Origin of the sequence: Rhodococcus sp. BL-253-APC-6A1W (assembly GCF_012843405.1) — a bacterium.
GTDB lineage: Bacteria > Actinomycetota > Actinomycetes > Mycobacteriales > Mycobacteriaceae > Rhodococcus.
Genome location: NZ_JABAFB010000001.1, coordinates 454,289 through 511,959, shown reverse-complemented (window position 1 = coordinate 511,959; position 57,671 = coordinate 454,289). Strand labels below are relative to the sequence as shown.

The window sequence follows — 57,671 nt, the reverse complement described above, 5'->3', positions numbered from 1 at the left end:
CCTCGATAGCGCGCGGCGCGCCACCGAGTCCGATGAACGTACGGCACAGTATCGGACCGTGCAGAACGCATACGTCGACGATCCCGGGTACGTGATGCTCGTGTTCCTCGACCACACCTACGTCTCGGTCGAGAGCGAATTCACCGGAAGCGAACCGATTCTCGAGCCGCACAGTCACGGTGTCTCCTGGGGGCCCTGGTGGAATCTCGAAGAATGGACAGCCACGGGATGACGACCACTGCTACAGGGAAGCGGGACACGGCGTCCCAGCCCCCGGATCGCGCAACGGCCGCTGCGCCCCGCAGTCGACGACGGCGGGGAGTCATCCGAATGGTCTTCCGGCGAATACTGTTCGTCGCTCCCCTCACCCTCGCAACCTCATTCGGTCTGTTTGCACTCGCGTCTCGATCACCGTTCGATCCCCTCGCCGGGATTCTCGGGGATCGCTACCTCACCATGTCGACCGCCGACAAAGAACAATTGGCGACCCAACTCCAGCTCGACACACCGTGGTGGCACCAGTGGACCACCTGGATCGGTCGTGCCTTCAGAGGTGACATGGGGTATTCGCGGGCTTACGCCCAGCCGGTATCCGAGGTTGTTGCCCAGCGAGCCCCATGGACGCTGCTGCTGTCCGGCACCGCGCTCACCACGGCAATCCTCGTCGCGCTCCTCGCCGGAATCTGGACGGGTCTGCATCCCGGCGGCGTACTCGACCGCGGAGCCGCATTCGCCGCGAACCTGGTACAGGCCGTACCGCCATTCGTGCTGTCCCTCGGGGCGGTTGCCGTATTCGCCGTCACCCTGAGGTGGCTTCCGGTGGCAGGGCTGACCTCCCCGGGCGAAGACCCCAGCCTCCCCCAGACTCTTCGCCACCTGATTCTTCCCGGTGCGGTCCTCACCGTTTCGGTATTACCGTGGCTCCTGCTTTCGCTGCGAGAGTCGGTCCGTGCCGCGGCAGGCTCCGACGCCGTGCTGGGTGCCCGCGCGCGTGGCCTACCGGAAACAGTCGTTGTACGCCGCCATATCCTGCCGGTCGCACTCGGACCTTTCACCACGGTCGTCGGCCTGCGACTGCCCGAGTTGCTCGTCGGCGCCGCGATCGTCGAAGAAGTGTTCTCCTGGCCCGGCCTGGCAGGGAGTGTGGTCACGGCAGCGCGGGAACTCGACTTCGCGCTGCTCGCAACACTGACGGTCGGCACCACTTTGCTTGTGCTCGTCGGCTCGTTGCTCGCCGATGTGGCCCACGCGCTCATCGATCCTCGGGTGGTCGCCGATGGCTCTTGACGCAACGCGCGCCCACGGGTTCCGGCTGTGGCAGAGGACACCGGGGCAGGGACACTCCTACCTTCTCGTGTGGTCCCTCGCCGGCCTCTCCGCAATCGCCCTGTACGCCGTCGCCGTTCCCCTCTTCGCCGGCGGTGACCTGAGGCTGACGGATTTCGCGGCCGCCCATCGGCCCCCCTCGAGTTCTCATTGGTTCGGCACAGACCCGGCGGGACGTGACCTGTTCGTGCGCACCGCGGCCGGATTGCGGGTCTCGTTGCTGATCGCCGCAGCATGTGCGGTCGTGTCCACAGTGCTGGGGGTCGCGGTCGGAGTGGCGGCGGGAGCTCTCGGAGGATGGACCGACCGGGTCGTGATGCGACTGGTGGACGGGATCAACGCGCTTCCGCACCTGTTGCTCGGCATCGCGATCGTTGCTCTCTATCCCGGCAACGTCATAGCGATCGTCGCGTCGATCGCCTTGACGCACTGGACACAGGTCGCGCGCATAGCGCGTGCCGAGGTCAGGACCGCGCGCACGGGAACCTACATCGAAGCTGCCCGACTCGCTGGCGCCACCCGCACCCGGGTGACTGTTACCCATCTCGTTCCTGCGGCCGCCGGGCAGGCCCTCGTCGCAGTAGTACTGCTCCTGCCCCACGCGATCTGGCACGAGTCGACACTGTCCTTTCTCGGTCTCGGTCTTCCTCCCGATCGGGCTTCACTCGGCACGTTGTTGCAGGACGCCCGCGCCGCCGTCCTCACCGGCTCCTGGTGGACCCTGGTGTTCCCTGCTGCGGCGCTCGTCATCACCACCCTGCTCGTCGCAGCGGTGGGTGCGACAGCACGTAGCCGCATCGTTCCCTCCGTACCGGAAAGGGCAGTCCGATGACGTCCACCGCCAAGGTCACGATGTCCGGTCTGACAGTGCGTATCCCCAGCGACTCCGGCGTCGTACATGCCGCCAGCGACGTCTGCCTCACTCTCGAGGAGGGCCGGATACTCGCGCTGGTCGGAGAATCTGGATGTGGCAAATCTGTTGTAGGGTATGCACTTTGCGGCCTTCTTCCGTACGGTGCCGAGACGACCGGGAACGTCGTCCTCCACCGAGCAGGCAGTCCTGATGTCGACCTCACGGCCGCGACCCCATCCGCCTGGCGGAAGATCCGGGGCCGCTCCGTCGGCTGGATTCCTCAGTCTGCTGCGACCTATCTGACTCCGGTGCGCACTGTCGGTGCCCAACTCGGCGAAACCTGTCACCATCTCGGTGCCATGTACGGTCCTGATGCGCTGCTGGAGCAGGTCGGTCTCGAGCCGGAGGTTGCACGTCTCTATCCACACGAGTTGTCCGGCGGCATGGCGCAACGCGCCGCCGCCGCCTTCGCGCTTGCGGGCGACCCCGAGGTCATCATCGCCGACGAGCCGACCTCGAACCTCGATCCCGCACTGACCGAGCACACCCTGCGACTACTGCGCGGGGCGGCCGACGCGGGCGCCGCGGTCCTCCTGATCAGTCACGACCTCGCCACCCTGCCCGGCCGTTCCGACGAGGTCGCGGTCATGTACGCGTCGCGCATCGTCGAGACCGGCCCGACCGAGTGCGTGTTCCGCGACCCGTGGCACCCGTACACCCAGGATCTGCTCGCTGCACTTCCATCCGGCGGCTTGCACTCGATCCCCGGCACACCACCGACGTTGACCGATCTACCCGACGACTGCGTCTACCATCTGCGCCGCCCTGCCACCGGATTCTCCGGCGGACCTACACACATCACCCGGCACGGCGACCGCTCCGTACGGCGATTGATCGATGTCCGATCATGAGCCTGCGCGCCGATCGCATCACTGCAAGCCACGACCCGTCATATCCCGTACTCACCGATGTTTCCATCGACATCCCGACCGGTGCGGTCGTGGGCCTCACAGGATCATCCGGGAGCGGAAAGACCACCCTGGCTCGCGTACTCACAGGCCTGCATCCCGCCGGATCGGGACAGGTCACGGTCGACGGCATCCCGGTGCACGCTGCCGAGCCGGGTGCCGTGGCAATGCTGTTCCAAGCACCTCGAGCGGCCGTGACGTACAGATGGACGCTGGCGCGGATCATCGCCGAACCTATCCGGATCCGCCGAGGCATGCCCGACCTCGTACGAGACGCCGCGACCCGCGTCGGGCTCACCGACGACCTCCTCGCCCGGCGACCGCACCAGGTCTCCGACGGGCAACTCCAGCGCGCGTGTCTCGCTCGTGCGCTCGTGCAGCAACCGCGCTATCTGATCTGTGACGAGATGACTGCCATGCTCGACCCCGTCACCACCGCGGCACTCACCGAACTCATCAGCGAGGAAACCCGCCGTGGGCTCGGCGTCCTTGCGATCAGCCACCACCATGCGCTGCTCGATGTGTGGGCAGACCACACCGTCGCGCTGTGTGCTCCTACGGCGTAGTCGTAGCAGTGAGCAGTTCCCGGCCAGCCGCGAACGCCTCCGCTCCGGGCGGGAGGGCACCGCGCTTACCGCTGAGGTACACCTCGACGCGCCCGGAGGCTCCGGAACGGTCGCCGAACTCGCGGGTGCCCGGCTCGTCCGCATCGAGGTCGGCGATACGACGCAGCGTCTGCCTGGCGACCGCTTCGGCGCTGTCGAACAAGCGCACACCCTCCGGAAACCGGGCGAGGATCGAGTCCGCCACCAGGGGGTAGTGGGTGCAGCCGAGGACGATGCCCTCGACGTCGTCCGGAGTGCGCGCCGCGGCATCGGCGATCGCCCGGTCGGCGCCTTCCCGGTCACCCCGGTCGATGGCGTCGGCGAGTCCGTGACATGCGACGCCCACGACCTCGCTGCCGTTCCCGAACTTCTCGATGAGGTCGGCCTGGTAACGACTCGCGGTCGTCGCGGCCGTCGCCCAGATCGCCACCGACGTGCACACGGCCGCGGCAGGCTTGATCGCGGGCACGGTTCCGATCACGGGAACATCGTCACCGAGCGCGGCGCGCACGTCGTCCAGCGCGGTCACCGACGCCGTGTTGCACGGCAGCACCACCGCGTCGGCGCCGCGGTCGACGGCGCGCCGGGCGGTGGTCACCACCCGGTCGGACACCCAGTCGGCCGGTTTCGGTCCCCAGGGAGCGCACTCCGGGTCCATCGACAGCAGCAAGTCGAGATCCGGACGCATCCGGCGCAGCCACGCAGCAGTCGGCAGCAGACCGAATCCCGAGTCGATGAGCGCAACGATCACCCTACGAATCTAGCCCTTCCCGGTCGCGGCGGTGTTCAGGCATACGGCTTCGAGTGCTCACACGGCCGCGAGCAACTCCTCGATGGGCGCGCCGGCGGCGATCTTCATCCGGGTCTTCATCACCTGCGCGGGCAGCCCGCCACCGACGACACCGACGAGGCGGCCCTCTCGCTCGTAGTACGCGAGGAACTTACGTCCGTCGTCGCGCACCACGTGCACGGTGTCGTCGGCGCGAACCGCACCCAGGCCCTGGATCTTGATGTCGTACTGGTCGCTCCAGAAGTAGGGCACCTGGCGGGCGCCCCCGGACTCCCCCGTGACGATCTTCTTCGCGAGCACGGTGGCCTGCTCGCCCGCACTGGTCCAGTGCTCGACACGTTTGCGGGCACCACCGGGAACCTGCCACGACGCGACGTCGCCGACGGCCCAGACGTGCGGCGCGGACGCCTTGCCCGTGTCGTCGCACACGACCCCGTTGTCCAGTTCGATCCCCGAGCCCTCGAGCCACTCGGTGACAGGCACCGATCCGATACCCAGCACGACGAGATCCACGTCGATCTCGGTGCCGTCCCCGAGCACGGCAGAGGTGACGTGGCCGTCGCCGCGCAGTTCGGCGAGCCCGACTCCTGCACGCAGGTCGACTCCGGCGTCGGTATGCAGTCGTGCCACGAGGGAACCGACCTCGGTGCCGAGCACCGACGCGAGCGGCGTCGGCTGCGGCTCGAGCAGGACGACGTCGACGCCCAGTGCCCGCAGGCTGGCGGTGACCTCGCATCCGATGAATCCGGCGCCGACGACCAATGCCCGCACGCCGGGGACGATCGCGGCCCGCAAGGCGCGGCTGTCGTCCACCGACCGCAGGACGTGGACGCCGTCGAGATCGGGCAGGCCCGGGATGCGCCGTGCTCGCAGACCCGTGGCGACGACCAGCTCGTCGTAGGCGAGTTCGGTGCCGTCGGCGAGTGTCACGGTGCGGGCGTCGGTGTCGACCGAGCGTGCGGCGGCGCCGAGCCGCAGGTCGATGCGCTGCTCGTCGAAGAACTCGGCCGGGCGCAGCGTGGTGTCCTCCCGCTCGCCGCGGATGACATCCTTCGACAGCGGGGGCCGGTCGTAGGGCAGGTGGCCCTCGTCGTCGAGCAGAACGATCTCGCCCTCGTACCCCGCGCGTCGCAACTCCTCCGCGGTTCGCACACCCGCGAGTCCGGCTCCTGCTATTACGATCCGTTCGACTGCCACCTGGTACATCCTCCTCATCGCGGCGTGACCTCTGCCACCCGTGTGCGTGCACTCTTCATACCAAACGCACGTACAGGGCTGAACAGCGCGCCGATCCCGGCAACACCGAAATACCCCGCAGCACAACACGGTGGCGGTCCTGCCCGGCATATCACCCTCACCGGGCGGATAATGATGGACAACGCACGGCCCGCACGTTCCCCACGACCCACACGGCACGAGGAGCACTCATGACCAGCGACAGCGGCGCAGGAATCAGCCGCATCCAGTTCGGTACCGGTTCGTTCTCCGGTCCCCTCGACAGCCAGGGTCGGACGATCATCGCCGACGCGGTGGTCGCCAAGATCGCAGGCATCGCGACACGCGAGGTCAGCGGCGTGTTCGACGTCGGGGCGGGGACCGCCCGGGTGGTGGGCGCCTTGCGCGACCGCATCCCGGGAGCACGAATCAACCACGGGCAGGGCGTCGCGGTCGAGGTCGGCGAGAAACAGGCAGCGATCGACATCGGCATCGTCGCGGAGTACGGCGTGGCGCTCCACGAGCTGGCGATCGCGATCCGGCACAACGTGATCACGGCCGTCGAACGGATGACCGGTCTCGAGGTCACGGAAGTCAACATCACCGTCTTCGACGTGGTGCTGTACGACGAGGCGGCAGCAGCCGACGAGCTCAAGCCTCGAGTGCAGTGACCTCGTCTCCCGGCGCGGACCCCCGTACGCATCCCGACCCCGAGGTCGCAGACCTCGTCGCCGAGATCGTCAGGGGTGTCGCAGGCGTCGCCGGGCTCAACAGCGGCCCGTTCGGATCGGTCGCGACCTACCTGCCGGGACGCCGGATCCCCGGGATCCGGCTCGGACCCGAGGGGTGCGCCGTGCACATCACCGCGGAATACCCCGCCGATCTGCCGGCCCTCGCCGACACCGTGCGAGCGCTCGTCGAAGCGGTCGTCGGCCCTCCGGTGCATGTGACGATCGAAGACGTCCACCTCGAACAGAAACAGGTGTCCCCGTGAACCACACTCCCACCGGCAACACCGCGGTCGGCCTGATCGCCGGTCTCCTCCTCGCTCTTGCCGGGATCTTCGGGGGCGTCAGCGGACTGCTGTTCGCGGTCCTTCTCGGCGCGCTCGGTGCCGCAATCGGTGCACACCGGGACGGTCTGCTCGACCTCGGTGCGATTCTGCGGAGCCGCGGCCGTGGCTGATGGCGTCCCCACGGAGACCGGGCCACTGCCGGGCTCCACGCTCGACGACATCGACACGGTCGGGAACCGCGGCACCCTCGTCATCAAGGACCGCGCAGTCGAACGCATCGCCGCGTCGGCCGCACTCCAGGTTCCCGGCGTGGTCCGGCACACCGGCAACCTGAGTCTGCTCACGGGCCGGGAACTTCCTCGTGCCGATGTGACCACCGGCGGACGGGCGGTCGCGGTGAATCTCTTCATCGCCGCCGAATGGCCTTACGACGCAGCGGCACTGACGCGGAGGGTGCACGACGCCGTCGCGCGTCACCTGCACGACTACACGGGTCTCCACGTCACCGAACTGAACGTCCTCGTCGCCGCGACGCCCCAGGCACGCGAGGACGAACCGGCCGAGCAATCCGTGCCTGTCGAGTACCTCGAATCGGACATCGTCGCTCACACCGAGTCCCGCGCGCGGATACCGGTCGTGCAACCGCTGCCCCCGCTCGCGACCCCGGCGGCGGCGCCGGCTGCGGCGCTCATCGCGATCGGTGCGCTCGGACTCTCGTTCGTCGCCGCCCGCGAGCTTCTCATCGTGCGCGGCACCTACGCCGGAGCGCCGTGGCTCCGCAACGCGTTCGAGTGGTTCGGCAGGCTGCACTGGGAACCGTGGATCGGTCCGGTGGCCGCGGTGCTCGTGCTGCTCGGTGCCGCGCTGCTGTTCGCGGCGATCAAGCCACGGCGACGCACCCACCTCCCGCTCCGAGTCTCCGGTCCCGTGGACACGGTGTGGATGCGGCGTACCGACGTCGCCCGCATGTGCAGTGCCCGGGCGTCGGCGCTCCCCGGTGTACGCACCGCGCGGACTGTGGTCGATCGCCGGCGCGCGGTGGTGCGGATAGTCGCCGACCCCGAAGTGCCGGTCGCCGAACTCACCGCGACCGTGCGCGCCGAGGTCGAACCGAATCTCTCGCTTCTCGCCGATCCCCTTCCACTGATCGTGAAGATCACCCCCGCAGAGACGCGGGCGAACGCCGTGGGAGGAACGCGCCGATGAAACTCCGTACGGTGCTGGCCAACCGTTTCTTCGCACTCGTGACGGGCTTCGCCCTGCTCGGAATCGGCGCGTTCGCGCTCGCCTGGCTGTGGGAGGTTCCCCTCGCGCGAGACCGGCTCTCGCAACTCGACCGGCCACGCGTCATCGACGTTCCCGACCAGGACTGGTGGACACCCGCACTGTGGACAGTCTTCGCCGTGGGGGCCGCGATCGGCATCGTGCTGCTCGTGGTCAACCTGTCCCGCCGTCGCACTTCGACGGTGCAACTGTTCGACGAGGTGACGGACGCGACGCTCGGTGTGGAACTGGGCCCGGTCGCGGAGGGAGTAGCACGCGAACTCGCCGGGCTGCCGGGCGTGCGGTCGGCGCGCGGCCGCGCGGTGGTGGAACGTCACCTGCCCACGCTGTCGGTGGTCGTGCATGCCGAGCCGGGAATCGACGTCGCCGAGTTCACCGCGCACGCCGAGGACACCGCGGAACGCGCCGCGTGCGCACTCGGCGGTGCCAGGGTGGCGACGCAGGTGCTGCTGCATCTCGATCCGCCGCATTCCGAACACGACTGACGGCACCCGCCGGCCGCATCGCCCACCGGTCCTGAAACGCCGAACGGCGTCCACCCCGAAGGGTGGACGCCGTTGGCGTCAGTGAGAACTAGCTCACTTGATGATCTTCGTGACGCGACCGGCGCCGACGGTACGACCACCCTCGCGGATAGCGAAGCGAAGGCCCTCGTCCATGGCGATCGGCTGGATCAGCTTGACGGACATCTCGGTGTTGTCACCGGGCATGACCATCTCGGTGCCCTCGGGAAGGGTAACAACGCCCGTCACGTCCGTGGTACGGAAGTAGAACTGCGAACGGTAGTTGTTGAAGAACGGCGTGTGGCGGCCGCCCTCTTCCTTGTTGAGGATGTAAGCCTGGCCCTCGAACTCCGTGTGGGGAGTCGTGGTGCCGGGCTTGACGACGACCTGGCCACGCTCGACGTCCTCGCGCTTGATGCCGCGGACGAGGAGGCCGACGTTGTCGCCCGCCTGGCCCTGATCGAGCAGCTTGCGGAACATCTCGATACCGGTGACCGTGGTCTTGGTCGAGGTCTCCTTGATGCCGACGATCTCGACCTCTTCGTTGACGTTGACAACGCCACGCTCGATACGGCCGGTGACGACCGTGCCGCGGCCGGTGATCGTGAAGACGTCCTCGACGGGCATGAGGAACGGCTTGTCGGTCTCGCGGACCGGGTCCGGGATGGAGTCGTCGACGGCCTGCATGAGGTCGACGATCGACTGAACCCACTTCTCGTCACCCTCGAGTGCCTTGAGAGCAGAGATCGGGACGACGGGAGCGTTCTCGTCGAACTCCTGCGAAGCGAGGAGCTCGCGGACCTCCATCTCGACGAGCTCGAGGATTTCCTCGTCGTCGACCATGTCGGCCTTGTTCAGCGCGACGAGGATGTACGGCACGCCGACCTGGCGAGCGAGCAGCACGTGCTCACGCGTCTGGGGCATCGGGCCGTCGGTTGCAGCCACGACCAGGATTGCGCCGTCCATCTGGGCGGCACCCGTGATCATGTTCTTGATGTAGTCCGCGTGACCCGGGGCGTCGACGTGCGCGTAGTGACGCTTCTCGGTCTGGTACTCCACGTGGGAGATGTTGATCGTGATGCCACGAGCCTTCTCCTCGGGAGCCTTGTCGATCTGGTCGAACGCGAAGCTCTCGTTCAGGTCCGGGAATTTGTCTGCCAGCACCTTGGTGATGGCGGCCGTCGTGGTGGTCTTGCCATGGTCGACGTGACCGATGGTGCCGATGTTCACGTGCGGCTTGGTCCGCTCGAACTTCGCCTTAGCCACTGGAATGTCCTCCTGGACTGTTGTTGCTTGCAGTATGCAGCAGTGCGGTTTGTATTACTTGGTCGTGCAGGTGACCGAGGGGATAACCCGAAGGCTACTCGCCGGTCGCCTTGGCGATGATTTCCTTCGAGACGTTCGACGGAACCTCTGCGTAGGAATCGAACACCATGGAGAAGTTCGCGCGGCCCTGGGTCTTCGACCGAAGGTCACCGATGTAACCGAACATCTCCGAGAGCGGAACCAGCGCCTTCACGACACGGGCACCACTGCGTTCCTCCATGGCCTGAATCTGGCCACGGCGGGAGTTGAGGTCGCCGATCACTTCACCCATGTAATCCTCGGGGGTGGTGACCTCGACAGCCATGAGCGGTTCGAGGATGACCGGAGCAGCCTTGCGAGCCGCTTCCTTCAGGGCCTGCGAGCCGGCGATCTTGAACGCCATTTCGGACGAGTCGACGTCGTGGTACGCACCGTCGAGGAGCGTGACCTTGACGTTCACCAGCGGGTAGCCGGCGAGCACGCCGTACTGCATCGCGTCCTGCGCACCCGCGTCGACCGACGGGATGTACTCGCGGGGCACACGACCGCCGGAGACCTTGTTCTCGAACTCGTAGGTCGCGCCGTCTTCGCCGCGGAACGGCGCGAGGGCGATGATGACCTTCGCGAACTGGCCGGAGCCACCGGTCTGCTTCTTGTGCGTGAACTCGAGCTTCTCGACCGGCTTGGTGATCGTCTCGCGGTACGCGACCTGCGGCTTGCCGACGTTCGCCTCGACCTTGAACTCGCGACGCATGCGGTCGACGAGGATGTCGAGGTGGAGCTCGCCCATACCGCCGATGACGGTCTGGCCGGTCTCCTCGTCGAGCTCGACCGAGAAGGTCGGGTCCTCTTCGGCGAGCTTCTGGATCGCGGTGCCCAGCTTCTCCTGGTCGGACTTGGTCTTCGGCTCGATCGAGACCTGGATGACCGGGTCCGGGAACGTCATCGACTCGAGGACGATCGGGTTCGCCTGGTCGCACAGGGTGTCACCGGTCGTGGTGTCCTTCAGGCCGATCATCGCGTAGATGTGGCCGGCCACGGCCTCGTCGACCGGGTTCTCCTTGTTGGCGTGCATCTGGAAGAGCTTGCCGATGCGCTCCTTCTTGCCCTTGGTGGCGTTGAGCACCTGGGCACCCGGATCGATACGACCCGAGTAGACGCGCACGAAGGTGAGCTTGCCGAAGAACGGGTGCGCCGCGATCTTGAACGCGAGAGCCGAGAACGGCTCGTCCTTGCTCGGCTTACGAGTGAGGATAGTCTCCTCGTCGTTCAGCTTGTGACCCTCGACCTCGCCGATGTCCAGCGGAGTCGGCAGGTAGTCGATGACAGCGTCGAGCATGGGCTGGATGCCCTTGTTCTTGAACGCGGTGCCACAGATGACCGGGTACAGCTCGGAGGCCACGGTGAGCTTGCGGATGGCGCCCTTGATCTCGTCGACCGTGAGCTCTTCACCGCCGAAGTACTTCTCCATGAGCTCTTCGTCGGACTCGGCAACCGTCTCGAGAAGCTTCTCGCGGTATTCCGCAGCCAGCTCGACGAGATCGGCGGGGATCTCCTCGATCGTCGGCGGAGTGCCGATCTCGGTGACGCCACGCCAGGTCAGCGCACGCATCTCGACCAGGTCGACGACGCCGTCGAAGGCATCCTCGGCACCGATCGGGAGCTGCAGGACCAGCGGCTTCGCGCCGAGACGGTCGATGATGGTCTGCACGGTGAAGAAGAAGTCCGCGCCCATCTTGTCCATCTTGTTGACGAAGCAGATGCGCGGAACGTCGTACTTGGCAGCCTGGCGCCAGACCTGCTCGGACTGGGGCTCGACGCCTTCCTTGCCGTCGAAGACGGCAACGGCGCCGTCGAGGACGCGCAGGGACCGCTCGACCTCGACCGTGAAGTCGACGTGGCCGGGCGTATCGATGATGTTGATCTGGTTGTTGTTCCAGAAACAGGTGACGGCGGCGGAGGTGATGGTGATACCACGCTCCTTCTCCTGCTCCATCCAGTCGGTGGTCGAAGCACCGTCGTGGGTTTCACCGATCTTGTAGTTCACACCGGTGTAGAAGAGGATGCGCTCTGTCGTGGTGGTCTTGCCGGCATCGATGTGCGCCATGATGCCGATGTTGCGGACCTTGTTCAGGTCGGTCAGCACTTCCTGTGCCACAGGTAACCCCGCTCGTAGCTAGTGTCGGTCCTTTTGTGCGGACCCATGTTCTTGTGTTGTCAGCCGGCCTTTACGGGACCGACACAGTTGTGCGAGCAGCCGATCGGGAGGTCCGGATCACGGTGCCTCCCGACCGGCCTCGACTCACCAGCGGTAGTGCGCGAACGCCTTGTTGGCTTCAGCCATCTTGTGCGTGTCTTCGCGACGCTTCACAGCGGCACCGAGGCCGTTGCTCGCATCGAGGAGCTCGTTGGCGAGGCGCTCCACCATGGTCTTTTCACGACGCTGACGTGCGAACGTGACCAGCCACCGAAGTGCGAGGGTGGTGGAACGGCCGGGGCGAACCTCGACCGGCACCTGGTAGGTGGCACCACCGACGCGGCGGCTACGAACCTCGAGGGCGGGCTTGACGTTGTCGAGCGCGCGCTTGAGGGTGACGACCGGATCGGTACCGGTCTTCTCACGTGCCTGCTCGAGCGCCTGGTAGACGATGCGCTCTGCAGTGGACTTCTTGCCGTCCATCAGGATCTTGTTGACCAGCTGGGTGACCAGCGGGGACCCGTAAACCGGGTCGGCGATCAGTGGACGCTTGGGAGCGGGACCCTTACGTGGCATCAGGCCTTCTCCTTCTTCGCTCCGTAGCGGCTACGGGCCTGCTTGCGGTTCTTGACACCCTGGGTGTCGAGCGAGCCGCGGATGATCTTGTAGCGGACACCGGGAAGGTCCTTCACACGACCGCCACGCACGAGCACCATCGAGTGCTCCTGGAGGTTGTGGCCTTCACCCGGGATGTACGCGGTGACCTCGACAGAGCTGGTGAGGCGCACGCGGGCGACCTTACGAAGAGCCGAGTTCGGCTTCTTCGGGGTGGTGGTGTACACGCGAGTGCACACGCCGCGACGCTGCGGGCTGCCCTTGAGGGCCGCGCTCTTGACCTTGACGGTCTTGTCGCGGCGGCCCTTACGGACCAGCTGATTGATGGTTGGCATTAACCGGCTTTCTTCGTTGTCTGGAGCTGCTCACACGAGCAACACTGGCTGTTCTGAAATTAGGGATCCATCGGTTGGGACAAGAGAGCTAGCTGCCCCTCACTCGCCCCTCGTGTGCACACGAGGTCGGGTGTGTCGCGTACCCCCACACAGGCAGCCGGGAACTCGTAACTGCAGACTTCTACAGACGACGCGCACGGCACTACCTCGCATAGGCACACAGACCGGTCCGGGCTTGCCGGACACGACCCACAACGATACCCGGCTGGCGAGCATCAGGTCAAAGTGAGGTAGGCAACCGAGGACCCGCTCGACCCTGGTCGGCCCCAGCCACGGTCAGCTGCTGAGGTTCAAGGTGAGCCGTGCCAAGGTAGCAGCGGCCTCGCAGGGGTCCGGCCCACCGCCCTGGTACTGCACCCACCAGCCGAAGATACCGGTCGTCGAGGCACCCGAACTCACCCCGCACGACGACGGGTCGTCGGGCCGGCGCATCTGCAGGGCCCGTCGTCCCTCCACCGTGGTGTTCTCCACCGTGTACCCGAGGTGTTCGGCAGCGGAGCGCTCGTGGTCGAGCGAGCCCGTCTCGAACCAGTTGAAGGTGACCTTCACGACGCCGCCGGGCCCGTCGCCCTCCCACCGGCAGATCGCTCCGAAGAACCCCCGGTACACCGCTTCGGCTCCGACCGCCTCGGCGATCTGCGGGTCCGCGACCGCGTCGCACTCGGTGAGCAGCCGGGTGAATTCCTCGGTGTTTCCGCCGCCACCCGCACCTTCCTGCACCGCGCGGCCCTCGATCGTCCGGGAGCATCCGGTGAGCACCGTGGCGCATACCGCCAGCGCTGCCATGCCGGCGCCGAGACGACGACCGGCCGGCCGGAGCGGGACCCGGCGCATCACTGCTGCGCCCTGTCGACGCTGGTCTCCGCGAGGCTGCGAGCGACGGCACATGCGTCGGCCGCGGGCGGGAAGTTCCCGTAGGAGACGGACCAATGGATGAAGTCGCCGCCGAACTGCACCCCGATCTCGCACAGGGTCGTCTGCCCGTCCAGCGACTGGGACGAACCCAGGAAGCCGGGATTGCCCCCGACCTCGACATCCGTTGCAGGACGGCCGATCAGATCGGACCCGGCCCGTTCCCTGCCGATCGGGCTTCCCCGATACCAGCTGAAACTCACGCTCGGCCCACCCACGAAGAGTTCCCACTCACAGCCGACGGAGTTGCGTGTGACGGACGAGAACGGACCGAGCGCGAACGCATTCGCCACCTCGTCGTCGGTCAGCGACCCGCACTCCCCGAAAAGCGGGCCCGGCTCGGTCACAGCCGATGTCGTCGAGGTCTGCCCCTGGTCTGCGGCATCGTCGCCGGAGCCGCATCCGGCCGCGACGAGCATCGCCAGGAATGCCAGGGCCGCCGTCGCCGCTCTGCTACCGGTCCGCTCGAAGGACATGGCCGAGACACTACCGAGCCGCAGGGCCTGCTGCGCGCCGACGCCGGGCGTCTTCCAGCACGGTGTCGAGCTGGGCCGCCCAGTGCCTGACGATCTCGCGGCGTCGCACCGAGTCGTCGGTGAGGACGTCGGCCAGGCCGAGGCCACGGGCGAGGTCCAGAGTCGCCTGCACCATGCGGTGCACCACCGGATCGGAGTCGTCCGCGCCGAGTTGTTCGACAGCCACCTTGTGCGCGACCCGGCCGAAACGCTCCTCGAGCGGGAGAAGGCGTTCGCGCAGCGCGGGATCCGCCGCCGCGGCGGTCCAGACCTGCAACGCCGCGTTGAACAGATTGCCGGTGTACTGCTCGACGAGACGCGACACGACCGCCTCGGTGCGAGCGCTGCCGGGCGGCACGTCGGGCGTCTCGTTCCGGGCGCGTTCCATCCGGCTGTCGAACATGAAATCGAGAGCAGCCGTGATGAGATCCTCACGGGTGGGGAAATGGTGCTGGGTCGCCCCGCGCGACACTCCGGCGCGTTCCGCGACGACGCCGACGGTGGTCGCCGCCCAGCCGAACTCGGCCAGGCAATCTATCGTGGATTCGAGCAGGCGCAGACGCGTCGCTCGACTGCGGTCCTGCTTGGGTTCGCGCGTCACCCGTCCTCCTCGATCCTCGCCCCGCAGGGATGCCCGCCGGAGAGCATTCGGCGCCCGGAACGCCGCCTCGATGTCCCACGACCCGACGGAATGAGATCACGTCGAGACCGTACGAACGTAGCCTGCCCGAACAGCGGGACGACGCACCGGACGAAAGGGGAACCCACGTGGCGACGATTGTCAGGCGCGAAGACTATTTCACCGCCGCCCTCGACATTCTTGCGACGCACGCCCACGCGGGACTCAAGCAGGCACGCCTGTGCGCACACCTCGAGGTCACCACCGGGTCGTTCTACAACTACTTCGCGAGCTGGGCCGACTTCGAGAAAGAGTTCCTTCAGAACTGGCTCGACAGGCAGACCCTGCAACTGGCCGAGACCGCACGGCTCGAAGGTTCTCCCCGGCGCCGGCTCGAGATGCTCATCGACTTCGCGTGCAAGCTTCCGCATCCCGCCGAATCGGCGATCCGGGGCTGGGCGTACAGCGATCACGCCGTGCGCGACATCCAGGCCCTCGTGGACCGGCAGCGATTCGACGTGGTGGCCGAGTCCACCGCCGCGATCCTCGGCCCGGGGGACGACGCGCACAGATTCGCGCATCTCGCGATGTTCGCCCTGATCGGTTATCAGCAAACTCTTCCCGCTCAGGACGTCTCCGTCCTGCGATGGTCGCTGAACCGGGTGTTGTCGCAGGTACTCGAGGATGTCGTCGACACCCGGTGACGGATCACCGCCGCAGAAGATCCTCGAACTGTTCACGCCACACCACGAGATTCGGGTCCGCGTCCGGATCGCGGGGATCGATCGCATAACCGAGGGCGATCCCCCGCATGCTGCTGTAGACGAGATCGCGCACCACGCGGTAGCGCGGGAGCCCGATGAAGTCGCTGCCGAAGAACCGATCGGTCTGCGCCTTGATCATCCCGCCGAGAGTCCGTTCGAGCGGTATCAATTCGCGGCGGAGTTCTTCGTGGGAGCGGGCCGCGAGCCACAGTTCCATCGAGGCCCAGAAATACGGCTGCCGGAAGTGCAGCCACATCAGGTCCACCGCCAGCGCGACCCGCGCGACCGGGTCGTCGGGCCACTCCTGGTCGTGCCCGAGATCCTGGACGCGCTGCGCCGCAAGGTGATGCACCGACGCGACCAGGAGCGAATCGCGACTGGGGAAATGGTGCAGGAGCCGGCCACGAGAGACACCCGCCGCAGCCTGGATACGGACGGTGGTGGCGTTCGAGTATCCGTGCTCGACCAGCACGGACACAGCGGCATCCAGGATGGTGACGCGGGTGGCACGGCCGCGTTGCTGCTCCGCGCGTCGACGGGGTTCGCTCGGCGCACTCATCATGCCGACCAGCGTAGGGGCCGGCCTCCCTCACCGTCCCGGGGACCACGACGGGGGCCGTTTCTGCAGAAAGGCGGTGACACCCTCCACCGCTTCGGCCGAGCCGAACAACCGCGCGGACTGCGCGGCCAGTCCCTCGGCGTATCGATCGAAATCGTCGAGCATCCGCATGGTGAGCAAGTGCTTCGACTCCGCGAGGCCCTGCGGGGAGCACTCCCGCAGATCCGCGATCACGTCTGCTGCCCGCGTCGCCGGATCCTCGGACACGAGTGTGACGAGTCCGTGTGCCGCCGCGTCCTCCGGCCCGAAGCGTTCTCCGGTGAGGAAGTAACGGCCCGCGGCGCGCGGCGTCATTTTCGGCAGAACGGTGAGCGAGACGATCGACGCCGCCAGGCCGAGCCGGGTCTCGGTCAGCGCGAACGTCGCGCGGGACCCCGCAACGACGATGTCGCATGCTGCAACAAGACCCATTCCGCCGGCACGGACATGGCCGTCGATCACACCGACCACCGGCTTGGGCAGTTCGAGGATGCCGCGCAGCAGACCCACCATGTCGTGGGTCCGCTGCGCGGCCGCCTCGTCCGGACTCCCCGAGGACTCGCCGAGATCGGCGCCGGCACAGAAGGTTCCACCCGTATGGGTGAGAACCACCGCCCGCACGGCGGTGTCACTCGCGGCCGCATCGAGGCCGACGCGTAGCTGGTGCACCATCGCGGACGAGATCGCGTTGCGGTTGTGCGGCGAATCGAGCGTGAGCGTCGCTGCGCCCTCCGCCACCGAGTACCGCACGACCGGGGCCGACGCGTGCCCGGCGATATCGGGGTCCGGCATCTCGCCTCCTAGTACGACCGCGGCAGCCCGAGCGAATGCTGGGACACGAAGTTGAGGATCATCTCCCGGCTCACCGGCGCGATCCGCGCGATGCGTGCCGCCCCGAGCATGGCGGACAGTCCGTACTCGCGGGTCAGGCCGGCACCACCGTGCGTCTGGATCGCCTGGTCGAGCGAGCCGATCGCCGCTTCCGCCGCGGCGTACTTGGCCATGTTCGCGGCTTCGGCAGCACCGAAATCGTCACCGTTGTCGTAGAGCACGGCGGCCTTCTGCATCATCAGTTTGGCGAGTTCGATCTCGATCTTGCGCTGCGCCAACGGATGCGCGATGCCCTGGTGCGCACCGATCGGAGCCTTCCAGACGGTGCGTTCCTTCGCGTACCGCACCGCCGAGTCGATCGCGAAGCGGCCCATTCCCACAGCCATCGCCGCACCCATGATGCGTTCGGGGTTCAGGCCCGCGAACAACTGCATCAGTGCCGCTTCCGGCTCGCCGACCAGTGCCGTCGACGGCAGCCGCACCTGGTCGAAGAACAGGCTGAACTGGTAGTCCGGCTCGATGATGTCCATCTCCATCGGGGTCTTGACGAACCCCGGAGTATCGGTCGGCACGATGAACAGTGCGGGCCGCAGTTTGCCGGTCTTGGCGTCCTCGGTGCGGGCGACCACCAGCACCGCGTCGGCCTGGTCGACGCCCGAGATGTAGACCTTGCTGCCCGAGAGAATCCAGTCGTCCCCGTCGCGCGCCGCGACGGTGGTGATCTTGTGCGAGTTCGATCCGGCGTCGGCTTCGGTGATACCGAATGCCATGATCCTCGAGCCGTCGGCGAGACCCGGTAACCACTCCTGCTTCTGGTCGTCGGTGCCGTACTTGGAGATGATCGTGCCGCAGATGGCGGGCGAAACCACGACCAGCAACAGACCGGCGCCCTTCGCCGACAGTTCTTCCTGCACGAGCGCCAACTCGTAGATCCCGGCACCGCCGCCGCCGTATTCCTCGGGAAGGTTGACGCCGAGGAACCCGAGCTTGGCCGCTTCGTTCCACAGTTCGGTGAGCGGCTCGTGCCGGCGCGACTTGGGCAGCACGTAGTCGACGTAGTTGTAACGCTCGGCGAGTGCTGCGACGGAGGCGCGCAGTTCCTTCTGTTCTTCGGTTTCGATGACGCTCATGAGATCTCTCCGGGGGTACGAGGGTGTTCGGACGGGGCTGGAATTGTGGATATTTCGGACGGGTCTGTGGCGGGTCGCGCGGGTGCGTCGCCGGTCGTGACGACGGCGAGGACCGATCCCATCGCCACCTGGGTGCCGATGTCGACCTCCAGGACGGTGAGGGTTCCCGCGACGGGGGCAGTGACGGTGTGTTCCATCTTCATGGCTTCGAGCCACAGCACCGGCTGTCCGGCGGTGACGGTGTCGCCCACGGCAGCGCCGAGCCGTATCACCGACCCGGGCATCGGTGCCAGCAACGACCCGGTCGGCACCACCGCCGCAGCGTCGGTGAATCGCGGAATCGCGCGCAGGCAGACCGGGCCCAGCGACGAGTCGACATGCACGACGTCGCCGTACCGCGCGACCTCGAACTCGCGACGGAGTCCGTCGATGTCGAGGACCACGCGGTGCGGGTCGTATGCGAGAACCCGGACGTCGTCGACGGCATCGGTCATGAGTCCGTCGCGACCGAACCGGTAGCGGATCTCGTGCTCGTCCCGGTCGCCCGCGTACGTCTTCACCTGGAACGACGACGCGAGATTACGCCATCCCCCGGGCAACGTCCTTGCGACGGTAGCAGATTCGCGATTGGCCGCTGCGTCGGCGAGGGCGGCGACGAGGGCGCCGATCCGTTCGGATTCGGCATCGGCCAGCGGCGCAGCGAGCACCGCCAGATCATGGGTATCGAAGAACGCGGTGTCGGTGTCTCCGGCGAGGAATGCGGGGTGCCTGAGCACGCGCACCAGGAGATCACGGTTGGTCCTCGGTCCGTGCAGCCGCGCATCGGCCACGGCGCGCGCGAGCATGCGTGCCGCGGCAGCCCGCGTCGGAGCCCAGGAGATCACTTTCGCGAGCATCGGGTCGTAGTGCACTCCGATGTCCGAGCCGTCGACCACGCCCGCATCGACCCGGATCCCCGGCAATCGCAGCGGTGCGAACTCCTCGGTCGCGGCCGGCACGGCGAACCGGTGCAACACGCCGGACTGGGGTTGCCAGTCGTGGGCGGGGTCCTCCGCGTAGAGACGGACCTCGATCGAATGACCCGAGGGCAGAGGCGGTTCGGCTGCGAGTTCCCCACCGGATGCGACATCGATCTGCAGCCCCACCAGATCCACACCGGTCGTGCATTCGGTGACCGGATGTTCGACTTGCAGGCGGGTGTTCATCTCGAGGAAGTAGAACTCCCCCCTATCGGATCCCTGTGCGGGACCGGACGCAAGGAATTCGACGGTTCCGGCACCTTCGTACCCGATCGCCGTGGCCGCGCGCCGGGCTGCGTAGAACACTGCGTCGCGCATGCCCTCGGTCGCCTCGACCAGTGGCGACGGTGCCTCTTCGACGACCTTCTGATGGCGTCGCTGTACCGAGCATTCGCGTTCGCCGAGCGTCCATACGGTGCCGTGCCGGTCGGCGAGAATCTGCACTTCGATGTGGCGGCCGTGTTCCAGATACCGTTCGCAGAACACTGTGGGATCACCGAAGGCCGCACCCGCCTCGCGACTCGCCGCGGCGAGTTGGGCGGGCAGTTCGTCGAGCGTACGCACGACACGCATGCCCCGTCCGCCGCCTCCCGACGAGGCTTTCACGAGCACCGGCAGGTCGTCGGTGGTGACCGCCCCGGGCTCGAGTTCGGGAAGGACCGGCACGCCGGCCGCGGCCATGATCTTCTTCGCCTCGATCTTCGAACCCATCCGGGCGATCGAGTCGGGCGACGGACCGACCCAGGTGAGACCCGCCTCGATCACCTGCCTCGCGAACTCGGCGTTCTCGGAGAGGAATCCGTACCCGGGATGCACAGCATCCGCACCTGCGGCGAGCGCGGCGGCGACGATCGCGTCACCGCGCAGATAGGTGTCGGACGGGCTCGCGCCGGGCAACCGGACCGCGACGTCGGCTTCGCGGACGTGGGGGCTGTGTGCGTCCGCGTCGGAATAGACCGCCACCGTGCCGAGTCCGGCACGACGGCACGTCGCGAACACTCTTCGGGCGATCTCTCCGCGGTTGGCGACCAATACGGTCGTCACGGTGGCGCCGGGGTTGTCGGTCACGGTGTCCTCACATCCGGAAGACGCCGAAGTCACCGGCGCCCTCGATCGGTCCCGATGCGGCTGCGGACAGGCAGAATCCGACCACGTCGCGAGTGTCACGCGGGTCGATGACACCGTCGTCGTAGAGCCTGCCGGACAGGAACATCGGCAGGGACTCGGCCTCGATCTGGTTCTCCACGGCGGCACGCATCGCCTCGTCCGCGGCCTCGTCGACCCCTTGGCCGCGCGCCTGCGCCGCAGCGCGCCCGACAATCGAGATGACCCCCGCGAGCTGGGCACCGCCCATCACCGCGGATTTCGCACTGGGCCAGGCGAACAGGAAACGCGGATCGAATGCGCGGCCGCACATCCCGTAGTGCCCGGCACCGTACGAGGCACCGAGGAGAACCGAGATGTGGGGGACACGAGAGTTCGATACGGCGTTGATCATCATCGAGCCGTGCTTGATCATGCCGCGTTCCTCGTACTCGCGCCCCACCATGTATCCGGTCGTGTTGTGCAGGAACAACAACGGCGTGTTCGATCGATTTGCGAGCTGGATGAACTGCGCGGCCTTCTGGGATTCCTCGTTGAACAGCACGCCCCGCGCGTTGGCGAGTATGCCCACGGGATACCCGTGTATCTGTGCCCACCCCGTCACGAGTGACGATCCGTAGAGCGGCTTGAACTCGTCGAAGTCGGAATCGTCGACCACGCGTGCGATCACCTCACGGGGATCGAACGGGATCCGCAGATCGCCGGGAACGATGCCGATCAGGTCCTCCGGCCCGTAGCGGGGATCTCTCACATCAGGTTTCGGGTCCGGTCCGAGCCGCGCCCACTCGAGCCGCCGGACGATGTCGCGGCCCAGTCGGATGGCGTCTTCCTCGTCGACCGCCAGGTAGTCGGCCAGGCCGCTGACGCGGGCATGCATCTCGGCGCCACCGAGCGTCTCGTCGTCGGATTCCTCGCCGGTGGCCATCTTCACCAGTGGGGGTCCGGCGAGGAAGACCTTGGATCGTTCCTTGATCATCACGACGTGGTCGGACATGCCCGGCACGTACGCACCCCCGGCGGTGGAGTTGCCGAATACCAGCGCGATCGTGGGGATGCCCGCCGCGGACAGGCGCGTGAGGTCGCGGAACAACCGCCCGCCGGGAATGAAAACCTCCTTCTGCGTCGGCAGGTCCGCACCCCCCGACTCGACGAGGTTGATCATGGGAAGCCGATTCTGGAGCGCGATATCGTTGGCGCGCAGAGTTTTCCGCAGCGTCCAGGGGTTGCTCGTACCGCCGCGGACGGTGGGGTCGTTCGCCACGATCACGCACTGCACGCCGTGGACGACACCGATGCCGGTCACCGTACTGGCGCCGACGGGGAACTCGGTGCCCCAGGCAGCGAGCGGTGAGAGCTCGAGGAAGGGCGAGTCGGGGTCGATCAGCAGTTCGATGCGCTCACGCGGCAGCAGTTTGCCGCGCTCGTGGTGGCGGCGCACGTACTTCTCCCCGCCCCCGCCGAGTGCTTTTGTGTGCTCGGCGTCGAGTTCGGCGAGCTTGGTGCGCATCGCCTCCGCTGCCGCGCCGTACTGCGACGACGCCACGTCGAGAGTCGACTTCAGGATGCTCACGCGCCGTACCCCAGACGCTTCGCGGCGAGTTCGGTGAGGATTTCGGTGGTGCCTCCCCCGATGCCCAGAATGCGCATGTCGCGGTACTGGCGCTCGACCTCCGATTCGGCCATGTATCCGAGGCCGCCGAACAGTTGCACGGCCTGGTGTGCGACCCACTCCCCCGCCTCGACCGCGGTGTTCTTGGCGAAACACACCTCGGCGATGAGATCGGTGTCGCCCGCCACGGACCGTTCGACGACGTGCCGCGAGTACACCCGCGCGACGTCGATCCGGCGGGCCATCTCGGCAAGGGTGCGCTGCACGGCTTGACGCGTGATGAGCGCACGGCCGAAGGTCTCCCGGTCACGGCACCACGCGACGGTCAGGTCGAGGCAGCGCTGCGCGCTCGCGTACGCCTGCACTGCCAAGCCGATGCGCTCGGACACGAAAGCCTGTGCGATCTGCATGAACCCGGAGTTCTCGGCGCCGACGAGGTTGGCCACCGGAACCCGGGCGTCGACGAAGGACAACTCGGCGGTGTCGGAGGCGCGCCAGCCCATCTTGTCGAGTTTGCGGGAGACGGTGAACCCGGGGGTGTCCTTCTCGATCACCAGGAGCGACACGCCGCCGGCACCGGGACCTCCTGTGCGGACGGCGGTGACGACGAAGTCTGCGCGGCACCCGGACGTGATGTAGGTCTTCGCGCCGTTGACTACGAAATCGTCGCCGTCGCGCACTGCGGTGGTGGTGAGGTGCCCGACGTCGGACCCGCCTCCCGGTTCGGTGATCGCGAGCGAACCGATCATCTCGCCCGCGAGGGTGGGACGCACCCACCGGTCGATCTGCTCCGGGTCTCCGGCAGCGATCAGGTGCGGCAGTGCGATTCCGCACGTGAACAAGGAGGAGAACGCGCCACCGGACGCACCGGCCTCGTGGAACGCTTCGCACACGGTCACCACGTCGGCACCGTCACCACCGGACCCGCCGACGGATTCCGGGAAACCGATACCGAGCAGCCCGACGTCGGCCGCCTTCTTGTGAAGGTCGCGCGGGAGTTCGCCGTCGCGTTCCCAGTCGTCGAGATTCGGCAGGATCTCGCGGCGCACGAAACCGGCCACGGTGGCGCGCAGCGACGTGCGCTCGTCGGTTGTCCAGATGCTCACGCCGAGTCCTCCAGGAGAGTGAGTGGGATGTCCAGGTGTCGGGAGCGCAGCCATTCGGCGAGTCCTTTGGCCTGGGGATCGAATCGGGCCTGGGAGGCGACGCCGCGCCCGAGGATTCCCTCGACCACGAAGTTCACCGCCCGGAGATTCGGCAGCACGTGCCGGGTGACATCGTGCGCTGCCGTCTCGGGAAGCAGGGAGGTGAGCGCGTCGACCGTGAGGGTGTGGACGAGCCAGCGATAGGCGTCGTCGCTCCGTGCCCAGACCCCGATGTTGGCGTCACCGCCCTTGTCTCCGCTGCGCGCGCCCAGAACGGTGCCGAGCGCGGCGCGGCGCGTCGGGCCGGGCGGAAGGGGCTCGGGCAGTGGCGGTTCGGGAACGGGTTCGAGCGTCCGGGTGGTGGCGCTCGGGGAGATGTCGACGCCGCTGCCGTCCGGCAGTACCGCGATGTGTGGCACCTGCTCGGCGGCGACCAGACCTGCCGTGTAGACGCCGAAGGCGCTGCCCGTTCCCGGCGGTGCGGTGACATGGAATCCGGGGTAACTCGCAAGACCGAATTCTACTGCTGTGGACGTGAATCCGCGGCCGACCACGTCGGGGTCCGGATCGCGGACGACGCACCGGAGCACCGCGCTCGCGGTTTCCTCGGTGGTTGCGTCGGGGTGGTCGGTGCGGGCGAGGGTCCATTCGAGTTCGGCCGGGCGTGCCGGAAGGTTCGCCTCGATCTGGCGGCGCACGAGCGCGGCCTTCGCCTCGATGTCGAGTCCGGTGAGCACGAACTCCACGGTGTTGCGGAACCCCGCGAGCGCGTTGAGACAGACCTTGAGCGTGGGCGGCGGCGCCTCTCCGCGTACGCCGGAGATACGCACCCGGTCGGGCCCGCCGTCTTCGAGAACCGCGGTGTCGAGGCGGGTGGTCACGTCGGGACCGGCGTACCGGGCGCCGCCGACCTCGTAGAGCAGTTGCGCCGTCACGGTGCCCACGGTGACCGCGCCACCGGTTCCCGGATGCTTCGTGATGGTCGACGAACCGTCGGCTTCGATCTCGGCGATCGGGAAACCGGGCCGGTCGAGGTTGCCGAGTTCGGTGAAGAATGCGTAGTTGCCGCCGGTCGCCTGGGTGCCGCATTCGAGGACGTGGCCCGCGGCAACCGCACCCGCGAGCGCGTCGAAATCGCCCGGTCCCCAGCCGAAGTGGGCTGCGGCGGGGCCGACGGTGACGGACGCGTCGGTCACCCGTCCGGTGACGACGATGTCGGCGCCCGAACGAAGGCACTCCACGATGCCCCACGCGCCGAGATATGCGTTGGCGGTCAACGGCGCGGGCGTGCCGCCGAGGCCCAGTTCGTCGATCCGTGGGAGCAGATCGTCGCCCTCGACGTGAGCCACCGTGACGTCCAGGCCGAGCCGTTCGGCGATGTCACGCAACCGGGTCGCGAGTCCGGCCGGATTGAGACCGCCGGCGTTCGCGACGATGCGGACGCCGTGGTCGAGCGCAAGGCCCATGCATTCCTCGAGCTGTCGTACGAAGGTCTTCGCGTAGCCGAGATCCGGATTCTTCATTCGGTCTCGGCCGAGGATGAGCATGGTGAGCTCGGCGAGATAGTCGCCGGTGAGGTAGTCGAGTTCGCCGCCTTCGAGCATCTCGCGCATCGCGGAGACACGGTCACCGTAGAAACCCGAGCAGTTGCCGATGCGCACGGCGCGGTGACCGTCGCGCACCGGCACGGAGATCACGGAACCGCCTCGCCGGGAGCGCGACCCGGCCCGGGCGGGCCGGCGAACGCCTGCGCGAAGCCGAGCCACTCGTCGGCGTCGGAACCGGTCGCGACGAGCGCGGTGTCGTCGCGGTGGACTCGTTGCGTGACCAGCGAGCAGAAGTCGAGGGCGGGTCCGGTGACGGACTGCTGCGCATCCTCGGGGCCCCAGGTCCATTCGCTCCCGTCGGGCGCTGTGAGTGCGACGCGGAACGGTTCGGCCGGTGGCGTGGCGTCCCGAATGATGTACGCGAAGTCGCGAGTACGCACGCCGAGGTGCGCGATGTGGCGCAGCCGGGCCGTGGGTGCCCGCACGACTCCGAGAGCGTCGGCGACGTCGCCGCCGTGTGCCCAGGTCTCCATCAGTCGCGCCGTTGCCATGGACGCTGCGGACATGGGCGGTCCGTACCAGATGATCTTCGTACCCTGCGGAACCTCGGCGAGGGCGTGCGCGAGTTCGTGTCGTGCCGCGCGCCAGTCCGCGAGCAGGTCCGCGGCCGGCAACTGCGCCAGTTCCGCGGCTCCGGCGTCGACGAAGCCGAGCGGGTCGGTGAACGCCTCGAGGACCCCGGCGCGAAACGCCTCGGGATCACGGATGGCCGTGAGCGCAGCACGATCGGTCCACAGCAGGTGGCCGATCTGATGCGCGATCGTCCAGCCCTTCGCGGGCGTCGCGACGGTCCACCGGTCTGCGGGCAGGTCCGCGACGAGATCGTCGAGGGCGTCTCCCTCGGCCCGAAGGTCGTCGAGCAAGGTCTGCTGATCCGCAGCGCGATTGTGCAACTCCACCATGCGACAAGGGTCACACGTACGCGCGCAGGAATCAAGCAGGCGTGATTGTTTTCTGTCGCGCGGCTGGCAGTACGGTCGGCGAGACTGAGCGCATCGACAACGACGACAGCGGAGGACGGATGGCCGACAAGGATCACGGGGGCACTGCGCTGCCCGTCGTGGCGGTGCTGGGGGCCGTGCTGTCGATGCAGTTCGGAGCCGCTTTTGCGACGACCCTGTTCGATCAGGCGGGCGCGGCGGGCACGGTGACCGTACGACTGCTCTTCGCCGCCCTGGTGTTGTGTGCGATCGCGCGCCCACCGGTCCACCGGTGGTCGCGTATCGAGTGGCAGGCAGTCCTCGCACTCGGCGCGAGTCTCGCGCTGATGAACTCGTTCTTCTACGCCGCCCTCACACGACTCCCCCTCGCCACCACCGTCACGATCGAGTTCCTCGGTCCCCTCACCGTGGCGGCCGTGCTGTCGCGGCGGGCCCGGGACGGCGTGTGGGTTCTTCTCGCGCTGGGCGGGATCGTGTGCCTCGGCGCGGGCCACGGCGACGGCCTCACCGAGGGCCTCGACCCGCTGGGCGTCGCACTGGCGCTCGTCGCGGCGGCGGGGTGGGCGGGATACATCGTGGCGGGATCACATGTCGCGACCAGGCTTGCGGGCTCGGCGCTCTCCGGCACCGCCGGGCTGGCCGGCGCCACCGCGATCGCCGCCGTGGCCGTGTTGCCGTTCGGCGTCGTCTCCGCCGGGACAGAGATGCTCTCACCCACGTTTCTCGCAGCGGGCTTCGCCGTGGCGCTGCTGTCGTCGGTGATCCCGTACAGCCTCGAGATCCGCGCCCTTCGTGACCTGTCCAAGAACGTCTTCGCCATCCTGATCGCTCTCGAACCTGCGGCGGCGGCCCTTGCCGGCGTGCTCGTGCTCGGCCAGTTCGTCGACGCTCTGTCCGCCATCGGTATCGCACTCGTCGTCGCAGCCGGGATCGGGGCTCTGCGCAACTCTCGCCCGCGCGCGCCTGTCACCTAGTTCCGCGTCAACGTGGCCGGGTGATCATCCGGACGAGTTCACCGGCCGGTCCGGCGAGCGCACGCGGCGGGCGCCATACCGCCCGCAGAACCCGGGAAAGGTCGAGTCCCTCCACGTCCACTGCGCGCAACTTGCCGGATTCGAGGTCCTCGGCCACCGCGAGCGTACTGAGAACCGCAGGACCTGCCCCGCCGAGCACGCTCGTCCGGACCGCTGCACTGCTCCCGAGTTCGAGCAGCGGCGCGGGACGGGCGTACTCCTCCAGCGCGAGGTCGAGGGTTCGGCGGGTACCCGACCCCACCTCGCGGACGACCAGCGGAGTGGACGCCAGTTCCGCCACGGTCAGCGGTCGGCGTCTGCGCGCCCACGGGTGGTCCGGCGGCACGACCACCACGAGCCGGTCCCGCGCTACCGGCACGCTGTAGAGCCCGCGCGGCACCGACGGACCCTCGACGAAGCCCACGTCGCACTCCCCGGCGGCAGCGGCGTCGCACACCTGCACCGAGTTGTGTACGTGCAACTGGATCTGCACGTCGCTGCGGATCGCCCGGAACTCTCCGAGCCACCGTGGGATGAGGTGTTCGGCCACCGTCATGGATGCCGCGACCACGAGTTCGGGAGGATGGTCGACACGCAGCGACGCCGCCGCGTCGAGCATGCGAGCGGTGTCGGCAAGGACCTCACGGGCCCAGTGCGCGACGACGGTGCCTTCCGGAGTGAGCACCGATCCCGTGCGGCCCCGGCGGACGAGCACCGCGCCGAGTTGCTTCTCGAGCCGTCTCAGCATGCGGGTCGCGTTGGGCTGGGCGATCCCTGCCCTCCGCGCTGCTGCCCCCAGACCGCCGTGGTCGTCGATGCCGACGAGCAGGTCGAGCGCCGCCAGATCGGGCCAGTCCGTCATGCCGATACGATATGCCTACCGGACCGGGCATATCTATTCGATATGAGCACATACCGAATCGACGGCTAGTCGCGCGGAGGCGGGCGCGACACGCTGGAGACATGGTCGCCGTCCTCTCTCCGCTCCGCCCCGAGCCGCTGCTCCGGCGCATGCGTCCCGCCGTTCCCGGCCTGCTCGTGGGAGCAGCGGGCGCAGCAGTCGCGCTCGCCGCAGCCGGACTGTTCCCCGGCGCCAGCCCACTGCTGATCGCGATCGTGCTCGGAGTCGTCGTCGCCAACATTGGGCCACACCTGGCAGTGCTCGAACCGGGACTGACGCTGGCGTCGAAACACCTCCTCCGAATCGGTGTCGCGCTACTCGGACTGCAACTGGCGATATCGGACGTCGTCGGACTCGGCTGGGGCGCAACGGGAGTCGCGGCCGCGGTGGTCGCGGCAGGCATCGGCGGCGCGCTGCTGTTCGGAAAGTGGCTCGGCGTCGGATGGACGGAGCGAATGCTCATCGCGTGCGGATTCTCGATCTGCGGTGCCGCCGCAGCCGCCGCGGTCGACGGTGTGATCGACGCTCGGAAACGCGAACTCGTCACGACCGTCGCACTCGTCGTGGTGTTCGGTACCGCCATGATCCCGCTCCTTCCCGCCCTGTCCGGCGCCCTGGGACTCGACTCGACCGAAGCGGGCATGTGGGCGGGCGCAGCGGTGCACGAGGTTGCCCAGGTGGTGGCGGCGGGAACCGCCCTCGACGCCACGGCGGCCGGCGCGGCCGCCGCCGGCGGTGCGCTCGCCGTCGCGGTCACCGTCAAACTCGCGCGCGTCGCGTTGCTGGCCCCGGTGGTCGCTGTCGTCGCCGCCGTGGCGCGGCGCAGTGGGAACGCACGGCGCGACGGGCACACTCCTCCGCTCGTACCCGCGTTTCTCGTCGCATTTCTCGTGCTCGTCGCCGTACGCGCGACCGGCCTGATCGGGCCGCAGGCACTCGATGTGGCTCACTGGGTTCAGGTCGCGCTGCTCACCATCGCGATGTTCGCACTGGGAACGGGCGTGCGGCGCGACATCATTCGCGGACTGGGATGGCGCCCGCTGGTGCTGGCCGCCGCAGCGACGGTGTGGGTTGCAGCGATCGCACTGGCCGGCGTCCTGGTGATCGCCTGAGCGCGGAAACTCCTACGTCCGCACTACGGGTTCGAATCCGCGCGCATCACCCGAGTCCGTCGACAGCGATGAGCACGGTCGTCGCTGTCGCGAGCACCACGACGGCCGCTGCGACGGCGATGTTGCGCCACCAGAGACGGCCCACGTCCCCCGCGACGAATCCGCGCACGCGGGCACGGTGACCGATCCGGGCGGAGAGCAACACGACCACCGACGGCACGAGGCACAGCAGTCCCACGGCCGCGACGACCGGACCCGGCCCAGGAACGAACCGCATGAAGAGCAGGACGACGGCACCGAGGGCGGCCCCGGTGCGCATCCAGGCGAGGCTCGTACGTTCGGGCTGGAGTCCGGGATCGTCGTGCCTCATCCGCAGGTCACACCGCGATCGCGACGGCGAGCCCGACGCCCGCCGTCGCGAGCAGACCCGCGAGCAGGAAGGACGCCCACGGCAGCGGGAGCGGACGTTGCGTGCGCATAGCGCGCTCGACGCTCAGCCAGCGGGCCACCGCCACGACCACGAGAATTGCGGAACAGACCAGCAGCGCACACGAGAACGCGGTGCGAAGGGCGGAGCCGATGACGTCACCGGCAAAAGCCTCGAGCCCCACCGCGGCGGCGATCAGGCCCAGCGCCGTCCGGATCCACGCGAGGAAGGTGCGCTCGTTGGCGAGGGTGAATCGCGGGTCGGGGTCGGTACCGACCCGCAGTGCCTTCGGGCGCCAACGCTGCTCTCCGGACGGATCCACGAGTGGGACACTATCCCGCCGGCCGGTCCGGCGGGCCGGGTCAGCCGACGACGAGATCGGTGCCGCGTGCCTCGACGGGTTGCGACTTGAGGGGACGCTTGGCCGGGCCCTGCACAACCGAGCCGTCGAGAGCGAACTTGCTGCCGTGGCATGCGCACACGATGGTGTCGCCTTCGACGGAGGTGATGTTGCAGCCCTGATGCGTGCACAAGGCGAGGAATGCGCAGAAGTCGCCTTCGGTGGGCTGGGTGAGAACCAGGCGCTTGCCTTCGATGAGCACTCCGCCTCCGACCGGTACATCCGCCACGGCCGCGACCACCTGTGCGTCGGGCCCGGGCGGCGCCGTCGTCGTCGGGGGCTGTGCCTGTGGAGGATCCCCCGCCGTATCGGTCGACGCGCCGCACGCTGCGAGCGCAGCGACGGCCGCTGCCGCTCCGGCTCCGCCGAGCAATGCGCGCCGGGGTACGGAGGTCCGGTCGGAAGAATCGAAGCTCATGCACGTGTCCGTTCGGGTCGCGGTTTCTGCTCCGACCGAGCCTATCGGGGAACGCGAACGGGGGCCGCGACCTGCGTCACGGCCCCCGCGCACGGGATTGTTCCTTACGCCACGGCGTCTGGCTGCCCGGCTAGTGCATCACGACCGGGGCCGCTGCGCCCTCTGTCTTCTCGGCACGTTTCCGGGGAAGGAAGGCTGCCGGGATCAGCGCGAAGATCATGATGATCGTCGCGATGAGGAAGGTGAACGCGAACGCCTCGGCGAGTGAACTCAGCACCGACTGCTGCATCTCGGCCGGCAGCTGGGCGAGCATCTCGGCATCCGGCTGACCGGACGACCCCTCGGGCGCACCCTGCGGTGCGATCACGCGGCTGGTGAGGATCACCGACATCGCCGCGGTGCCGATGGATCCGGCGGCCTGCTGGACGATGTTCATCAACGTCGAACCCCGCGCGATGCTGTTGTCGGTGAGAGTCTGCAGCGCGGCGGTCATGGTGGGCATCATCGTGCAGCCCATACCCATACCCATCACGAACAGGGCACCGAGGAGCAGCGGGTAGCCGGTATCCACGCCGACCTGGGTGAACACGCTCATCCCGGCGGCGATGAGAGCCAGGCCGGTCAGCACGATCTTTCCCGGCCCGATACGGTCGACCAGTTGTCCGGCGATCGGCATCGTGAGCATCGCACCGATTCCCTGTGGTGCGAGCAGGAGTCCGGCCGCCAAGGTGCTCTCGCCTCGCACCTGGAGGAAGTAGCTCGGGAACAGCAGACCGGCACCGAAGAACCCGATCGCGAACACCGACATCGTCAGGACGGCGAAGGTGAGCTGACGGTTGCGGAACAGGGTCAGGTCGATCAGCGGATGGTCGGTGCGCAACGCGTGCACGACGAACGCCGCGATGAGCGCGAGACCGGCGAGGCCGCTGACCAGGACCCGGGCGGACGCGACGGTGCCGGTCTCCGGCAGCGACGAGACGCCGAACAGGAACAACGCGAGCCCGGGCGAAAGCAGCAGCATCCCCTTGAAGTCGAACGCCTCCGACGCTTTCGGTGCGTCCTTGGGCAGCACGACGACAGCGACGATCAGCGCGACGATCCCGATCGGCAGGTTGATCAGGAAGATCCAGTGCCAGGTCGCGACGTCGATGAGCCAGCCACCGAGGATCGGACCGCCGATGGGGCCGAGCAGCATCGGGATACCGAGCACCGCCATGACGCGACCCACGCGGTGCGGGCCGGCCGCACGGGTCATGATCGTCATGCCGAGCGGCATCAGCATGCCGCCGCCGAAGCCCTGGACGACGCGGAACGCGATCAGCGACGTGACATCCCACGCGACACTGCACAGCACGGAACCGGCGACGAACAAGACGAGTGCCGTCAGATACAGCCGCTTGGTGCCGAAACGGTCCGCAGCCCAGCCGGTGAGCGGGATCACGCTGGCGAGCGCGAGGGTGTAGGCCGTCATGGTCCACGCGACGGTCGCGTAGGACGCCTGGAAGTCCGACATGAATGTCGGCAGTGCCACCGACACCACCGTGACGTCGAGAATCGACATGATGGCGCCGAGCACGACGACCGAGGCGATCTTCAGTACCGCGGCATCGAGCTTGTCACTGGGTTGAGCTGGGGATTTGTCGGGCGGCGCAGTCATGCGGTTACTCCAGGGTCGGCGCAGGCGAGTACCCGCGCGGTAGGAAACGAGCGTCGCGCGAAGATCCGGTCACCAGATCGGAAGTCGGCATCGATGGCGACTGCGAAACGCCGGATGATCTTAACGACCACGTCCGCCCGGCCCAACCGATTTACCGGCGCACGGCTCCGATCAGCGGCAGCAGTCGGCGGCGCCGGCGCCCGAGTTCCGCGAGCGCCTCGCGATCGGTGATCTTCACCCGCGGACGGCCCTGGGCGATGCCCGCCTTGCGTTCGGCGGCGTCGATCGCGCGCCACCCCTCGAGGTCGACGCGCTCCGGCCGCCGCCGCGCGAGCAACTTGTGCAGCGCGCGCCGGTCACCCCGCGGCTCCCGCAGGACGCCCGCGTCGAAGTCGGCGAGCAACGCGTTCACGGTCTCGCGTGCACAGGCCTTGTTGGTGCCGATGACTCCGCTCGGACCCCGCTTGATCCACCCGGTCACGTACACGCCGTTGTCGACGCGTCCCTCCGAATGGGGCACGACGCCGCGCACCTCGTCGAACGGGATGCCCGGTACCGCGACACCCCGGTATCCGATCGACCGGAGCACCAGAGGTGCGGCTACGTCGTCGAAGTCGTCCGTCGGGCGAACAGCAACCGCACCGTCGGTGCCGGTGAGTTCGGTGCGGGCGACCCGCACACCCGTGACACGCTCGTCGCCGAGCAGTTCGTGCGGAGCGGCGAAGAAGCGGAACACGATGCGCCGGTGGCCGGGGCGGAGCGGTCGCTGCGCGTATTCGCGCGCGAGGCGAACCTTCAGGGCCGTCGCCGGATCCTCTTCGACCGCACGGGCACTGACCGGATCGAGGTCGAGGTCTGCGTCGTCGATGACGACGTCGACGCCGCGGAGATCACCGAGGGCGACGAACTCCGGGTTGCTGTACGCCGCCTGGGCGGGCCCACGCCGGCCCAGCAGCACGACCTCACGGATGTTGCTGTTCCGCAACGCCGTCAGCGCGTGGTCGGCGATATCGGTGCGGGCGAGTTCGTCGACGTCCATCGTGAGGATGCGGGCGACATCGAGCGCGACGTTTCCGTTCCCGACGATCACGGCGCGGTCACCGGAGAGGTCGAACGTGCGGTCGGCGTAGTCGGGGTGCCCGTTGTACCAGGCGACGAACTCGGTGGCGGCGTGACTTCCCGGAAGGTCCTCGCCCGGGATACCGAGCCGCCGGTCGGCGGAAGCGCCCACCGCGTAGACGACGGCGTGATGGTGGTCGAGGAGTTCGGCATGCGTCAGGTCGCGGCCGATCTCCGTGTTCAGGTGGAGCGCGAATGCGTCACGCCGGAACGACCATTCGAAGGAGTCGGTCACGCTCTTCGTTCCCGGGTGATCCGGCGCGACACCGGCACGCACCAGTCCGAAAGGCGTGGGAAGACGATCGAACATCTCCACTTCGACGTCGGAGCGCTCGAGCAGTGCCTGCGTGGCGTAACACGCCGCGGGACCGGCGCCGACGACGGCGACCCGGAGGGTCCCCTGCCCGCGGGGCGGGGCATGGGTGGGAGTGAGGGGAAGCCAGCCGTCGGGCGTCCGGTGATCTACGTAGTACTCGGCATTGATCTCGGCGAAACGCGACTGTGAGGGGTCGAGTTTGTCGTCCGGAAGGATCGCCTCGACGGGGCAGGCGTCGGCGCACGCACCGCAGTCGATGCAGACCTGCGGGTCGATGTGGAGCATCTCCGCGGTCGCGAACCCCGGCTCGTCGGGCGAGGGGTGGATGCAGTTCACGGGGCACACCGCGACACAACTCGCGTCGTTGCAGCACGTCTGAGTGATCACATAGGCCATGGCGGGGTCCTCGGAAGGGCGGGGCGGCACGACCGCCGAGTTCATGTAACAGTGCGTAACAGTTAATACGACTGTAGTCCCCGCCACACCCGGTTCGCAAGACGCGCTGCGCACGAGCCGGGTAGCTGCGAGAATCGGCCGATCGGGCATCCGACACAGGGGGACACACGCAGTGGCCATAGCGACATCCACCGACGACCCGCCCTGGGCGCGACCTCTCGCGGCACTCCCCGCCGAGGCGACGCCCTTCCGCACCGAACGCTCCGTGCGTACCGGCGATGTCGACACCTCGCAGCGTCTCCGACTCGACGGCGTCGCCCGGTACCTCCAGGACATCGGCATCGACAACCTCGAGGCCGTCGACGCCGCGCACACCGATCCCCTGTGGATCGTCCGGCGCACCGTGATCGACGTCCACCGGCCGGCGCGGTTCCCGCAGCATCTCCGGCTGCGCCGCTGGTGCGATGCTCTCTCCACCCGGTGGGCCAACGTACGAGTCCGTCTGGACGACCCGCACGACGACGAGGGCGGACCCCTCATCGACACGGCAGGATTCTGGATCGACATCGGTCCCACGACGGGTGCCCCGACCCGCATCAGTGACGGGCTCTTCGAGCACATGTCGCGATATGCGCTCGACACCCGGCTCCGGTGGCGCGCGTGGCTGCCTGCCTCACCGGAGGGCGAGATCACCGACAGTCGCGAATTCCCGCTCCGCGTCACCGATTTCGACCCGTTCGGGCACGTCAACAACGCCGTGTACTGGCACGGGGTGGAGGAACTGCTCGCGTCCCGTCCCGATCTGCAGAGCTCACCGTATCGAGCGGTGATCGAACATCTGCGACCCATCGGAACCGACGAGACCCTGGTCCTCCGCGCCGGCGACGACCGGCACGGCCTGACGCTGTGGTTCACAGTGGACGATCGCGCCCGCGCGGTCGCCCGGGTCGTTCGCCTCTGAACGCTCTACGGTGGAGCCCATGACCCGCACTCTGATCTTGCTGCGCCACGGCAAGTCCGCGTACCCGGACGACGTGGACGATCACGACCGTCCGCTGTCCCCGCGCGGTCGCCGCGAGGCGGGGCTCGCCGGGCGGTGGATCAGGGCCACAGTGCCTCCGATCGACAAGGTGCTGTGCTCGACCGCGGTCCGAACCCGCAAGACCCTCACCGAAGCGGGTATCGAAGCACCCGTCGACTACCGCGACAGCCTCTACCTCGCAGATCCCGCCACGCTGCTCGAGGAGATCCACTCGGTGCCGAAGGATGTCCGGACCCTCCTTGTCGTGGGCCACGAGCCGACACTGTCCACGACGGTCCTGAATCTCGTCACCGACCACAGCACCGACGAGGCGCAGCAGGTCACGGAGAAGTTCCCCACGTCGTCGGTCGCCGTCCTGGCGGTCCGGGGGCGCTGGGACGAACTCGAACCCGGCCGGGCCGAACTCACCGATTTCCACATCCCGCGATAAACGTCCGGACAGCGAAGAGGTCCCGCCCCCGAAGAGAAAGGGGCGGGACCTCTGTCGTTCTACTGCAGCATCACTGTCCTAGGACAGTCGGCTGCTAGCGGTAGTCGTTGGAGTAACCGTAATCGTCCAGCGGAACCGCAGCGCCGGTGTTCTGGCCGAAGCCGTCCGGCGAGTAGTACTGGTCGTCGTACGCCGGGATGGCGTAGGCGGCAGCACGTGCTTCCTCGGTGGGCTGCACCTGGATGTTCCGGTACTTGTTGATGCCTGTACCGGCCGGGATCAGCTTGCCGATGATCACGTTCTCCTTGAGACCGATGAGCTTGTCCGAGCGGCAGTTGATCGCCGCGTCGGTGAGCACACGAGTGGTCTCCTGGAACGACGCTGCCGACAGCCACGAATCGGTGGCCAGCGAGGCCTTCGTGATGCCCATGAGGACCGGACGTCCGGCAGCCGGCTCGCCGCCTTCCTGGACCACACGACGGTTCGCAGCCTCGAACTCGCTGCGCTCGACGAGCGAACCGGGCAGGAACTCCGTCGCACCCGAGTCGATGATCGTCACGCGACGCAGCATCTGGCGCACGATGACCTCGATGTGCTTGTCGTGGATCGACACACCCTGGCTCCGGTACACCTCCTGGACCTCGTGGACCAGGTGGACCTGGACCTGACGGGGACCCATCACGCGCAGCACCTCGTGCGGATCGGCAGCACCTTCGAGCAGCTGCTGGCCGACTTCCACGTGGTCGCCGTCCGCGAGGACACCCTCGGTGCCGTTGGCCTTACGGATGACGTGCAGACGCTGACGCTTCGACAGCTTGTCGTACACGACCTCCTCGCCACCGTCGTCGGGGATGATCGTGATCTTGTAGAAACGATCGTCGTCCTCGAGGCGGACACGGCCGGACACGTCGGCGATCGGAGCCTTGCCCTTGGGGACACGGGCCTCGAACAGTTCCTGGACGCGGGGCAGACCGCCGGTGATGTCCTCACCGACGCCACCCTGGTGGAACGTACGCATGGTCAGCTGCGTACCGGGCTCACCGATCGACTGTGCGGCGACGATACCGACGGCCTCGCCGATGTCGACGAGCTTGCCGGTGGCCATCGAACGGCCGTAGCACGTGGCACACACGCCGGTGCCGGTGTCGCAGGTCAGGACCGAGCGGACCTTCACCTTGCGGATACCGGCCTCGAGCAGTGCCTCGATGGCGGGGTCGCCGAGATCGGAACCACGCTCGACGACGACGTTGCCGTCCTTGTCGACCGCATCGGTGGCGAGCGTACGGGCGTACGTGCTCGTCTCGATGTGGGCATCGCGGACCAGCTTGCCGGTCTCGTTGCCCTCGGCGTCGCGCTCGGGCTCGGCGATGACCATCTCGATGCCACGCGGCGTGCCACAGTCGACCTCGCGGACGATGACGTCCTGCGACACGTCCACCAGACGACGGGTCAGGTAACCCGAGTCGGCGGTACGCAGAGCGGTATCGGCCAGACCCTTACGCGCACCGTGCGTGTTGATGAAGTACTCGGCGACGGTCAGGCCCTCACGGAAGGAGGACTTGATCGGGCGAGGAATGAACTCGCCCTTCGGGTTCGTCACCAGGCCCTTCATACCCGCCAGCGAGCGGATCTGGGTCATGTTGCCCGCAGCACCGGACTTGACGATCGTGGGGATCGGGTTGTCGTCCGGGTAGTGCGCCTCCATGGCCTGACCGACCTCTTCGGTCGCTTCCTGCCACAGCTTGACGAGCGAATCGCGACGCTCGTCCTCGGAGAGCTTTCCTCGGTCGTACTGCCGCTGGATCGCGTCGGCCTGACCCTCGTAACGCTCGAGGATGTCCTTCTTCTCCGGCGGAACGAGCACGTCCGCCATCGAGATGGTGACACCCGAACGAGTGGCCCAGTAGAAGCCCGCGTCCTTGAGCTTGTCGACGGTCTGTGCGACGACGATCATCGGGTAGCGCTCGGCGAGATCGTTGATGATCGCGGCCTGACGCTTCTTCGGCATGATGTCGTTGACGAAGCCGTAGTTGACCGGCAGGAGTTCGTTGAACAGCACACGACCGAGGGTCGTGTCCGCCGTCCATGCCTGCCCGTACTTCCAGCCCTCGGGGAACAGCTCGGACTCGAGTTCACGCGGCGGACGCTGATGCGTGAGCCGCACCTTGATCGGAGCCTGAACCGAGAGCACGCCACGGTCGACAGCCATCTGAGCCTCGGCCGGGGACGAGTACACGCCCTGCTCCGGCTGATCTTCGGCGGCCGGCTGGTACGCACCGGGAGCGTCTTCACGCAGACGGGTCAGGTGGTACAGACCGGTCACCATGTCCAGACGCGGCATGGCGAGCGGACGACCCGACGCCGGCGACAGGATGTTGTTCGAGGACAGCATCAGGATGCGGGCCTCGGCCTGCGCCTCCGCGGAGAGCGGGAGGTGCACGGCCATCTGGTCACCGTCGAAGTCGGCGTTGAAGGCCTCACACACCAGCGGGTGGAGCTGAATGGCCTTGCCCTCGACGAGCTGCGGCTCGAACGCCTGGATGCCCAGACGGTGCAGCGTGGGAGCACGGTTCAGCAGAACCGGATGCTCGCTGATGACCTCTTCGAGGACATCCCACACCTGAGCGCGCTGACGCTCGACCATGCGCTTGGCGGACTTGATGTTCTGCGCGTGGTTGAGGTCGACGAGACGCTTCATGACGAACGGCTTGAACAGCTCGAGCGCCATCAGCTTCGGCAGACCACACTGGTGCAGCTTGAGCTGAGGACCGACGACGATGACCGAACGGCCCGAGTAGTCGACGCGCTTACCGAGCAGGTTCTGACGGAAACGACCCTGCTTGCCCTTGAGCAGATCGGACAGCGACTTGAGCGGACGGTTGCCCGGGCCCGTGACAGGCCGGCCACGACGACCGTTGTCGAACAGCGCGTCCACGGACTCCTGCAGCATCCGCTTCTCGTTGTTGACGATGATCTCGGGAGCACCGAGGTCGATCAGTCGCTTGAGGCGGTTGTTGCGGTTGATCACGCGGCGGTACAGATCGTTGAGGTCGGACGTCGCGAAACGGCCACCGTCGAGCTGAACCATCGGGCGGAGCTCCGGCGGGATCACCGGAACAGCGTCGAGCACCATGCCCATGGGCGAGTTGCCGGACTGCTGGAACGCCGCGACGACCTTGAGCCGCTTGAGCGCACGCAGCTTCTTCTGGCCCTTGCCGCTGCGGATGGTCTCGCGCAGCGACTCTGCCTCGGCGTTGATGTCGAAGTTCTCGATGAGCTTCTGGATCGCCTCGGCGCCCATGGCACCGGTGAAGTACTCCCCGTAGCGATCCTGCAGCTCGCGGTAGAGCATCTCGTCGACGATGAGATCCTTCGGCTTCAGCTTCGTGAAGGTGCTCCAGATCTCGTCCAGGCGATCGAGTTCGCGCTGCGAGCGATCGCGCAGCTGACGCATCTCGCGCTCGCCGCCGTCCTTCACCTTGCGGCGGACGTCGGACTTGGCACCCTCGGCTTCGAGCTCGGCCAGGTCTGCTTCGAGCTTCTGCGCACGGGCCTCGAGGTCGGCGTCGCGCTGATCGGCGACAGCCTTCTTCTCGACCTCCATCTCGGCCTCGAGGGTCGAGAGTTCGTTGTGACGCAGGTCGTCGTCGACCGCGGTGATGACGTACGCAGCGAAGTAGATGATCTTTTCGAGATCCTTCGGAGCGAGGTCGAGCAGGTAACCGAGACGGCTCGGCACACCCTTGAAGTACCAGATGTGGGTGACGGGTGCGGCCAGTTCGATGTGGCCCATCCGCTCACGACGCACCTTGGCGCGAGTCACCTCGACGCCGCAGCGCTCACAGATGATGCCCTTGAAGCGGACGCGCTTGTACTTACCGCAGTAGCACTCCCAGTCCCGGGTGGGGCCGAAGATCTTCTCGCAGAAGAGGCCGTCCTTCTCGGGCTTGAGCGTGCGGTAGTTGATGGTCTCCGGCTTTTTGACCTCGCCGTACGACCAGTTACGGATGTCCTCGGCGGTGGCCAGGCCGATCCGGAGTTCATCGAAGAAGTTGACGTCGAGCACGTAACTTCCTTTCCCCTGTGCGGGCTTTGTTGCTGCTAGTTGTCGCTATCGCTGCCGGGGCCCGATGCGGTACGTGTCCGGTTGTCCGGTTGCGTACCGCATCGGCTCGGCTCCTAGTTCGCGAGGTCGTCGACGGTGGCCGACTCGTTGCGGGAAAGGTTGATGCCCAGGTTGGCGGCAGCCCGTTCGAGATCCTCGTCGTCGCCGTCGGCCATCGTGATGGCCGCGCCGTCGCTGGAGAGCACCTCGACGTTCAGGCACAGCGACTGGAGTTCCTTGAGGAGCACCTTGAAGGACTCCGGGATACCCGGCTCCGGGATGTTCTCGCCCTTGACGATCGCCTCGTAGACCTTCACGCGGCCCACGACGTCGTCGGACTTGATGGTGAGAAGCTCCTGGAGCGTGTACGCGGCACCGTAGGCCTGCATGGCCCAGCACTCCATCTCACCGAAGCGCTGGCCACCGAACTGGGCCTTACCGCCGAGCGGCTGCTGGGTGATCATCGAGTACGGACCGGTCGAACGAGCGTGGATCTTGTCGTCGACCAAGTGGTGCAGCTTGATGATGTACATGTAGCCGACCGACACGGGGTACGGGAAGGGCTCGCCGGAACGACCGTCGAACAAGGTTGCCTTGCCGTCCGGTCCGACCATGACTTCACCGTCACGGTTCGGCAGCGTCGACGCGAGCAGACCGGTCAGTTCCTCTTCACGGGCACCGTCGAACACCGGGGTGGCGATATTGGTGTCGGGCTCCGCCGACACCATCTCCTCGGCGAGGTTCTGTGCCCACTCGGGACGGCTGCCGTCATCGGCGATCTGGATGTTCCAGCCCGCCTTGCCGATCCAGCCGAGATGCGTCTCGAGGATCTGGCCGATGTTCATACGACGCGGAACACCGTGCGTGTTGAGGATGATGTCGACCGGCGTGCCGTCGGACAGGAACGGCATGTCTTCCTGCGGAAGGATCTTGCCGATGACGCCCTTGTTGCCGTGGCGGCCGGCGAGCTTGTCGCCGTCCTGGATCTTGCGCTTCTGTGCCACGTACACGCGGACGAGCTCGTTGACGCCGGGAGGAAGATCGTCGTCGTCCTCGCGCGAGAACACGCGGACGCCGATGACCTTGCCGGTCTCGCCGTGCGGAACCTTCAGCGACGTGTCGCGAACCTCGCGCGCCTTCTCACCGAAGATCGCGCGGAGCAGGCGCTCCTCGGGGGTCAGCTCGGTCTCGCCCTTCGGCGTGACCTTGCCGACGAGGATGTCGCCGTCGCGAACTTCGGCACCGATGCGGACGATGCCGCGCTCGTCGAGGTCCGCGAGGACCTCGTCGGAGACGTTCGGGATGTCCCGGGTGATCTCTTCGGCACCGAGCTTGGTGTCGCGGGCGTCGATCTCGTGCTCCTCGATGTGGATCGAGGTGAGCACGTCCTCCTCCACGAGGCGCTGCGACAGGATGATCGCGTCCTCGTAGTTGTGGCCTTCCCACGGCATGATCGCCACGAGCAGGTTCTTGCCGAGCGCCATCTCACCGTTCTGGGTGCAGGGGCCGTCGGCGAGGACCTGGCCGGACTCCACGCGCTGACCCTCGTCCACGATCGGACGCTGGTTGGAGCAGGTGCCCTGGTTGGAGCGATCGAACTTGCGCAGACGGTACGTCTTGCGCGTTCCGTCGTCGGCCATGACGGTGATGAAGTCGGCGGAAACCTCCTCGACGACACCACCCTTCTCGGTGACGATGACGTCGCCGGCGTCGACGGCGGCACGGAGTTCCATGCCGGTACCGACGATCGGCGATTCGCTGCGCACGAGCGGGACAGCCTGACGCTGCATGTTCGCGCCCATGAGGGCACGGTTGGCATCGTCGTGCTCGAGGAACGGAATCATCGCGGTGGCGACCGAGACCATCTGCCGGGGCGACACGTCCATGTACTCGACGGTGTCGGCGGCGACGTACTCGATCTCCGCGCCCTTCTTACGGACGAGCACGCGCTCTTCGGCGAATGTTCCGTCCGCTGCGATCGGCGAGTTCGCCTGCGCGATGAGGTAACGGTCCTCTTCGTCCGCGGTCAGGTAGGCAACCTCATCGGTGACGACGCCACCCTCGACCTTGCGGTACGGGGTCTCGATGAAACCGAACGGGTTGACCCGTGCGTACACCGACAGCGAACCGATCAGGCCGATGTTCGGGCCCTCAGGGGTCTCGATGGGGCACATGCGGCCGTAGTGCGACGGGTGGACGTCGCGGACCTCGAGGCCGGCGCGCTCACGCGAAAGACCACCGGGGCCCAGAGCGGACAGACGACGCTTGTGCGTCAGGCCCGACAGCGGGTTGTTCTGGTCCATGAACTGCGACAGCTGGGAGGTTCCGAAGAACTCCTTGATCGCGGCCACGACGGGACGGATGTTGATCAGGGACTGCGGGGTGATGGCCTCGACGTCCTGAGTGGTCATCCGCTCGCGAACCACACGCTCCATGCGGGACAGGCCCACGCGGATCTGGTTCTGGATGAGCTCACCGACGGTGCGCAGGCGACGGTTACCGAAGTGGTCGATGTCGTCGACCTCGACGGGAACCTCGACGCCGCCGGGGACGGTCATCTTGTTCTCACCCGCGTGCAGACGCACGAGGTACTCGATCGTGGCGACGATGTCTTCCTCGGTGAGGGTGGACGCCTCGATCGGCTGGCCGGTGTTCAGGCCCAGCTTCTTGTTGATCTTGTAGCGACCCACGCGAGCGAGGTCGTAGCGCTTGTCCTTGAAGAAGAGGTTTTCCAGCAGGGTCTGCGCGCTCTCCTTGGTCGGCGGCTCACCCGGGCGGAGCTTGCGGTAGATATCGAGCAGCGCCTCATCGGTGCCGGCCGTGTTGTCCTTCTCGAGCGTCGACATCATGATCTCGGAGAACCCGAAACGCTCGACGATCTGCTCGGTGGACCAGCCGAGCGCCTTGAGCAGCACCGTGACGGGCTGACGGCGCTTGCGGTCGATGCGGACACCGACGGTGTCGCGCTTGTCGACGTCGAACTCGAGCCACGCACCGCGACCCGGGATGACCTTGACGCTGTGCAGGTCCTTCTCGGTGCTCTTGTCGACGGACTTGTCGAAGTACACGCCCGGAGAACGTACGAGCTGCGACACGACGACGCGCTCAGTGCCGTTGATGACGAACGTGCCCTTGTCGGTCATCATCGGGAAATCACCCATGAAGACCGTCTGGCTCTTGATTTCGCCGGTGTTGTTGTTGATGAACTCCGCCGTGACGAACAGCGGAGCGGCGTACGTCATGTCCTTGTCCTTGCACTCCTCGACAGAGGCCTTGACCTCGTCGAAGCGCGGATCGGAGAAGGAGAGAGACATCGAGCCCGAGAAGTCCTCGATGGGCGAGAGCTCGTGGAGGATCTCTTCGAGACCGCCGACGGCACTGCCGTTGAGGCGTTCGGCAGCCTTTGCGCGCCAGCGCTCGGATCCGATCAACCATTCGAAGGAATCTGTTTGTATATCGAGGAGTCCTGGGACTTCGAGAGGCTCGCGAATTTTCGCGAACGACACCCTCTTCGGGGCTCCGGGGATTCCGGCTACTGCCTTGGTCTGGCTAGAGACTGCCAAGATGCGTCCTTCCAGCACCTCACGCGGGACGCTCCAACCGGTGCGACCGCCGCTGTACCTGCTTCTTCATGTGGGGCGTTTTCGCTGGTTACAACCCGAACGAGAACTCCACCGAAGAACCGGGACGATCTCACCCTCGGGGTGAAATCCAACTCGGCAAACGAGGAGTGGACAGGAGGCAGCCAGCGCAAAGAACGAGCCTACACCAAGAAAATGCAGATGTCCACAGGGGTGCCTCAAAGAAACCTGGCAAGCGGCTGGAAGGAACGAACCGCACAGGCGTACCGATAGAGTGACCGTTCACGCGCTCCGCGTCAAGCCTTGCGCGGGACCGAGATCGTGCGAATCCTTGCCGTCACCCCGCGGGTCGTCACCGGTCCCGAATCTCCGACACCAGCCACTGCCCGTCGGTCTTCTCCATCCGCACCAGCACGGGTGCCTGCGCACTCCCCTGCGCGATACCGTCGCCGGTCGCGCTGACGTTGATGTAGGCGGCGACCTCGGCCTGTGTCTCGTCGAGCACAGATGTACCGATGTGCAGGACGTTCACCTCCGTCACAGTGCGCGTCTGGATCGCAGCCTGCTTGGTCACCTCTGCCGTCGCATCGAACTCCTCGAGGCGCTCCTGGGTCAGCAACCCACGGATCTCCGCGAAGTCCTCGTCGATGGTCTCGTAGTTGTACCCGTGCATGGCCTCGATCGCGTGCTTGGCGGCGTCGGTGACCTCGCGGGTGGCCGCGGCATCGACCCACGCCTCGTTCGACACGCTCGTCCCCGGACGGAAGGCGGCAACGACGGCCACCGCGGCGAGTACGAGCGCGACCACGCCGATCGCCAGCACAGAACGCATGCTCCGGTTTCTGTGTGCCGGCTTCGCTGCTGACGCGGTGCCGGACACGCGGGCGAGCGGCGTCACGCCGTCCGTCTTCGCGTCGTCGGTCTTCGCGTCGTCCGTCTTCCCATCGTCGGGTGTCGCGTCGTCTGATGCGGCGTCGCCGGATGTCGCGTCGGCGCGCGCGCCGGGTTCGACCGTCGACACCGCGCCGGTATCGGAGGGCTCGACCACAGGCGACTCCGACGCGGACTTCTCGACGACGGGCGCCTCACGGGCCGGCCCGTCTCCCGCAGACGAGTCGGCAACAGGTGTCTCGGCAGCAGGTGCCTCCACCCCCGGTGTCTCGACCGCAGGTGTTTCGGCCGCAGGGTTCTCGGCGGCAGGGTTCTCCGCGGCAGCACCCTCGTCGATGGGGCGGTCGTTCGAGGCGTCGTACGACCGCGCACGAGTGGACCCCGCGATCTTCGGGCGCCGACGCGGCGGTCCGAACTGTCCGGGATTCCGTCGCTGCGGTGGCACTACACACACTCCTTCATCGGTTCGAGCAGACTCGTGCGCGGGAAACGCTCGCCGGCTCTCACGGTCCCTCGGTCCCCTCCGGGGCGGGCTCGACCGGGGCAGGTTCGGCCGGAGCGGGTTCGGCCGGAGCGCCGTCGCCGGCTTCCGGCGGTGCCGCACCCGGGGCGGGTCCGGCCTCCATCTGCACCGAGCCGAGAGGCTCGATCGTCTCGGCCTTCCACACGCCGCCGTCCTCCCGGAGAGAGACGTTGACCGACACCTTGTTGGTCACGAAGTTCTGCGGCGTCGTGGTGCGTACCGCGAGCACCACCAGCGCCTTCGCGACATCGTCGTCGGTGTTCAGCTCGGTGAGCGTTCCGAACAGCACTTCGCCGGACATGCTCGTCCCGGTCTGGGCTACCTGATCGCGGATCTGCTGCTCGGTGGCGGCCAGATCGTTTTCGAGCGCCTCACCCGTGATGGACGACCGCATGTTCTCGATCGACGCATCGACGTTCTCCGCATCGACGCTGTTGAGGTTGATCGCCGCCTGGTACGCACCCGAGAGGGCGGCGTCCCGCGCATCGGCGACCGGCCTATCGACGAAAAGCGCCCTGCCCCAGCCGTACCCGAACCACACTGCGGCGCCGAGTGCGACCACGGCCAGCACGCTCACGATTGCCAGTGCCCACGTGCGCGACGAACTGCGGCCGGTCCGGTGCGGCTCCTTCTCCGAAGACGTCCGCTCGTCGGGGCCGACGACGGATGTTCCTGATGCACTCACTCCAACAACCTACTCACTGCTCACTTGGGGGTGACTCCGAGCAACGGCGCCAGCTGCGTCGCCACGAGGTTCAGATTCAGACGGTCCGGGTCCTTCTTCGGCGTGAAGTCCCAGGGCTGGATCGTCGCCGGATCGGCGAACACGATCCGGTTGGCGCTGCGCACACCGGTGACGCTCCCCTGCGGCACCTCGCACGACGCTTCGGTGTTGAACGGGAAGTCCTGCTGGGTGTCGTCGAAGTTCGGATCCTCGGCTCTCATCCGGGCAAGGATCTCCTGCGTTCCTTCGTACCCGATGGTGCACGACGGCGGGTTGTTCGTCTCCAGGATGATCCCCTGCTTGACCGTGCCGTCGCCGGGCGCGACGGTACCCGCACTGCCCGCGACCGCGGGCAGGAACGCAAGCAGCGGCTGCAGGGCGATCGCTTGCGGGGCGAGGGCTTCCCCGAGCGAGGCGAGATTGGTGAGATTCGCGGTGAGGCCCGGTCCGGAACCGGCGATGAGCTGCGACAGCTGGTCGCTCGCGTCGGTTCCGGTCTCGATCAACCGCCGGATATCCGGGTCGCTGTCGCGCAACTGCGCCGTGACGAGTTCCAGGTCGGAACTGAACTGCCGGATCGACGACGACTGCTCGGACTGGGTGTCGAGCACCGTCTGGCTGTCACGAATCAATGCGAGTGTCTGCGGGAGGTACTGCACCCCGGACTCACTGAGTCCCGCGAGCGAATCGACCAGCAACTGCAGGTCGCCTCCTCGCCCGTCGAGAGCGGCACCGAGTTCGGTCACCACGGTGCGCAACGGTTCGACAGGCACCGAGTTCACGAGTTCGCTCGTGCTGACGAGCAGATCTTCGACCGGTGTCGGCAGATCCTCGGCGGTGGACTCCACCACCGAGCCTTCGACGAGATACGGGCCGTCGGCGCTCGTGGGCCGGAGGTCCACGTACTGCTCGCCGATCGCCGAACGGTTCGCCACCACGGCACGGGTTGCCGCGGGAATCGAAGGGCCACCGTTGTCGAGGCGCAACTCGACGTCGATGCCGTCGGCGGTGAGGGTCATCGGTCCGACCCGGCCGACAGGCACACCCAGGTAGGTGACCTCGGCGTTCTCGAAGACACCGCCCGAGTCGGGGAACCGTGCGCTCACGGTGTACTGCCCGAAACCCAACAGGTTGTCGAGCCGCACATAACGGGCACCGACGTACAGGAGGCCGAGGACGGCGATCACCACGAACGCCACCAACTGGAACCGCACGAGACGTGATCTCACTGTCCACCCCCGAATCCGAGACCGTTCAACAATCCCTCCAGCGGGTTCGAGGGTGCGGGTGCTGCCCCTTCGTTACCGGGCGGAGCTCCCCCGGTCCCTGCCGCGGCCTCACCGAGGCCCGGGATGTCGATACCTTCCGGCAGCGACACCCCTTCCGGCAGTTCCAGCCCGGGCAGCGTCGGCAGGGGAAGTTCGGGGACCAGCGAGACGGTCGGCCAGCCGACTGCAGGACCGTTTCCGTTGTAGTACGGGTTCGAAGGATCGACGACCGGCTTCGGGTTGCCGAATTTGGGCTGCCGGTATTCCGGCTCGCCCTGACCCACGCCGAGCGCGGCCAGCGCATCACCGATCTGCAGATCCACGGCGAGGAACAGGTTCACCGAACCACCGAGCGCGATCCGTTCCACGCCGTCCGGGAAGGGCACCGTGGGAATGAACGGCAGAGCCTCGACGAGGTCGTCTCCCGACGCGGCGAGTTGCTGCAAGGTCGGGCGCAGTGCCAGCAGATCCGCGATGAGGTCTTCCTTCGACTGTTCGAGCACGCCGACACCGGCGACGCCCAGCCTGTCCAGTTGGGCGAGCAGTTCGGTCAGCTCGGGACGCTGTTGTTCGAGCACTTCCGTGGCCACGGGCAGCTCGTCGAGTACCGCGGCGATCTTGTCGTTCTGCTCGGCGACCCGCACGGTGAGCGCATCGAGACCGTCCAGCGCACGCGTGATGTCGTTGCGTTGCTCGTCGAGTCCGGTGATGAGGGTTTCGGCCTGTTCGAGCAGGCTCCTCGTCGTGCCTTCCCTGCCGTCGAACGCGCTGGAGAGTTCCTTCACCACCGGTGCGATCTGACCGACGCCACCACCGTTGAGCAACAGCGACAGAGCACCCAGAACAGGTTCGATCTCGGTGGCGTGGCGGGTGCGATCGAGCGGAATGACGTCTCCGTCGGAGAGCCTGCCGACCGGGGGCTCGTCCTCGGGCCTGGTGAGCTGGACGAACTTCTCACCGAGCAAACTGGTCTGCTCGACGGAGGCGAACGAGTTCTGCGGCAGATCCACCGCGGAATCGAGCACGATCGCCACGTCCGCGGTCCAGCCGTCGTTCGGTGCCACCCCGATCGACTCCACGCGGCCCACGGGGACGCCGTCGACCTTCACCGTCGATTGGGGGACGAGGTCGAGGACGTCCTCGAACTGGATCGCAACCCGGATCGGCGAACTACCGACATCCGCGCCGCCGGGGAGCGGAACGCCGGAGAGTCCGCCACAGCCCGACACCGCGAGCGCGACCACACATGCGCCCGCGCCGAGAACGGTGGCCCGCGCCGACCTGACCGTGCCGCTCACCGGGTACCCCCTTGACCTTCGAGATCGAGCCGGGGTGATTCGACACCCGGCACCGTGCCCGGAACGACCTGACGCTGAATGTTCTCGCCGCTGAGAATTCCGAACGGGAGGATCAGGTCCGGGGTTTTCTGGGCCGCGGTGACCTGCCCCGCGATGACGTCGCACCGGTCGATGAGCGGTTGCATCTGCCTGCCGAGTTGCTCGAAGCGCGGGTCACCCGGCACGAGCCGGCCCACGTCGATGAGATTGCACACCGCACCGGCAGGGTCCTGCAGGTCGGTCAGGACGAGACGCGACGCCAGAACGCCGGCTTCCGCGTCGTACGAATTGACGAGGTTGCTCACGGCGAGCGGCAGCAGGGTGAGCGAGTTCACCAGCGACTCCCGGCGCTCCGCGAGCGTGGTGGTGATCGGCACGAGGGCGTCGACGTTGTCCTTGAGTGCGGTCTGGTTGTCGCGCACGAAGGTCGCGACCTCCCCGAGCGTCACCGAGAGCTGGTTCACCGCCTGTCCGAGATTCTCGCGTTCGCCGGCGAGGAACCCCGACAGGTCCGCGAGCTGGGTGTTGAATTGGCGGACCTGCTGATCGTTGGCGGCCAGTGCGCTGACGAAGACCTGCAGGTTCTCGATCGTGCCGAACAGATCGCCGCGCGATTCGTTGAGGGTCCGTGCGGCCGAGGACAGCTGATCGATGCTCTGTCCGAGTGCGGCACCGTTGCCCGCCAGGTTTTCTGCACCCACCTCGACGAACTCGGTCAGAGCCCCGTCGCGGTTGGCGCCTTCGGGCCCGAGAGCGCGCGACAGGTCGTCGATGCTCGCATAGAGCTGATCGACTTCCACCGGAGTGGCGGTGCGCTCCCGTTCGATCACCGCGCCGTTCTCCATCTTGTCGCCGCCGGAGTAGGCGGGAGTGAGCTGGACGTAGCGGTCGGCCACCACGGAGGGGCTGATCTGCACGGCCTGCGCGTCGGCGGGGATGTCCACGCCCCGGTCGACACGGATACCGACTTTCACCACGTCGCCCTGCGGTTCGACGGAGGTCACCGTGCCGACCTCGACGCCCAGGACACGCACACCGGAACCTTGGTAGATACCGACACTGTTGTCGAAATAGGCCGTGATGTTCGTCGTTCCGGCCCGGGTCCACAGCCACCAGCCGCCTGCACCGGCCGCGACCACCACCGCCACCACGAGGGCGATGATCGCGATGCGGTTGCGACCCGAGCGGGTGTCACGGTCTTCGGAGTGCGCCATCAGTTCACTCCTTCCAGCTGGCGGACGGGATCGCGGTAGCCCGGAATCTCGGGCAGCCCCGGCGGCGTGAGGTTGACGATGACCTGGTCGAACCAGCGACCGTTACCGACGACGTTGGAGTAGACGCGAACGAACGGTTCGTACAAGTCCACCGCTCGGGCGAGGTTGTCGTTGTTCTCCTGCAGGGTCTGCACGACTCCGCGTAGCTGCTGCAATGCCGGGCCGATGGATTCCTCGTTCTCCTGCACCAGACCGGACAGCTCGGTGGAGAGCCGTTTGGTTCCGTCGAGGAGCTGGGATATCGCCTGCTGACGGTTGTTCAGTTCGGCGACGAGCAAGGCGCCGTCGCTCAGAAGCCGGTTGAATTCGACGTTCCGGTCCGCGAGCACCTTCGAGACGTTGCTCGTCGCGCCGAGCAGTTTCTTCAGCTCCTGGTCGCGGCTGGCGACGGTCTCCGAAAGCCGACTCACCCCGTCGAGCGACGCCCGGAAGTCGTCGGGAGTTTCGGAGAACGCCTCGGAAAGTGCCTCGAAACCGGTAGCGAGCTGGTCGGTATCGATCTCGCCGATAGTCGTGGCTGCCGACGAGAACGCCTCGATCACGTCGTACGGCGCGACCGTGCGTTCCATCGGGATGCGTGTGTCGGCGTTGAGGACCTCGGTGCCACGCGGGTCCAGGGCGAGATATTTCTGGCCCAGGATCGTCTTGATCTGGATCGAGGCGGACGTGTCGTTGCCGACCCACGCGTCCTGCACCTTGAAGGAGACGACGACGCGGTCGCCCTCGAGTTCGACACCGGTGACCTGGCCGACCTTGACCCCGGCAATGCGTACTTCGTTGCTGGGCTTGAGACCGGCGGCTTCGCTGAATTCGGCTTCGTAGGTGACGCCCGCTCCGATGATCGGCAGCGAACCGAGAAAGAAGGCGGACACTGTGGCCAGCAGAATTACGACGATGCCCAGGGCACCGGCTGCGGCCGGACTGCGGCGTTTACTCATCGTCCCTGCAACTCCTGCATCCCGTCCTGCGTGCATCGCTGCGCCGCATTCGTGTAGATGGGTTGGTTCACGGTGGGGAGACCCGTCGGCAGGTTCAGGTAGGGAATCGATCCGGGGCCGGCCACGATGTCGATACCGCACAGATAGAACTGGAACCACGAACCGTAGCTCGCGACCCTGCCGAGCTTTTCCAACTTGACCGGAAGGGTCTCGAGCACCTTGTCGAGATCGTCACGGTTCGCGTTGAGCGTGGAGGAGACCTGTTCGAGGGCAGTGATCGACTGCGAGATCGACGGGCGTGTCGGTTCGAGTACGTCCGAGACCGCGTCGGTCAGACCTGCGAGCGACTGGACCGCCGAACCGACCGTGTCGCGGTCGGCGGCGAGACCGCTGACCAGTGCCTGCGTGTTGACGAGCAGCGAGTCGAGTTGCCGATCGCGCTCGTCGACCGTCGCCAGGACGGTGTTGAGATTGTCGATCACGGCACCGATCACCCTGTCCTTGTCCGCGATGGTGTTGGTGAGGCTCGCGGTGCTGCGCACGAGGTCGCTGACGGTACCGGCCTCCCCTTGGAAGACCTGGATGATCTGGTACGACAACTTGTTCACGTCATCGGCGCTGAGTGTCTGGAACAGCGGTCTGAACCCGTCGAACAGCGTGGTGAGGTTGACGGCCGGCCGGGTCCGTTCGAGCGGGATGGTCTCGCCCGCCGTCATTTTCATTCCCTGTTTGCTCTCGCCCTCGGCGAGCGCGATGTAGCGCTGACCCACCAGGTTGCGGAACCTGATCGTCGCTGTCGCACCGGCGGGGATCCAGTCGCGCTGTTCGAGCGAGAAGGTGACGCGGGCTTCGCGGTCGTTGACGATCGCGATCTTGTCCACCTGCCCGACCCGCACGCCTGCGATGCGCACGTCGTCACCCTCGTTGAGCGAGGTGACGTCGGAGAAGATCGCGTGGAACTTCGTACCGCCGCCACCGCCGACACTGGCGATCGTGGCCGCGAGGATGCCTGTCGCGACGATCGTGACGAGGGCGAAGACGATGAGCTTGGTCAAAGGAGCGACAAGGCTTTTCATCCGATGCTCACCTCCGTCCCTCGCATCGCCGGCGCACCCAGCCGGGTGGTCCAGGTGGGTACGTCTTCCGGTGCCATACCGGCGGCCTGGCCGTAGATCACGTCGAGTGTGTCCTGCTCCGCGTTCGAACCGGTGTAGGACACCGTCGACGCCGTGTCGGGCGAGGTACCGATGATCTCGCTCACCGCGTCCGGCACACCCGAGCCCTCGGGTGCCGGGAACATCGGAATGTTCGCGGGCCCGGGATTACGCGAGGGGACCTGGTAGGACCCGTCGTTGACCGAGCCGCCCGGGTACTGCGGGAACTTCCGTCCGGGCGCGGTGACGTCGAGGTAGCAGGCCGGACCACGGTCGTCGAGCAGCCGGGGTTCGTCCTGATTGGGAAGGTACCGCCCCTTGGGATTGGTGAACTGGATATTGGCGCGCACACCGGGGAACGGGTCGTCCGCCGCGAGCACTCCGGCCGCCGCGGGCAGCGCATCGGCGAAGCCTTTGAACGTGCACGGGAACGACGGAGAGTATCGGGCGAGCAGTTGCAGCGCCTCCTTCGAATCGGCCGACAGGCTGATGATCGAGTTCGCGTTCGTGTCGACGAAATCCGCGGTGACCGACGACGCGCCGGTGGCGCTCGCGAGCAGCGTCCGGATCTGGTTCTGCTGCTCGACCACCGTGCCGCCCGTGGTCCGCAGGTTGTCCAGTGCGTCGACGAGGTCCGGGGCCGCGTCCGCGTAGGTCTGGGAGAAGTCGGCCAGCCCTCGCAGGTCCTCCTGCAGCGTCGGCAGTTCGACGTTGACTTCACGGAACACCTGCTCGAGCTGGTCGACCGTACGGCCGAGTGTTTCGCCGCGTCCGCTCAGGCCCTGCGCGAGGGCGCCGAGAGTGTTCGCGAGATCCTGCGGGGGAATCGCCTGGAGCAGCGGAAGAAGCCCGTCGAGCACTTCGCTCAGTTCCGCGGTGCGCCGGCCGGTGTCCTGCATCAGCACGTCACCGGGCTGCACGGGGTCGGCCGGCTCGTCCGGGATGATCAGCGAGATGTACCGCTCGCCGAAAAGCGTCTTGGGAAGCAACTGGGCCGTGGCGTTGGACGGGATCTTGTCCACCATGTCCGGATTCAGTGCCAGATGCGCCGTGACCCGGCCTTCTTCCGCACTCGTGCCGCGGACCTCGCCCACGTTCACGCCTCGAACCTTGACGTCGGCGTTCTGGGGAAGCGCGTTTCCGATGCTGTCGGTGAGCACGTCGACTTCCACGATCTTGGTGAACGTCTTGTTGTAGACCGCCACGGCGAAATACAGGAACAAGCCCACGACGAGGAAGAACACCAGGCCGAGCACGCGCCGTCGCAGCACCGAAGTGGGTTCGCTCATCCGGCAATCCTCACCGTCGTCGTCGTGCCCCAGATCGCGAGGCTCAGGAAGAAGTCGAGCACGGCGATCGTGACGATGGCGGTGCGGACCGCCCGCCCTACCGCTACGCCGACGCCTGCCGGGCCACCGCTGGCGTGGAAGCCGTAGTAGCAGTGGATCAGAATGAGCACGAACGCGAAGACCAGCACTTTTCCGAACGAATAGAGTACGTCCGCGGGTGGCAGGAACAAGTAGAAATAGTGGTCGTACGACCCGCTGGACTGGCCGTTGAACAGAGTGCTGATCACGCGCGTCGCAAGGTATGCCGCGAGCAGGCCGATGATGTAGAGCGGGATGACCGCCACGAAACCGGCGATCATGCGCGACGTCACGAGGAACGGGACGGACGGCACGGCCATCACTTCGAGTGCATCGATCTCTTCGCTGATGCGCATCGCGCCCAGTTGGGCGGTGAAACCGCAGCCGACGGTGGCAGACAACGCGAGCGCCGCGACCACCGGTGCGAGTTCGCGGGTGTTGACGTACGCCGACAAGAAGCCTGTGAGCACCGAGGAGCCGAGCTGCTCGAGCGCCGCGAAGCCCTGGAGCCCCACCACGACGCCGGTGAATCCCGACATCATCGCGATGACGCCGATCGTGCCGCCGATGACTGCGAGCGCGCCGCTTCCGAAGGTGACCTCGGCGAGCAGCCGGAGCACTTCCTTGCGGTAGTGGGTGATGGTTCGCGGTGTCCATGCGACGGCACGCGCGTAGAAGGACATCTGTTCGCCGGCGCGATCGAGCACGTTCAGCGGAGCGCGCAGCACTTTGCGACCCCGGAGAAGGACGAGATCTCCGCGGCCTTTCGAGATTGTCATGGCGTCAAGATCCCTTCGCGGGTACAACCTGCAGATACACCATCGTCAAGATCAGGTTGGCGAAGAAGAGCAACAGGAACGTGATGACCACGGTCTGGTTCACTGCCTCCCCCACGCCCTTCGGCCCGGGGCCTGGGTGCAAGCCCTTGTAGCACGCGACCACGCCGGCGATGAGACCGAAGATCGCTGCCTTGAGTTCGGCGACGTACAGATCGGGTAGCTGGGCGAGCGCCGAGAAGGACGCGAGATACGCACCGGGTGTACCGCCCTGCAGGACGACGTTGAAGAAGTAACCACCTGCGATGCCCACGACGGAGACGAGACCGTTGAGCAGCAGCGCCACGAGCACCATGGCCAGTACGCGAGGCACGACGAGACGCTGCACCGGGTTGATACCCAGCACTTCCATCGCGTCGATCTCCTCCCGGATGGTCCGTGATCCGAGGTCGGCGGTGACCGCCGAGCCCGCTGCCCCGGCGATCAGCAGAGCTGTCACGATCGGACTGCCCTGCTGGATCACCGCGAGCACACTGGCCGCGCCGGTGAACGACTCGGCACCGAGCTGCTTGATCAACGAACCGGTCTGGAGCGAGACGACCGCGCCGAACGGGATCGCCACGAGCGCGGTGGGCAGGATCGTCACACTGGCGATGAACCACGCCTGCTCGATGAATTCGCGGAACTGGAACGGTCGGCGGAACGTGTTCCTCACGACGTCGACGAAAAGCTCGACGATATTTCCGGCTTGGGTGAGTGCGCCGTGCGCGGGACGCAACAGCGAGCTACCAGCCCCCATCTAATCTCCTACTTCTGGCCCTACGGCTGACCGTGCTGCTCTGGGGAGTACACGGGAATTACCTGCGTGTCCGCATCGAGATCATCGTGGTATCCCGATGCCTGACCGTGCTGTCCCGGTGCGGCCATCGGCGTGTCGTCTTCGTCGAGCGATTCGAGGATCGCGCTCTGTGCGACGGACGGAAGCGTGTGCAGGATCTGCCGCACACGGTCCTTCCGGCGCGCGACGGCCTGACGGAACGGCATACCGGGAGTGGCTTTCATCTGCGGCACGATGCCTTCGACATCCTCGACACCGCCGGCGTGGTGACCTGCGTCGACGAGCGCCTGCTCGTGAGCCATCTGCGCCTCGTCCTTCTCCTCCGACATGCCGATCGGGCCGATCATCGTGCCGTTGAGGAACTGCTTGACCACCGGCTCGTCCGAGGTCAGCAGCACCTCACGCGGACCGAACATCACCAACTGGCGGCGGAACAGCATGCCGATGTTGTCGGGCACCGTTCGGGCGAGATTGATGTTGTGCGACACGATGAGGATAGTCGCGTCGATCTCGGCATTGATGTCGATCAGGGTCTGCGAGATGTATGTGGTCCGGACCGGGTCGAGGCCGGAGTCCGGCTCGTCGACCAGGATGATCTCGGGGTCGAGCACCAGCGCACGGGCCAGGCCCGCGCGCTTGCGCATACCGCCGGAGATCTCACCGGGCAGTTTGTCTTCCGCGCCGAGCAGACCGACCAGTTCGAGCTTGCTCATCACGATCTTGCGAACGTCGGACTCGGACTTCTTGGTGTGCTCCCGCAGGGGGAAGGCAACGTTGTCGTACAGGTTCATCGAGCCGAACAGCGCGCCGTCCTGGAACAGCACGCCGAACAGTTTGCGGATCTCGTAGAGTTCCTTGCTCGAGCACTGCAGGATGTCGGTGCCATCGATGATGATCGAGCCCTGCTCCGGGCGCAGCAGGCCGATCAGCGACTTCAGGAATACCGATTTACCCGTACCGGAAGGTCCGAGCAGCACGCTCACCTCACCGGGAGGGAGGGTCAGAGTCACGTCCTGCCAGATTCGCTGCGAGCCGAAGGACTTGGTCAGTCCCTCGACGGACACCTCGACGCCCACGATTACCTCCGCGCTCTTCGATCCCGTTCCCGATGTGGGTTGCGCCACTCTATCGCATCGACGTGGTGCCCGTGACAAGTGACCCTACTCCAAAGTAAGTAAAGGAATCACCAGGGCCAACATAGGTGAACTTATGCCCTGACCTGCGCCGATGCCGTCCCACACCCGAAGTGTCCGGACGCAGGGTGCCGTTCGGGGTCGGCGACGGCCCCGCAAGCCCGGAAATACCGAAAAGACCGCCCCCACGGAACACATCCGTGGGGGCGGTCTTCGGAGTAACGCCGCACGAGAGGGACGGAGACCGTCCCGCCCGCGCGAGGGAAACCGTCTTACTTGACGGAAACCTTGGCGCCGGCATCCTCGAGCTTCGCCTTGGCAGCCTCTGCAGCGTCCTTGGCAACCTTCTCCAGGATCGGCTTCGGAGCACCCTCGACGAGGTCCTTGGCTTCCTTCAGGCCCAGGCCGGAGACGATCTCGCGAACGACCTTGATGACCTGGATCTTCTTCTCGCCGGCACCTTCGAGGATGACGTCGAACTCGTCCTGCTCTTCAGCAGCCTCGGCAGCAGCGGCCGGAGCGCCGGCAGCGGCAACGGCGACCGGAGCAGCAGCGGTGACCTCGAAGGTCTCCTCGAATGCCTTCACGAACTCCGAGAGCTCGAGCAGGGTCAGTTCCTTGAACGCGTCGAGCAGCTCTTCGGTGGTGAGCTTCGCCATGATGGCGGTCCTTCCTGTAAGTCCCATGTCGCTGATCCGCGACCGGATGGGATGGTGCACGCCGGAGCGTGCGTGGATTTGTTCAGCGATACGCGGTGATGCGGATCAGCGTCAGGCTGCCTCTTCGGCTTCCTTCTTCTCCTGCAGGGCGGCCGCAAGGCGAGCCACCTGCGAAGCGGGAGCATTGAACAGGCTCGCGGCCTTTGCCAAGTTGCCCTTCATCGCGCCGGCGAGCTTGGCCAACAGCACCTCGCGGGACTCGAGGTCCGCGATCTGGTTGACCTGGTCCACAGACAGCATGCCGCCGTCCATGTACCCGCCCTTGATGACGAGTGCCTTGTTGTCCTTAGCGAAGGCCTTGAGAGCCTTCGCTGCGTCCACCGGCTCGCCCTTGACGAACGCGATGGCGGTCGGACCGACGAACAGATCGTCGAGACCCTCGACGCCCGCCTCTGCGGCGGCACGCTTGACCAGGGTGTTCTTGGCGACGGAGTAGGTAGCACCCTCTCCGAGAGCGCGACGCAGCTCAGTCAGACTTCCCACCGAAAGACCACGGTATTCCGTGATCACGGCGGCCGTCGAGCTCTTGAACTGCTCGGTGATCTCCGCAACTGCGGAAACCTTCTCGGGCTTTGCCATACTTCGCCTCCTCTCAGTAACAGTCGTTTTCCCGGTGTCCCGAATGGGACGTCCCACCGGGAACCGTCGGGCCGGGAACGACAAACGCCCCGGCGCAGGGCACACGGGGCGTGAGAGAGGGATCAGAACCGCACGGAGGCGATCGTTTCGCAACTCCCCTAACCTCGTCCTCCTGCGTGGGCCGCCGGATGAATCCGGACCTTCAACCGATGCTGCAAGCAACCTCGGTGACCAACGGTCTTTGGTAGAACATGATCGGGGTGGAGATCGGCACAATGCCGAACTACCCAGCTACTGTAGCGGAACACGCCGGTAGAACGCAAAACGGCCGGCACAGGGATCCTGTACCGGCCGTTCGGAGTGCGTACTCGCGTGAACGAGCGATCTACTCTGCAGTCTCGAGAAGGTTACGCGTGCGCTGCGGATCCACCGGGATGCCCGGTCCGGTGGTCGTAGCGATCGTGATCTTCTTGATGTAGCGGCCCTTCGCGCTCGAGGGCTTCACACGGAGCACCTCGTCGAGGGCAGCCGCGTAGTTCTCGACCAGCTTGGTGTCGCCGAAGGATGCCTTACCGATCACGAAGTGAAGGTTGGCGTTCTTGTCGACGCGGAAGTTGATCTTGCCGCCCTTGATGTCCGTGACAGCCTTCGCGACGTCCGGCGTGACCGTGCCGGTCTTCGGGTTCGGCATGAGGCCACGCGGGCCGAGGACACGCGCGATACGACCGACCTTGGCCATCTGGTCCGGCGTCGCGATCGCGGCGTCGAAGTCCAGCCAGCCACCCTGAATCCGCTCGATCAGGTCCTCTGCACCGACGACGTCGGCGCCTGCGGCCTCTGCCTCGGCAGCCTTCTCGCCGACGGCGAAGACGATGACGCGAGCGGTCTTACCCGTGCCGTGGGGCAGGTTGACCGTGCCGCGGACCATCTGATCGGCCTTGCGGGGGTCGACGCCGAGGCGCATTGCGACCTCGACCGTGCTGTCGCTGTTCTTCGAGCCTGTCTCCTGCGCGAGCTTTGCGGCTGCGAGCGGGCTGTAGAGCTTGTCGGAATCGATCTTCTCGGCGGCGGCGAGGTATGCCTTGCTGCGCTTTGCCATGTTCTTTCCTAACTTCTCACCCTGCGGTGAATGGTTCGGGAGTGGTTGCGGACCTGGCCGGCCCTCCCACGTGGTGGTGCTGCAGCCGGACGGGAACGTGTCCCTTCCGACCGGTGAGGGATTCTCAGCCCTCGACCGTGATGCCCATCGAACGCGCGGTGCCGGCGATGATCTTCGCGGCGGCCTCGACGTCGTTGGCGTTCAGGTCTTCCTGCTTGGTCTTGGCGATCTCGCGCACCTGATCCATGGTCACCGTGGCGACCTTGGTC

Annotated in this window: 55 protein-coding genes (2 of these 55 running past the window's edge); 15 read left to right on the top strand and 40 right to left on the bottom strand. The window is 66.8% G+C overall.

All coding sequences use genetic code 11. From position 1 onward, the window contains the following. From HF877_RS02380 to HF877_RS02360, 5 genes are all read left to right on the top strand, one after another. Positions 1 to 232 carry the 3' portion of an ABC transporter substrate-binding protein gene (locus HF877_RS02380; RefSeq protein WP_346765039.1) on the top strand. The gene continues 1,382 nt to the left of window position 1, outside the view, so the window shows 232 of its 1,614 coding nt (coding positions 1,383-1,614); its start codon lies beyond the left edge, outside the window; the stop codon is at positions 230 to 232. A gap of 98 nt (positions 233 to 330) precedes the next feature. Then, on the top strand, positions 331 to 1,287 hold the full coding sequence (locus HF877_RS02375) for an ABC transporter permease (RefSeq protein ID WP_169619535.1): 957 nt from the start codon (positions 331 to 333) through the stop codon (positions 1,285 to 1,287). After that, entirely contained in the window at positions 1,277 to 2,158 is an 882-nt protein-coding gene (locus tag HF877_RS02370) for an ABC transporter permease (RefSeq protein ID WP_169619534.1), read from the top strand. Before HF877_RS02375 ends, HF877_RS02370 begins: the two co-directional genes overlap by 11 nt. Further along, positions 2,155 to 3,090, top strand: a complete 936-nt coding sequence (locus HF877_RS02365; protein ID WP_169619533.1) for an ABC transporter ATP-binding protein — start codon at positions 2,155 to 2,157, stop codon at positions 3,088 to 3,090. The genes HF877_RS02370 and HF877_RS02365 overlap by 4 nt, the downstream gene beginning before the upstream one ends. Continuing rightward, complete coding sequence (locus tag HF877_RS02360; RefSeq protein WP_169619532.1) at positions 3,087 to 3,713, top strand: ATP-binding cassette domain-containing protein; 627 nt, start codon at positions 3,087 to 3,089, stop codon at positions 3,711 to 3,713. The genes HF877_RS02365 and HF877_RS02360 overlap by 4 nt, the downstream gene beginning before the upstream one ends. Here HF877_RS02360 and HF877_RS02355 read toward each other — a convergent pair. Continuing rightward, a complete protein-coding gene (locus HF877_RS02355) occupies positions 3,703 to 4,503 on the bottom strand; it encodes an aspartate/glutamate racemase family protein (protein ID WP_169619531.1) in 801 nt (266 codons plus the stop codon). The two genes, HF877_RS02360 and HF877_RS02355, sit on opposite strands and share 11 nt — an antisense overlap. 57 nt (positions 4,504 to 4,560) lie before the next feature. After that, positions 4,561 to 5,739 carry an FAD-dependent oxidoreductase gene (locus HF877_RS02350; protein WP_346765038.1) on the bottom strand — a complete coding sequence of 393 codons (1,179 nt, stop codon included), beginning with the start codon at positions 5,737 to 5,739 and terminating at the stop codon, positions 4,561 to 4,563. 230 nt (positions 5,740 to 5,969) lie between these two features. Here HF877_RS02350 and HF877_RS02345 point away from each other — a divergent pair, with 230 nt between their 5' ends. Genes HF877_RS02345 through HF877_RS02325 form a run of 5 tightly spaced genes read left to right on the top strand, consistent with a single transcriptional unit; the run spans position 5,970 to position 8,541 of the window. Beyond that, on the top strand, positions 5,970 to 6,428 hold the full coding sequence (locus HF877_RS02345) for an Asp23/Gls24 family envelope stress response protein (RefSeq protein ID WP_169619529.1): 459 nt from the start codon (positions 5,970 to 5,972) through the stop codon (positions 6,426 to 6,428). After that, positions 6,425 to 6,751: a hypothetical protein gene (locus HF877_RS02340; protein WP_346765037.1), complete on the top strand. Its 327-nt coding sequence runs from the start codon at positions 6,425 to 6,427 to the stop codon at positions 6,749 to 6,751. The genes HF877_RS02345 and HF877_RS02340 overlap by 4 nt, the downstream gene beginning before the upstream one ends. Then, positions 6,748 to 6,942 (top strand): DUF2273 domain-containing protein, encoded by a 195-nt coding sequence (locus HF877_RS02335; RefSeq protein WP_169619528.1) that lies wholly within the window; start codon positions 6,748 to 6,750, stop codon positions 6,940 to 6,942. Before HF877_RS02340 ends, HF877_RS02335 begins: the two co-directional genes overlap by 4 nt. Continuing rightward, positions 6,935 to 7,978, top strand: coding sequence for an Asp23/Gls24 family envelope stress response protein (locus HF877_RS02330; RefSeq protein WP_169619527.1), 1,044 nt, complete (start codon positions 6,935 to 6,937; stop codon positions 7,976 to 7,978). The genes HF877_RS02335 and HF877_RS02330 overlap by 8 nt, the downstream gene beginning before the upstream one ends. Then, positions 7,975 to 8,541, top strand: a complete 567-nt coding sequence (locus HF877_RS02325; protein WP_169619526.1) for a hypothetical protein — start codon at positions 7,975 to 7,977, stop codon at positions 8,539 to 8,541. The genes HF877_RS02330 and HF877_RS02325 overlap by 4 nt, the downstream gene beginning before the upstream one ends. A 93-nt stretch (positions 8,542 to 8,634) precedes the next feature. On the opposite strand, the gene tuf is transcribed toward HF877_RS02325, so the two are convergent. From tuf to HF877_RS02290, 7 genes are all read right to left on the bottom strand, one after another. Continuing rightward, positions 8,635 to 9,825, bottom strand: coding sequence for an elongation factor Tu (gene tuf / locus HF877_RS02320; protein ID WP_169619525.1), 1,191 nt, complete (start codon positions 9,823 to 9,825; stop codon positions 8,635 to 8,637). Between the two features lie 94 nt (positions 9,826 to 9,919). Then, the gene (fusA, locus tag HF877_RS02315; RefSeq protein WP_169619524.1) at positions 9,920 to 12,022 is read right to left on the bottom strand and encodes an elongation factor G; all 2,103 of its coding nucleotides are present in this window, start codon (positions 12,020 to 12,022) and stop codon (positions 9,920 to 9,922) included. Positions 12,023 to 12,166: 144 nt separating this feature from the next. Continuing rightward, positions 12,167 to 12,637 carry a 30S ribosomal protein S7 gene (gene rpsG, locus HF877_RS02310; RefSeq protein ID WP_072704522.1) on the bottom strand — a complete coding sequence of 157 codons (471 nt, stop codon included), beginning with the start codon at positions 12,635 to 12,637 and terminating at the stop codon, positions 12,167 to 12,169. Continuing rightward, on the bottom strand, positions 12,637 to 13,011 hold the full coding sequence (rpsL, locus tag HF877_RS02305) for a 30S ribosomal protein S12 (RefSeq protein ID WP_072704519.1): 375 nt from the start codon (positions 13,009 to 13,011) through the stop codon (positions 12,637 to 12,639). Before rpsL ends, rpsG begins: the two co-directional genes overlap by 1 nt. A 336-nt stretch (positions 13,012 to 13,347) precedes the next feature. Next, positions 13,348 to 13,857 (bottom strand): DUF3558 domain-containing protein, encoded by a 510-nt coding sequence (locus HF877_RS02300; protein ID WP_169619626.1) that lies wholly within the window; start codon positions 13,855 to 13,857, stop codon positions 13,348 to 13,350. Positions 13,858 to 13,904: 47 nt separating this feature from the next. After that, positions 13,905 to 14,459: a DUF3558 domain-containing protein gene (locus tag HF877_RS02295; RefSeq protein WP_240951861.1), complete on the bottom strand. Its 555-nt coding sequence runs from the start codon at positions 14,457 to 14,459 to the stop codon at positions 13,905 to 13,907. 10 nt (positions 14,460 to 14,469) lie between these two features. After that, complete coding sequence (locus tag HF877_RS02290; RefSeq protein ID WP_169619523.1) at positions 14,470 to 15,099, bottom strand: TetR/AcrR family transcriptional regulator; 630 nt, start codon at positions 15,097 to 15,099, stop codon at positions 14,470 to 14,472. A 167-nt stretch (positions 15,100 to 15,266) separates the two neighbouring features. Between HF877_RS02290 and HF877_RS02285 the strand changes: the two genes are divergently transcribed. Then, entirely contained in the window at positions 15,267 to 15,821 is a 555-nt protein-coding gene (locus HF877_RS02285; RefSeq protein WP_169619522.1) for a TetR/AcrR family transcriptional regulator, read from the top strand. A 4-nt stretch (positions 15,822 to 15,825) separates the two neighbouring features. On the opposite strand, the gene HF877_RS02280 is transcribed toward HF877_RS02285, so the two are convergent. From HF877_RS02280 to HF877_RS02245, 8 genes are read right to left on the bottom strand one after another with little or no spacing between them, the layout of a single operon-like run. Next, positions 15,826 to 16,440, bottom strand: a complete 615-nt coding sequence (locus tag HF877_RS02280) for a TetR/AcrR family transcriptional regulator (RefSeq protein WP_169619624.1) — start codon at positions 16,438 to 16,440, stop codon at positions 15,826 to 15,828. Positions 16,441 to 16,470: 30 nt separating this feature from the next. Continuing rightward, positions 16,471 to 17,271 carry an enoyl-CoA hydratase family protein gene (locus HF877_RS02275; RefSeq protein ID WP_169619521.1) on the bottom strand — a complete coding sequence of 267 codons (801 nt, stop codon included), beginning with the start codon at positions 17,269 to 17,271 and terminating at the stop codon, positions 16,471 to 16,473. An 8-nt stretch (positions 17,272 to 17,279) separates the two neighbouring features. Next, positions 17,280 to 18,440, bottom strand: coding sequence for an acyl-CoA dehydrogenase family protein (locus HF877_RS02270; RefSeq protein ID WP_169619520.1), 1,161 nt, complete (start codon positions 18,438 to 18,440; stop codon positions 17,280 to 17,282). Next, positions 18,437 to 20,527, bottom strand: a complete 2,091-nt coding sequence (locus tag HF877_RS02265) for a biotin carboxylase N-terminal domain-containing protein (RefSeq protein ID WP_169619519.1) — start codon at positions 20,525 to 20,527, stop codon at positions 18,437 to 18,439. The genes HF877_RS02270 and HF877_RS02265 overlap by 4 nt, the downstream gene beginning before the upstream one ends. Positions 20,528 to 20,534: 7 nt before the next feature. Then, positions 20,535 to 22,133 carry a carboxyl transferase domain-containing protein gene (locus HF877_RS02260; RefSeq protein ID WP_169619518.1) on the bottom strand — a complete coding sequence of 533 codons (1,599 nt, stop codon included), beginning with the start codon at positions 22,131 to 22,133 and terminating at the stop codon, positions 20,535 to 20,537. Next, a complete protein-coding gene (locus tag HF877_RS02255) occupies positions 22,130 to 23,278 on the bottom strand; it encodes an acyl-CoA dehydrogenase family protein (RefSeq protein WP_169619517.1) in 1,149 nt (382 codons plus the stop codon). Before HF877_RS02255 ends, HF877_RS02260 begins: the two co-directional genes overlap by 4 nt. Beyond that, positions 23,275 to 25,005 carry an acyclic terpene utilization AtuA family protein gene (locus HF877_RS02250; RefSeq protein ID WP_346765045.1) on the bottom strand — a complete coding sequence of 577 codons (1,731 nt, stop codon included), beginning with the start codon at positions 25,003 to 25,005 and terminating at the stop codon, positions 23,275 to 23,277. The genes HF877_RS02255 and HF877_RS02250 overlap by 4 nt, the downstream gene beginning before the upstream one ends. Positions 25,006 to 25,010: 5 nt before the next feature. Next, positions 25,011 to 25,826, bottom strand: a complete 816-nt coding sequence (locus tag HF877_RS02245) for a TIGR03084 family metal-binding protein (protein WP_169619516.1) — start codon at positions 25,824 to 25,826, stop codon at positions 25,011 to 25,013. A gap of 119 nt (positions 25,827 to 25,945) precedes the next feature. Between HF877_RS02245 and HF877_RS02240 the strand changes: the two genes are divergently transcribed. Further along, the gene (locus tag HF877_RS02240; RefSeq protein ID WP_169619515.1) at positions 25,946 to 26,839 is read left to right on the top strand and encodes an EamA family transporter; all 894 of its coding nucleotides are present in this window, start codon (positions 25,946 to 25,948) and stop codon (positions 26,837 to 26,839) included. A 7-nt stretch (positions 26,840 to 26,846) separates the two neighbouring features. On the opposite strand, the gene HF877_RS02235 is transcribed toward HF877_RS02240, so the two are convergent. Then, complete coding sequence (locus HF877_RS02235; protein WP_169619514.1) at positions 26,847 to 27,740, bottom strand: LysR family transcriptional regulator; 894 nt, start codon at positions 27,738 to 27,740, stop codon at positions 26,847 to 26,849. Between the two features lie 101 nt (positions 27,741 to 27,841). Between HF877_RS02235 and HF877_RS02230 the strand changes: the two genes are divergently transcribed. Beyond that, positions 27,842 to 28,891, top strand: a complete 1,050-nt coding sequence (locus HF877_RS02230; protein ID WP_169619513.1) for a putative sulfate exporter family transporter — start codon at positions 27,842 to 27,844, stop codon at positions 28,889 to 28,891. 46 nt (positions 28,892 to 28,937) lie between these two features. Here the strand turns inward: HF877_RS02230 and HF877_RS02225 are convergent, their stop codons facing one another. The 5 genes from HF877_RS02225 to HF877_RS02205 form a co-directional block, all read right to left on the bottom strand. Beyond that, positions 28,938 to 29,261 (bottom strand): DUF202 domain-containing protein, encoded by a 324-nt coding sequence (locus HF877_RS02225; protein WP_169619512.1) that lies wholly within the window; start codon positions 29,259 to 29,261, stop codon positions 28,938 to 28,940. 7 nt (positions 29,262 to 29,268) lie between these two features. Continuing rightward, entirely contained in the window at positions 29,269 to 29,640 is a 372-nt protein-coding gene (locus tag HF877_RS02220) for a DUF202 domain-containing protein (RefSeq protein WP_169619511.1), read from the bottom strand. Positions 29,641 to 29,680: 40 nt separating this feature from the next. After that, positions 29,681 to 30,136, bottom strand: a complete 456-nt coding sequence (locus tag HF877_RS02215) for a Rieske (2Fe-2S) protein (RefSeq protein ID WP_169619510.1) — start codon at positions 30,134 to 30,136, stop codon at positions 29,681 to 29,683. Between the two features lie 130 nt (positions 30,137 to 30,266). Further along, entirely contained in the window at positions 30,267 to 31,793 is a 1,527-nt protein-coding gene (locus tag HF877_RS02210; protein WP_169619509.1) for a DHA2 family efflux MFS transporter permease subunit, read from the bottom strand. Positions 31,794 to 31,944: 151 nt separating this feature from the next. Beyond that, the gene (locus HF877_RS02205) at positions 31,945 to 33,624 is read right to left on the bottom strand and encodes a 4Fe-4S binding protein (RefSeq protein WP_169619622.1); all 1,680 of its coding nucleotides are present in this window, start codon (positions 33,622 to 33,624) and stop codon (positions 31,945 to 31,947) included. 172 nt (positions 33,625 to 33,796) lie between these two features. Here HF877_RS02205 and HF877_RS02200 point away from each other — a divergent pair, with 172 nt between their 5' ends. Together HF877_RS02200 and HF877_RS02195 are read left to right on the top strand one after the other, a co-directional pair. Next, entirely contained in the window at positions 33,797 to 34,585 is a 789-nt protein-coding gene (locus HF877_RS02200; RefSeq protein WP_169619508.1) for an acyl-ACP thioesterase domain-containing protein, read from the top strand. A gap of 19 nt (positions 34,586 to 34,604) precedes the next feature. Beyond that, positions 34,605 to 35,096, top strand: coding sequence for a histidine phosphatase family protein (locus HF877_RS02195; RefSeq protein WP_169619507.1), 492 nt, complete (start codon positions 34,605 to 34,607; stop codon positions 35,094 to 35,096). A 94-nt stretch (positions 35,097 to 35,190) separates the two neighbouring features. On the opposite strand, the gene HF877_RS02190 is transcribed toward HF877_RS02195, so the two are convergent. From HF877_RS02190 to rplK, 17 genes are all read right to left on the bottom strand, one after another. Continuing rightward, positions 35,191 to 39,162 (bottom strand): DNA-directed RNA polymerase subunit beta', encoded by a 3,972-nt coding sequence (locus HF877_RS02190; RefSeq protein ID WP_169619506.1) that lies wholly within the window; start codon positions 39,160 to 39,162, stop codon positions 35,191 to 35,193. A 113-nt stretch (positions 39,163 to 39,275) separates the two neighbouring features. Then, positions 39,276 to 42,782 (bottom strand): DNA-directed RNA polymerase subunit beta, encoded by a 3,507-nt coding sequence (locus HF877_RS02185; protein WP_346765036.1) that lies wholly within the window; start codon positions 42,780 to 42,782, stop codon positions 39,276 to 39,278. A 352-nt stretch (positions 42,783 to 43,134) separates the two neighbouring features. Next, entirely contained in the window at positions 43,135 to 44,118 is a 984-nt protein-coding gene (locus HF877_RS21235) for a hypothetical protein (protein ID WP_169619504.1), read from the bottom strand. A 58-nt stretch (positions 44,119 to 44,176) separates the two neighbouring features. Further along, a complete protein-coding gene (locus tag HF877_RS02175) occupies positions 44,177 to 44,776 on the bottom strand; it encodes a hypothetical protein (RefSeq protein WP_169619621.1) in 600 nt (199 codons plus the stop codon). A 125-nt stretch (positions 44,777 to 44,901) separates the two neighbouring features. Continuing rightward, the gene (locus HF877_RS02170) at positions 44,902 to 46,149 is read right to left on the bottom strand and encodes an MlaD family protein (protein WP_169619503.1); all 1,248 of its coding nucleotides are present in this window, start codon (positions 46,147 to 46,149) and stop codon (positions 44,902 to 44,904) included. Beyond that, complete coding sequence (locus tag HF877_RS02165) at positions 46,146 to 47,486, bottom strand: MCE family protein (RefSeq protein WP_169619502.1); 1,341 nt, start codon at positions 47,484 to 47,486, stop codon at positions 46,146 to 46,148. Before HF877_RS02165 ends, HF877_RS02170 begins: the two co-directional genes overlap by 4 nt. Then, positions 47,483 to 48,739, bottom strand: a complete 1,257-nt coding sequence (locus HF877_RS02160; protein ID WP_169619501.1) for an MCE family protein — start codon at positions 48,737 to 48,739, stop codon at positions 47,483 to 47,485. Before HF877_RS02160 ends, HF877_RS02165 begins: the two co-directional genes overlap by 4 nt. Further along, positions 48,739 to 49,737 (bottom strand): MCE family protein, encoded by a 999-nt coding sequence (locus HF877_RS02155; RefSeq protein ID WP_169619500.1) that lies wholly within the window; start codon positions 49,735 to 49,737, stop codon positions 48,739 to 48,741. The genes HF877_RS02160 and HF877_RS02155 overlap by 1 nt, the downstream gene beginning before the upstream one ends. Next, complete coding sequence (locus HF877_RS02150) at positions 49,734 to 50,813, bottom strand: MCE family protein (RefSeq protein ID WP_169619499.1); 1,080 nt, start codon at positions 50,811 to 50,813, stop codon at positions 49,734 to 49,736. The genes HF877_RS02155 and HF877_RS02150 overlap by 4 nt, the downstream gene beginning before the upstream one ends. Beyond that, complete coding sequence (locus HF877_RS02145; protein WP_169619498.1) at positions 50,810 to 52,180, bottom strand: MCE family protein; 1,371 nt, start codon at positions 52,178 to 52,180, stop codon at positions 50,810 to 50,812. Before HF877_RS02145 ends, HF877_RS02150 begins: the two co-directional genes overlap by 4 nt. Then, positions 52,177 to 53,037: an ABC transporter permease gene (locus HF877_RS02140; protein ID WP_169619497.1), complete on the bottom strand. Its 861-nt coding sequence runs from the start codon at positions 53,035 to 53,037 to the stop codon at positions 52,177 to 52,179. The genes HF877_RS02145 and HF877_RS02140 overlap by 4 nt, the downstream gene beginning before the upstream one ends. 4 nt (positions 53,038 to 53,041) lie before the next feature. Further along, on the bottom strand, positions 53,042 to 53,833 hold the full coding sequence (locus tag HF877_RS02135) for an ABC transporter permease (protein ID WP_169619496.1): 792 nt from the start codon (positions 53,831 to 53,833) through the stop codon (positions 53,042 to 53,044). 20 nt (positions 53,834 to 53,853) lie between these two features. Continuing rightward, the gene (locus tag HF877_RS02130; protein ID WP_169619620.1) at positions 53,854 to 54,951 is read right to left on the bottom strand and encodes an ABC transporter ATP-binding protein; all 1,098 of its coding nucleotides are present in this window, start codon (positions 54,949 to 54,951) and stop codon (positions 53,854 to 53,856) included. A 326-nt stretch (positions 54,952 to 55,277) separates the two neighbouring features. After that, positions 55,278 to 55,664 (bottom strand): 50S ribosomal protein L7/L12, encoded by a 387-nt coding sequence (gene rplL, locus HF877_RS02125; RefSeq protein WP_169619495.1) that lies wholly within the window; start codon positions 55,662 to 55,664, stop codon positions 55,278 to 55,280. Positions 55,665 to 55,775: 111 nt separating this feature from the next. Then, positions 55,776 to 56,303: a 50S ribosomal protein L10 gene (gene rplJ / locus HF877_RS02120; RefSeq protein WP_169619494.1), complete on the bottom strand. Its 528-nt coding sequence runs from the start codon at positions 56,301 to 56,303 to the stop codon at positions 55,776 to 55,778. A 385-nt stretch (positions 56,304 to 56,688) separates the two neighbouring features. Further along, complete coding sequence (gene rplA, locus HF877_RS02115) at positions 56,689 to 57,402, bottom strand: 50S ribosomal protein L1 (protein ID WP_169619493.1); 714 nt, start codon at positions 57,400 to 57,402, stop codon at positions 56,689 to 56,691. Positions 57,403 to 57,526: 124 nt separating this feature from the next. Continuing rightward, positions 57,527 to 57,671 carry the end of a 50S ribosomal protein L11 gene (gene rplK, locus HF877_RS02110; RefSeq protein WP_169619492.1) on the bottom strand. The gene runs 290 nt beyond the window's last position, so only the last 145 of its 435 coding nucleotides appear in the window; the start codon falls outside the window, past its right edge — the gene reads right to left on this strand; it ends in the stop codon at positions 57,527 to 57,529.

What these genes read in the sequence shown, in the direction of transcription:
- HF877_RS02205 (WP_169619622.1), bottom strand. Translation starts at nt 33,624, where the DNA reads ATGGCCTATGTGATCACTCAGACGTGCTGCAACGACGCGAGTTGTGTC.
- HF877_RS02155 (WP_169619500.1), bottom strand. Translation starts at nt 49,737, where the DNA reads ATGAGTAAACGCCGCAGTCCGGCCGCAGCCGGTGCCCTGGGCATCGTC.
- HF877_RS02210 (WP_169619509.1), bottom strand. Translation starts at nt 31,793, where the DNA reads ATGACTGCGCCGCCCGACAAATCCCCAGCTCAACCCAGTGACAAGCTC.
- HF877_RS02230 (WP_169619513.1), top strand. Translation starts at nt 27,842, where the DNA reads ATGGTCGCCGTCCTCTCTCCGCTCCGCCCCGAGCCGCTGCTCCGGCGC.
- HF877_RS02300 (WP_169619626.1), bottom strand. Translation starts at nt 13,857, where the DNA reads ATGGCAGCGCTGGCGGTATGCGCCACGGTGCTCACCGGATGCTCCCGG.
- HF877_RS02150 (WP_169619499.1), bottom strand. Translation starts at nt 50,813, where the DNA reads ATGAAAAGCCTTGTCGCTCCTTTGACCAAGCTCATCGTCTTCGCCCTC.
- HF877_RS02140 (WP_169619497.1), bottom strand. Translation starts at nt 53,037, where the DNA reads ATGACAATCTCGAAAGGCCGCGGAGATCTCGTCCTTCTCCGGGGTCGC.
- rpsL (WP_072704519.1), bottom strand. Translation starts at nt 13,011, where the DNA reads ATGCCAACCATCAATCAGCTGGTCCGTAAGGGCCGCCGCGACAAGACC.
- HF877_RS02215 (WP_169619510.1), bottom strand. Translation starts at nt 30,136, where the DNA reads ATGAGCTTCGATTCTTCCGACCGGACCTCCGTACCCCGGCGCGCATTG.
- HF877_RS02275 (WP_169619521.1), bottom strand. Translation starts at nt 17,271, where the DNA reads ATGCCGGACCCCGATATCGCCGGGCACGCGTCGGCCCCGGTCGTGCGG.
- HF877_RS02370 (WP_169619534.1), top strand. Translation starts at nt 1,277, where the DNA reads ATGGCTCTTGACGCAACGCGCGCCCACGGGTTCCGGCTGTGGCAGAGG.
- HF877_RS02245 (WP_169619516.1), bottom strand. Translation starts at nt 25,826, where the DNA reads ATGGTGGAGTTGCACAATCGCGCTGCGGATCAGCAGACCTTGCTCGAC.
- rpsG (WP_072704522.1), bottom strand. Translation starts at nt 12,637, where the DNA reads ATGCCACGTAAGGGTCCCGCTCCCAAGCGTCCACTGATCGCCGACCCG.
- HF877_RS02270 (WP_169619520.1), bottom strand. Translation starts at nt 18,440, where the DNA reads ATGAGCGTCATCGAAACCGAAGAACAGAAGGAACTGCGCGCCTCCGTC.
- HF877_RS02360 (WP_169619532.1), top strand. Translation starts at nt 3,087, where the DNA reads ATGAGCCTGCGCGCCGATCGCATCACTGCAAGCCACGACCCGTCATAT.
- HF877_RS02135 (WP_169619496.1), bottom strand. Translation starts at nt 53,833, where the DNA reads ATGGGGGCTGGTAGCTCGCTGTTGCGTCCCGCGCACGGCGCACTCACC.
- rplL (WP_169619495.1), bottom strand. Translation starts at nt 55,664, where the DNA reads ATGGCGAAGCTCACCACCGAAGAGCTGCTCGACGCGTTCAAGGAACTG.
- HF877_RS02145 (WP_169619498.1), bottom strand. Translation starts at nt 52,180, where the DNA reads ATGAGCGAACCCACTTCGGTGCTGCGACGGCGCGTGCTCGGCCTGGTG.
- HF877_RS02195 (WP_169619507.1), top strand. Translation starts at nt 34,605, where the DNA reads ATGACCCGCACTCTGATCTTGCTGCGCCACGGCAAGTCCGCGTACCCG.
- HF877_RS02325 (WP_169619526.1), top strand. Translation starts at nt 7,975, where the DNA reads ATGAAACTCCGTACGGTGCTGGCCAACCGTTTCTTCGCACTCGTGACG.
- HF877_RS02295 (WP_240951861.1), bottom strand. Translation starts at nt 14,459, where the DNA reads ATGTCCTTCGAGCGGACCGGTAGCAGAGCGGCGACGGCGGCCCTGGCA.
- rplA (WP_169619493.1), bottom strand. Translation starts at nt 57,402, where the DNA reads ATGGCAAAGCGCAGCAAGGCATACCTCGCCGCCGCCGAGAAGATCGAT.
- HF877_RS02375 (WP_169619535.1), top strand. Translation starts at nt 331, where the DNA reads ATGGTCTTCCGGCGAATACTGTTCGTCGCTCCCCTCACCCTCGCAACC.
- HF877_RS02235 (WP_169619514.1), bottom strand. Translation starts at nt 27,740, where the DNA reads ATGACGGACTGGCCCGATCTGGCGGCGCTCGACCTGCTCGTCGGCATC.
- HF877_RS02160 (WP_169619501.1), bottom strand. Translation starts at nt 48,739, where the DNA reads ATGGCGCACTCCGAAGACCGTGACACCCGCTCGGGTCGCAACCGCATC.
- HF877_RS02365 (WP_169619533.1), top strand. Translation starts at nt 2,155, where the DNA reads ATGACGTCCACCGCCAAGGTCACGATGTCCGGTCTGACAGTGCGTATC.
- HF877_RS02225 (WP_169619512.1), bottom strand. Translation starts at nt 29,261, where the DNA reads ATGAGGCACGACGATCCCGGACTCCAGCCCGAACGTACGAGCCTCGCC.
- HF877_RS02280 (WP_169619624.1), bottom strand. Translation starts at nt 16,440, where the DNA reads ATGAGTGCGCCGAGCGAACCCCGTCGACGCGCGGAGCAGCAACGCGGC.
- HF877_RS02345 (WP_169619529.1), top strand. Translation starts at nt 5,970, where the DNA reads ATGACCAGCGACAGCGGCGCAGGAATCAGCCGCATCCAGTTCGGTACC.
- HF877_RS02240 (WP_169619515.1), top strand. Translation starts at nt 25,946, where the DNA reads ATGGCCGACAAGGATCACGGGGGCACTGCGCTGCCCGTCGTGGCGGTG.
- rplJ (WP_169619494.1), bottom strand. Translation starts at nt 56,303, where the DNA reads ATGGCAAAGCCCGAGAAGGTTTCCGCAGTTGCGGAGATCACCGAGCAG.